This is a genomic window from Streptomyces sp. NPDC007929, assembly GCF_042959065.1.
GTDB lineage: Bacteria > Actinomycetota > Actinomycetes > Streptomycetales > Streptomycetaceae > Streptomyces.
Window position 1 is genome coordinate 1 of record NZ_JBIBKD010000005.1, and the last position, 56,804, is coordinate 56,804.

Sequence of the window (56,804 nt, forward strand, 5' to 3'; positions counted from 1 at the left end):
TCAGAATGTTTCCGATGGACGGGGTATCAACATATCTGGCGTTGACTTTTGGCACGCTGTTGAGTTCTCAAGGAACGGTCGCTTCCTTTGTACTCACCCTCTCGGGCTTTCCTCCGGGCTTCCCTTCGGTCTTGCGTTTCCGACTCTATCAGATCTTTCCGATCCGATTTCCTCGGTGCTTTCCAGGTTCCCGCTTTCGCGTTTCCCTTTCCGGCGGTTCCGACTCTATCAGATCCTTTCGGGCCTGATCCCCGGTCAGCGGGGTTTGTCCTCGCGGCCGTTGGGCCGTTCCGACGTCCCTAACCTTAGCGCGCCCTCTCGGCGATTCCCAAATCGAAGCCGGTGTGGAGTCGATCGGTCGTCGAGTCCCAATTCGAATTGAATTCGGGCATGCCGAAATCAACCCTGTCGGGAGGTCGAGCTGGTGGTTTGGGTGCCGCTGCTGCGGCGGAAGTGTTGTCGAAGAACCGTTACGGCTCGGCGGCAACCCGAAGAACTCTACGGATCGTCCAGGGCGCTGTCAACCAGCCCCTGTCAAGATCTTTTCAGCCCCGAGGTCGGTCCAGGTCGGTGAGACGTCCGCCGGCGTCCGGCTGGGCGTCCTCGACCCGTCGTAGGAGACGCGTGAGCACTTCGCCCAGCGCCGTGCGCTCGTCGGGGGTCAGGTCCTGGAGCAGGTCCTCCTCGAAGACCGACGCCAGGCGCATCGCCTCCAGCCACTTCTCTCGCCCCTCGGATGTCAGCTCCACGATGACGCGTACGCGGTTGGTCTCGTCTCGCTCACGGGTCACCAGGGATTCGGCGACCATGCGGTCGATCCGGTGGGTCATCGCGGCCGGGGTGAGGCCGAGGCGCTTAGCGAGGTCGCTCGGGCCCAGTCGGTAGGGAGCGCCGGAGAGGACGAGGGCCTTGAGGACCTCCCACTCCGTGTTGCTGATGCCGAGGGTCGAGGTCTGGCGGCTGTAGGCGACGTTCATACGGCGGTTCAGGCGGGACAGGGCCGAGACGATCTGCTCGACCTGGGGATCGAGGTCCTGGAACTCGCGCTGGTACGCGGCGATCTGCTCTTCGAGGGTCGGCTCGCTGGGGCCGGGGGTGTCGCCCATGTGCGCAGTATCGCACGCTCGTTCTTTGCCTTGAAGTCCTTGGATATGTACTCTTTAGCTTCGAACTTTAGCTTCGAAGTCTTCACTCCTAACTTGTGAGAGAGGTGAACGTGACCAGGGCGATGGGCGCAGCGATGCGCCGCATTCACGTGGGCAACGCACTCAGCGCGTTCGGGCTCGGCTTCACGGTCCCGTACCTGTACGTCTATGTGGCGCAGGTGCGAGGGCTGGGGGCCATGACGGCGGGTCTCGTACTCGCCGTCTTCGCTGTGGCGGCGCTGGTCGTGCTGCCGTTCGCCGGGCGGGCGATCGTCCGGCGGGGGCCGCTGCCTGTGTTGCTCACCGCCCTGGTCACCGCCGCCGTCGGCGCGCTCAGCCTGGGGGTCGCGAGCAGCGCGGCGGCGGTGCTGGTGTCGGCGTCCCTGCTGGGGGCCGGGCAGGCCGTGATGCAGCCGGCGCTCGCGACGATGATCGTGGACTGCTCGTCGGCGGACACGCGCTCGCGTGCCTTCGCCATGCAGTTCTTCCTGCAGAACCTGGGGCTCGGTGTCGGTGGTCTGATCGGCGGGCATCTGGTCGACACCAGCAGCGCCGCCTCCTTCACTCTGCTCTTCGCGATCGAGGCGGCGATGTTCCTGCTGCTGGTCGTGGTGATGGTGACCGTGCGGCAGCCGCACGCGCCGCGGATCGAGGGCGCTCCCCAGGCTTCGGGCCGGGGCAGCTGGAAGCAGCTGATGGGCAATCGGGCCATGGTGCAGCTGTGCGTGCTGGGTTTCGTGCTGTTCTTCGCCTGCTACGGGCAGTTCGAGTCGGGGCTCAGTGCGTACGGGGTCGAGGCCGCCGGGATCTCGACGTCGGCGCTGGGGACCGCGCTCGCCGCGAACACGCTGATGATCGTCGTCGCGCAGTTCGCCGTGCTGCGGTTCGTGGAGCGGCGCCGACGGTCACGGGTGATCGCCGCTGTCGGGCTGATCTGGGCCGTGGCGTGGGCCGTCGCCGGGTACGCGGGGCTCGGGCACGGGAGCCAGGAGATGGCGACGGCCGCGTTCGTGTCGACGTACGCGCTGTTCGGGCTCGGGGAGGCGATGCTGTCGCCGACCGTGGCGCCGCTGGTCGCGGATCTCGCGCCGGAGGGGATGGCGGGGCAGTACAACTCCGCGTTCGCCCTGGTCAAGCAGCTCGCGCTGGCCGTCGGGCCGGCGGTGGGCGGGCCGCTGGGGGCTTCGCTGCACGCGCCGTACATCGTGGCGTTCCTGGTGTTCTCGCTGGGGATCAGCGTCCTGGCCGTGCGGTTGGGGCGGCAGCTGACCGAGGCGCAGGACCAGCCGTGGGTCGGCAAGAGCCGGGTCGTGGCGCGGGGTGGGACGCCCGTCTCCGCGGAGGTCTGATCCCCGGCCCCTTCCCTTCTAGGCGGTCTGGGTGCGGGGCAGGGCGAACTCGCACCAGACCGCCTTGCCGCCGCCGGGGGTGCGGCGGCAGCCCCAGTTCGAGGCGATCGTGGCGACGATGGCGATGCCGCGGCCCGATTCGTCGCCCGGTTCCGCGCGGCGGCGTCTGGGGAGGTGGTCGTCGCCGTCGGTGACCTCGATGATCAGCCGTCTGTCCGTGCGGCGCAGGCGCAGTCTCATCGGCGGGGTGCCGTGCTGGAGGGAGTTGGCGACCAGTTCGCTGGTGGCCAGGACGCCCAGGTCGTGCAGGTCGGCGGGGAAGCGCCAGCTGGTCAGGACGCCGGAGGCGAAGGCACGCGCGCGTGGGGCCGCTTCCACACCGCCCAGGAGTTCCAGGGCGGCGTTGCGGAAGAGCTCGCCGTCGGCTCCGGTGCGGGCGGGGTGCTGGAGGACCAGGACGGCCACGTCGTCGTCGTGGTCGGGGGTCACTCCGGCGGAGCGGACCAGGCGGTCGCAGACGACCTGAGGGGTTCCGGTGGCTCCGGCCAGGGCGCGTTCCAGAGCGGCGATGCCCTCGTCCAGGTCAGCGTCGCGGCGCTCCACCAGGCCGTCCGTGTAGAGGACGGCCGTGGAGCCGGGGGTGAGGGGGATCGAGCCCGAGGTGTGCATCCAGCCGCCGGTGCCGAGCGGGGGGCCGGTGGGTTCCTCGGCGCGCAGGACCGTGCCGTTCTCGTCGCGGACGAGGATCGGCAGGTGGCCCGCCGAGGAGTAGATCAGCTTGCCCTCGTTCGGGTCGTGGATGGCGTACGCGCACGTGGCGATCTGGTTGGCGTCGATCTCGGCGGCGAGGCCGTCCAGGAGCTGGAGGACCTCGTGCGGGGGGAGGTCGAGGCGGGCGTAGGCGCGGACCGCCGTGCGGAGCTGGCCCATGACCGCGGCGGCGCGCACGCCCCGGCCCATGACGTCGCCGATGACCAGGGCCGTGCGGCCGCCGCCCAGGGTGATGACGTCGTACCAGTCGCCGCCGACCGCGGCTTCGGTGCCGCCGGGGTGGTAGGTCGCGGCGATGCGCAGGTCGTCCGGCTGTTCGAGCTCCTGGGGGAGCAGGGAGCGCTGGAGGGTGACGGCCGTTTCGCGCTGGCGGCGCTCGCTGGCGCGCAGGCGTTCGGCGGCTTCGGCGTGGTCGGTGACGTCGGTGGCGAAGACCAGGACGCCGCGGCCCTCGCTGCCGCCGTTGCCGTCGTCCTGGGTGACCGGGGTGCAGGTGAATGTGTAGGAGCGGCCGTCGGGGGCCTTGCGGGACTTGACCGTGCGCGGCTTGCCGCTGCGCTGGACCTGGTCCAGGAGGGGGAACAGGCCGAGGGCGTCCAGCTCGGGGAGCGCCTCGCGGGCGCGTTCGCCCAGGGGGCGTACGCCGAAGGCGCTCGTGTAGGCGTCGTTGACGTAGGCGATGCGGTGGTCGGGGCCGTGGACCAGGGCGACGAGGGAGGGGACGCGGTCGAGGACCTCACGCACGCGCAGTTCGTCGACGCCGGGTACGGAGGGTGACTCGTCGGTCGGGTGTTCGGCACGGGCGGCGGGCACGGAGCCTTCCCCCCGCCGGTCCGGGGAGGCCGTATGCTCGGTCCGCGCTGCGGCGCGGCGCTGCGTTCCGGGGAGCCGGGCGCTCCAGCGCGTGAAGTTCACGAATCCTTGCCTCGTGTAGTGGTCGGCGGCCGGCACCGGAACCGGCCGGGGCCCCTGAGGGCCCGCACCGGGGCGAGTGGTGGCACGCCCGCGATGGTGGACCAGTCTGGCAGTGCGCGGACCGGACCGACATCCGTCAGACGCCGGGCCGGCCGATGGAGTTCCTGGGTCCGGTCAGGACGACCCCTTCGGGTTGTTCGGGGGATCCAGAGAAGGCTTTCCACCGGCCGCGAGTTCGAACTCCGCCCGGGGGTGTTCGAGTGAACCCAGGGACACGATCTCCCGCTTGAACAGGCCGGCCAGCGCCCATTCGGCGAGCACGCGCGCCTTGCGGTTGAAGGTGGGCACGCGGCTGAGGTGGTACGCGCGGTGCATGAACCAGGCGGGGTAGCCCTTGAGCTTGCGCCCGTAGACATGGGCGACGCCCTTGTGCAGGCCCAGGGAGGCGACCGAGCCGACGTAGGCGTGTTCGTACGTCTCCAGGGGCTCGCCGCGCAGGGAGTGGACGATGTTGTCGGCGAGGACCTTGGCCTGGCGGACGGCGTGCTGCGCGTTGGGGGCGCACTCGCGGCCCTTGTCGTCGGCGGTGACGTCGGGGACGGCGGCGGCGTCTCCCGCTGCCCACGCGTGCGTGGTGCCGTCGACGGACAGCTGCGGTGTGCAGCTGAGGCGTCCGCGGCCGTTGCGGGGCAGGTCGGTGGCGGCGAGCACCGGGTGGGGTTTCACACCGGCCGTCCAGACGACCGTACGGGTGGGGAAGCGGGCGCCGTCGCTGAGGACGGCGACCCGGTCGGCGCAGGATTCGAGGCGGGTCTCCAGGCGTACGTCGATGTTGCGGCGGCGCAGCTCGGTGACGGTGTAGCGGCCCATTTCCTCGCCGACCTCGGGCAGGATCCGGTCCGAGGCCTCGACGAGGATCCACTTCATGTCCTCGGGCCGGACGTTGTGGTAGTACCGCGCGGCGTAGCGGGCCATGTCCTCGAGTTCGCCGAGGGCCTCCACGCCCGCGAAGCCGCCGCCGACGAAGACGAAGGTCAGGGCCGCGTCGCGGATCGCGGGGTCGCGGGTGGAGGAGGCGATGTCCATCTGCTCGATGACGTGGTTGCGCAGGCCGATGGCCTCCTCGACGGTCTTGAAGCCGATGCCGTGGTCGGCGAGGCCGGGGACCGGCAGGGTGCGCGATACGGAGCCGGGGGCGAGGACGAGCTGGTCGTAGGAGAGGCGCTGTCCGCCCGTGCCCTCCTCCTCGGTGGCGAGGGTGGTGACGGTGGCGGTGCGCTTGGCGTGGTCGACGGCGGTGACCTCGCCGATCAGGATCCGGCACCGGTCGAGGACGCGGCGCAGCGGCACGACGACATGGCGCGGGGAGATCGCGCCGGCGGCGGCCTCGGGGAGGAACGGCTGATAGGTCATGTACGGGTCGGGGGTGACGACGGTGATCTCGACCTCGCCCCGGTCCAGTTCCCGTTTCAGTCTGCGCTGCAGGCGCAGGGCGGTGTACATCCCGACGTAGCCGCCACCGACAACGAGAATGCGCGCACGTTCCTTCACCATCCCATGACGCACCCGTCGCTTGCGTTTGTCCACAGCCTCGACGAATTGTGTGACCGGAGCGGGAGAGCGCGCGGAGTTGGCCGGAATAGCGACGTTCTGTGCATCGATGCAGGTCAGAAGGGGTGGTGCGGGGGGCGCGCGGGGGCACATTCTGGACGTATGCGGCCCGTACTCCGATCGGTGGGCGCTCCGTGCGGAACCTGCCCCTTCTGAATTGACCCCCTCTCAACTATGTTCGTGTGTCGACGGGGTGTAGGGGGATGTGCTCACCGGGGTCCGCGACGGGCGGGCCGCGGGGACCGGGCCGTTCCCTCGCTCCGGTATCGAATGGCGGGGAGTGTCTCCGGGGGGAGACGTCATTACCGGGGGAATGCTTATGCGTGTTCAGGACTCTCATTGGTCGCCCGCGTCCGCGCTCGCGGCGGGCGGTATGACGATGAGCGCGGCGACGGGCAACGGACGCGACACGTCGCGGACGACGCCGCTGCGTGTGGACGCACAGCGCAATCTGGAGCACGTGCTGCGTGCGGCGCGTGAGGTCTTCGGCGAGCTGGGCTACGGCGCGCCGATGGAGGACGTGGCGCGGCGTGCGCGCGTCGGTGTGGGCACGGTGTACCGGCGGTTCCCGAGCAAGGACGTCCTGGTGCGGCGGATAGCCGAGGAGGAGACCTCCCGGCTGACCGAGCAGGCGCGCGCGGCGCTCGGGCAGGAGGACGAGCCGTGGTCGGCGCTGTCGCGCTTCCTGCGGACGTCGGTGGCCTCCGGCGCCGGGCGGCTGCTGCCGCCACAGGTGCTGCGGGTCTCGGTCGAGGACGGCGGCGCCGGCCCGCGGGTGCCGCAGCAGCGGACCCAGCCGGGCACGACGGAGCTGCGCCTGGTGCCGGACCAGCCGCCCGTGGCGGTCGCCGCGGTCCCGGCGGTCGCGGCCGAGGACGACGCCGGGACGGCGGCGCTGCTGGAGGTCGTGGGCCAGCTCGTGGACCGGGCGCGTGCGGCCGGTGAGCTGCGGGCGGACGTGTCGGTGTCGGACGTACTGCTGGTGATCGCCACGGCCGCGCCCTCGCTGCCGGACGCCGCCCAGCAGGCGGCCGCGTCGGCCCGGCTGCTGGACATCCTGCTGGAGGGGCTGCGCTCGCGACCGGCGTGAGCCGTGGCGTCGGTCGGTCATCGGGGCTTCGGGGCCCGCGGTTCGGGTCGGACAGGCCCGGGCCGGTCGGGCCCCGGGGCGTCCGGGTCCGGGGCTCGGGCGGGACGTGCGGGGCCCGGGCGAAAGAGGGAAGCCTTCCCCGCACGAGTGACGCCTAGTACTGCCGTGCGGTAAATCCCCACGGATGAGTGATGGTCCGAACGATGGGGTTCTGACCAAATGCCAATATGGCACGCTGACCCGGTGGTCTGGACGGGTTGGGCGGCTGGCGGGGGCTTTCCGCGATGAGCGGTGACGGGCGGGACGAGTCGAGCGACGGCGGGAGCGGCGACGCCACGGCCGCCGGACCGGTACCGCCGCAGGTACCGAGCCAGGGCGGACGCGCGAGCGTGCCGCCCGGCGGGCAGCCCGCCGACGGCACGGTCCCGGCCCAGCGCGACGGGCACGAGGACAGCGTGCTGCCGCCACCGCGCGAGATGCCGCCGTCCGACGCCGACCTCATCGACAGCATGCGCGCGGGCGACGACACGGCGTACGAGGAGCTGTACCGGCGCCACGCGCAAGCGGTGCGCCGCTACGCCCGCACCTGCTGCCAGGACGCCCACACCGCGGAGGACCTGACCGCCGAGGTCTTCGCCCGCATGCTCCAGGCGGTACGCGGCGGCGCGGGGCCCGCGCACGCGGTGCGGGCGTATCTGCTCACCTCCGTGCGACGCGCCGCCGCCTCCTGGACACGGTCGGCGCGGCGCGAGCAACTCGTCGACGACTTCGCCGTGTTCGCCACCCAGTCCGCACGCGGATCCGACGTGTCCGACGACGACACGCTCGAACTCGGCGCGGACGTACGGGCGATGCACCAGGCCGAGCAGTCCATGGCCATGCGGGCCTTCCGGTCGCTGCCGGAGCGCTGGCAGGCCGTGCTGTGGCACACCGAGGTCGAGGACGAGTCGCCCAGCGAGGTCGCCATGCTCTTCGGGCTGGACGCCAACGGCACCCGCGTGCTCGCCAGCCGCGCCCGCGAGGGCCTCAAACAGGCCTACCTCCAGGCCCACGTCAGCGCCGCGCTCACCGGCGACGAGGAGTGCGCCCGCTACGCCGACCAGCTCGGCACCTACGCCCGCGGTCGGCTGCGCACCCGGGCCGAGCGGGGGCTGCGCAAGCACCTGTCCGAGTGCGCGAAGTGTCGGCTGGCCGCGGTGCAGATCGAGGAAGTGGCCGGTGGGATCCCGGCGGTCGTGCCGGTCGCGGTCATCGGCTGGTTCGGCGCCGCCGGATATGCGAAGGCGGCCGGGCTCATCGCCGGGGGCGCGGGAGCGGCCGGTGCGGCGGGGGCGGCGGCAGCGGGAGGCACGACCGGTGGGGCGGGTGCGGCGGGCGGCGGTTCGGCCGGTGGGGGCGGTGCGGCGGCCTCCGAAGGGCTCGGCGCGCCGTTGAAGGCCGGTATCGCGGCCGGTGTGGTCGCCGTCGGGGTGGTGGCCGCGGTGGTGCTGGCCCTGGCCGGCAACGAGAAGCCGAAGGACGAGGCCAGAACCGCTCCTTCGCCGCCCGGACCGTCGTCGGTGGTACGCCCGGGCGAACCCACGCCCTCCCCTTCACGCCAAGCCCCGGATCCGCGCCCGCCGGGCATCGTCCCCGCACGCCACGAGACCCCCGCGCCGACACCGAGCACCAAGACCACCCCGGCCCCGGACCCGACCCCCACTCCCCCCGGCAAGCCCGCTCCCCCACCCGAGCCCACCGACCCGACACCACCCCCCGCCCCCACACCGACTCCCACTCCCCCGCCGCCCCCGCCGCCCGCCCCGGCCGTCTACCAGTGGAGCCAACTGTCGTACGACATCGACGGCGACGGTACGAAGCCCGAGATGCGGATCCATTCGAGCAGCTGGGTCTGGAAGCGGTCCGGCCTGTCGGTCGGCGACCAGCGGTACGCCCACGGCGTCACCGTGCACGGCCGCTCGTCCGTCACCATCGACCTCAACCGCTCCTGCTCGTCGTACGACGCCCTCGTGGGGGTGGACGACATGACGCTGAGGCTCGGCAAGGTGTACTTCTCCGTCTACGCCGACGGCGCCCGGCTCTGGCGGTCCCCGCTGGTCGAGGGCGGCGACCCGGCCGTGCCCGTCCATGTGAACCTCGCCGGGCGCAGCACGGTCCGGCTGGTGGTGGAACCCCGCAGCGCTCTGGACAACCTGATGCCGGTGGACTGGGCGGAGTCCAGGTTCACCTGCGGCTAGGCCCCCCGGCGCGCCCCCGACCCACCGCCCACCGCCCGGCGTCACCCGAAGGCCCGCTACACCCGGCGCACCACACCCGCCCCCGCGCCCAACGCCCCCCGCTGCGGGGCGATTCCCGCTGGTACGGCTCGTTGTCTGGCAGGGGTGCCCGTCCAGCAGGTGCCGCGGCGGGACAGCAGGCGGCGGAGCCACAGTTCGAGGGAGACCAAGTCCGCGAGGCCGTCCAGGGGCAGGGGTTCGCCCGCCGCAGCGCCCCGCAGTGCCTTGCGGACCACACGGGCCTCGACCAGACCCGCCTCCGCCAGCAGCGGTGTGTCGAACAGGGAGACCAGGGAATCCGACGCCACCCGCAGCCCCGTACGCTCCGCGGCCGCCGCGGTCGCCTGTGTCGGCGCACCCCAGCCGGGCGGCAACTCCCGGACGCCCGCCCCTTCCAGCACCGTGCGCAGGATCGCCGCCCGCGCCCCCGGCCGCACCCGCAGCGCCTCGGGCAACGCCCGCGCCGCCCGGACGACCTGGTTGTCGAGGAACGGCGCGTGCAGCCGCTGGAAGCGGACCTCCGCGGCCTGCTCCAGCACCCGCAGGTCCGCCGCATGCCGCGCCAGCGCCGCCCGGGCGCGGAAGTCACCCGGCCGCTGCCCCGGCCCCACCAGCTCGGACCGAGGGGTCGCCGCCTGAAGGCGAACCGATACTTCAGCGAGTGCCTCACCCGTCAGCCAGCGCGCGGCCGGCCCGGGTCTGCCCCAGGTCAGCGCGGCGAGCGAGGCGTCCAGCGCACCACCGGGCGCGTCGAGGCCATCGTCGGAGCGAGGACCGAGGAGACGCTCGGCGAGGGACTCCAGCCCGGACCGGTACGGCGTACGGGAGAGCCGGCGCGCCGCCGCGTACACCCGCGCGGGCACCAGCACCGACCCGTCCGCCTTGGTCAGCGCGGCGACCGGCCGTACGAGATGACGCCGACGGCGGTCCATCAGCAGGTCGGCGAGGCGCGCGGGATGGGCGTCCAGGACCTGCCGCGCCCCGTACCCCGTGAAGTGGTCCGCACTGCCCGCCGCCAGCCGGGCCCGGTGCCGCGCCGCCGACACCAGGCACGGCCCGGGTTCGTCGGTCAGCGGCCCGTCCAGGTCGGCGTACGGGAGGGTCTCCTCGCCGCCCGTCACGACGACGTGGTGGAGCCGCGGGTTCGCCGCCAGCGCGCCCGCCCGCTCCAGTTCGGCCTCCCGCCCCGCGACGGCGAGGTCGTTGAACGTGACGGCCAGCAGCCGCTCGCCCGCGCCGGTGCCGTGCCCCAGCACCGTGCCCGGCATACCGGGGAGCCCGGCGGCCAGCAGCGCCAGTGACCCGGAGGCCGGCCCGCCGGACAGGTCCGCGCCGATCCCCGGCACCGGCATCCCGCGCGCGGCCCGTCGCTCGGCGGGGCCCATGCCGGGCACGGGGCCCGGGTCCATGTCCATGCCCGGGACGTGCCGCGGAGCGGACAGCCGCGTCCGTACGGCTTCCACGAGCGCGTCGCGCACCGCGTCGACCGCGCTGTCGGGATCGGCCGGGGGCGCTGCGACGGCAAGTGAGGCGACCGGCTCATACCCGGCGATCTCGCGCGCCCCGGCGCGCAGGATCAGCGCATGCCCGGGCGGAATGCGCTTCACGCCGTCGTACGGCGTGGAGTCGTGCAGCGCGGCGGGCACGTCCGGAGCGGCCAGCAGCGCGGCGAGATGCCCGAAGTCGAGGTTGGCCTCGATGAGGTCGGCCAGCGGCAGCGCGGCGGTCGCGTACGCCGTACCGCCGGCCCACGGCGTGTGGAACACCGGCCGTGCGCCCGCGAGGTCGCCGCACACCGTGATCCGCCTGCCGACCTGGACGATCGCGGTGTAGCTGCCCGGCCAGGCGGTCAGATGCCGAAGTGCCCCACCGCGCGCGGCGAACAGCGCGACGCGCAGCTGCTCGTCGGTGGCGCCGCAGATGCCCAGGACGGCGATCCTGGTCCGGTCGTCGGCTTTCACGACGCGTACCTCGTCGGGGCGCCAGTCGCCGACCGCCCAGAGCGGATCGGGATCACCCCACAGGAGTTGGGACCCCACCGGGTGCAGCGTCTCACCCTCGCTGCCGGTCGCCCCCGCCGAACCGGCAGCGACGGCTCCCGCGGCGGTGCTGCTCCATCCCACCAACCACCGCATCGCCGCCTCCACAGGCTGTGGACAACCAGTGCACCGTACGAACCGGTTCACCATGCTGCCATGAAGGAAGCGTTCCAGAGGATGCCGACGCCGCTTGCGCTCCGCCGAATGCGCCCCGGCGGAGCCACCCACACCACCCCGAACCTCCCGAACACCCGCACACCGCCCACGAACTCGGACGGAGGAGACAAGAACGAGGAACAAAAAAACGACGACCAGCCACCGAACCAACCACCGACCGAAGCACCCGGCGAAGCACCCTCCGAGGAACCCACCGAAGCACCCACCGAGGCACCGAACGAAGCACCGAACAAGCCGCCCCCGACCACCCCCGCCACCACGAAGCAGCACAGCGCACCGAAGAACTCGCCAAGAATCAAGGCAGGCCCGCGACATGTCCGCGGTACGACTGCGACGCGAATGCGCCCCCGAAACGCGCCCTGTTCACGCCCGACGCGCCCTCAAGTGCCGTGGTAGGAGCCTTGATACCCGGCGATCGGCGGGGTCGATTTTCAGCCAAATCGGCGCGACGGGAGCAGCTTCGAACACGCTCCGTACAGGCCCGGCGTGACGCCACCCGGTCGCGCAGTCCGGGAGACGGAGCACGCCTCCCGGACCGTTCCGCCGCCCGCGGGGATGTAGGCGGCGGTGTCCCCCAGCCCACTGGATCCAGTACAGCGGGCCGACCCACGCAACGACCATGGAACCGCTCCCGCCGTGGCCGGAGAAGAGCGCACGGACAGGCGCACGGCCACACAGTGGGAGCACATCGCAACAGCCCGTATCTGAACCGTACTTCAGTACGGACCACAATCCCGCCAACCGGAACAATGCCCCTTAACGCTTGGGATCCGGCGAACTACGCTGGGTTTACGAATGCCGCGCGGTTATGCCAGTGCGGCAGCCGTCTGTGTCGAGGGGTGGCGCATGTCCAGGGAGCAACGCGGGCCGAACGAAAAACTCGGCGCCGTTCTCGCCCTCGCGGGAATCTCCAACGCGGGTCTGGCGCGGCGCGTCAACGATCTTGGCGCCCAGCGCGGCCTGACGCTGCGCTATGACAAGACGTCTGTGGCGCGCTGGGTGTCGAAGGGCATGGTGCCCCAGGGTGCCGCCCCGCACCTCATCGCCGCCGCCATCGGCCAGAAACTCGGCCGGCCGGTGCCACTGCACGAGATCGGCCTGGCCGACGCGGACCCCGCACCCGAAGTCGGCCTCGCCTTCCCGCGGGACGTCGGCCAGGCGGTCAGGTCCGCGACCGAGCTGTACCGCCTCGACCTCGCCGGCCGCCGGGCCGGTTCCGGAGGCATCTGGCAGTCGCTCGCCGGATCGTTCGCGGTGAGCGCATACGCAACGCCCGCCTCACGATGGCTGATAACCCCGGCCGACAGCTCGGTCGCGCGTGACGTGGGCCCCGGCGAGGGCTCCGGCGCACCGCTCAAAGTCGGCCACAGCGATGTGCAGAAACTGCGGGAGGCCGCCGAAGACGCGCGGCGCTGGGACTCCAAGTACGGCGGCGGCGACTGGCGTTCGTCCATGGTGCCCGAATGCTTACGGGTGGAGGCCGCCCCGCTGCTGCTCGGCTCCTACTCCGACGAGGTCGGCCGGGCCCTGTTCGGCGCCTCCGCCGAACTCACGCGGCTGGCGGGCTGGATGGCCTTCGACACGGGCCAGCAGGAAGCGGCCCAGCGCTACTACATCCAGGCCCTGCGCCTGGCCCGCGCGGCGGCGGACGTCCCCCTCGGGGGCTACGTGCTGGCCTCCATGTCACTCCAGGCCACCTACCGCGGCTTCGGCGACGAGGGCGTGGACCTCGCCCAGGCCGCCCTGGAGCGCAACCGCGGACTGGCGACGGCCCGCACCATGAGCTTCTTCCGCCTCGTCGAGGCACGCGCGCACGCCCGCGCGAATGACGCCCCGGCGGCCGGCGGCGCCCTGAAGGCGGCCGAGAGCTGGCTGGAGCGCGCCCGCCCCGGCGACAACGACCCGAGCTGGCTCGGCTTCTACTCCTACGACCGTTTCGCCGCCGACGCGGCCGAGTGCTACCGCGACCTGAAGGCGCCCCGCCAGGTCCGCCGCTTCACCGAGCAGGCCCTGTCGAAGCCGACCGAGGAGTTCGTCCGCTCGCACGGGCTGCGCCTGGTCGTCTCGGCGGTCGCGGAGCTGGAGTCGGGGAACCTGGACGCGGCGTGCGAGCAGGGGGTGCGGGCGGTGGAGGTCGCCGGGCGGATCTCCTCGGCCCGTACCACCGAGTACGTGAAGGACCTCCTGCACCGCCTGGAGCCGTACGGGGACGAGCCCCGGGTGGTGGAGCTCCGTGAACGTGCACGACCCCTGCTGATGGCTCCGGCGTAAACCCGGAACAGGCATACGGCCCGCCCCGCGTTTGAAGGCATTGTCAGTGGCGCAGTGCACTATCGAAGCGGGAGGTGGGGCGAGTGCGGACCACATACGACTGTGACGTGCTGGTGATCGGGGGCGGCATCGTCGGCCTGTCGACGGCGTACGCGATCACACGCGCCGCACCGGGCACACGTGTCACCGTCCTGGAGAAGGAACCGGGCCCGGCCCGCCACCAGACGGGCCGCAACAGCGGCGTCATCCACAGCGGCATCTACTACCGCCCCGGCTCCCTCAAGGCGCGCTACGCGGTGAAGGGCGCCGCGGAGATGGTCAAGTTCTGCGCCGAGTACGGCATCCCGCACGCGGTCACCGGCAAGCTGATCGTCGCCACGGACCGCGCGGAGCTGCCCCGCCTGCACGCGCTCGTGCAGCGAGGCCGGGAGAACGGCATTCCGGTGCGGGAGCTGGGCGGCCCCCAGATCGCGGAGTACGAGCCCGAGGTGCGCGGGCTCGCCGCGATACACGTGGGCACGACCGGGATCTGCGACTTCGTCGCGGTCGCCCGCCAGCTGGCGCACGGCTCGGGCGCGGAGATCCGCTACGGCACCCGGGTCGTGCGGGTCGACCGGCGCCCCGAGCGGGGAGTCGCCGTGCTCACGGCCGCGGGCGATGTCGTACGCGGGCGGGTCCTGGTGAACTGCGCGGGGTTGCAGTGCGACGAGATCGCCCGGCTCACCGGGGACGACCCGGGCATGCGGATCGTGCCGTTCCGGGGCGAGTACTACGAGCTGGCCCGGCCTGAGCTGGTGCGGGGCCTGGTCTATCCCGTACCCGACCCGGCGTTCCCCTTCCTCGGGGTCCACCTCACGCGCGGCATCGACGGGGGCGTGCATGTCGGGCCCAACGCGGTGCCGGCCCTGGCCCGCGAGGGGTACGGGTGGGGCACGGTCCGGCTGCGCGAGCTGGGCTCGACGCTGGCCTGGCCCGGTTCCTGGCGGATAGCCCGCCGGCACTGGCGGTACGGGGCGGGTGAGCTGCGGCGGTCCCTGTCCAAGACGGCGTTCACGGACGCGGTGGGGCGGCTGTTGCCCGGGGTGTCCGAGGGGGACCTGGTTCCGACGGCCGCGGGGGTGCGCGCGCAGGCGGTTCTCCGTGACGGGACCCTGGTCGACGACTTCCTGATCCGTGAGGGCGCGAGGACGGTTCATGTCCTCAACGCACCGTCTCCTGCGGCGACGGCGTCCCTGCCGATCGGGCGAGAGGTGGCCCGCCGAGCGCTGCACGCGCTGTGAGCTCCGGGGACGCGGCGTTGCTGCTGACGCCGGGTGGGTCCGCAGCCCGGCATCGCCACGTGCTGCTGCGTCGGTGCTGGGGCCGGGTGGGTCCGCAGCCCGGCGTAGCGGGGTGCCTCCCCCAAGCTCTCGGCTCCGCTCGAGCAGGGGGGACCCCCACCGCCCACCCGTGCCGCCCTTAGCGGCACGCATGCCCGCAGCTAGGGCGCGCGTGCCCGCAGCCGCCGTCGTACGTAAGGGGTCGTGTCGGGGGGTGTCCGCCCGCAGCGGTTGGCGCGTCAACGGGGAGTGAGTCGGTATGAAGCCCCATCGCGCCGTTCCGAGGACGGATACCCCCCGGCGCGGCCCCGACCCACCACCGGCGTCACGCGAGAACGCGCCGCCGTAAAATCAGGGCACTGTGTCTGACTCCGCGAACACCCCCGAAACCCCGAACCCGCAGCCGCACCCACACCCGAACCCGCACCCCCACACCCCGGGTGTCTCCGTCCGGCGTACCCGGGCCAAGGGCGAGCCGCGTTTCCCCGACGGCCCGAAGGCCGACCCCGCCGGGTCGCACTTCGAGCGGCGGATCCGGAGTTTCCAGCCCCGCCGCAGCCGCGTCACCGCAGGCCAAGCGGACGCGCTCCAGCGCCTGTGGCCCAAGTGGGGCCTCGACATCGACGGCAGCCGGACCCTCGACCTGCCCGACCTGTTCGGCAACGACAACCCCGTCGTCCTGGAGATCGGCTTCGGCATGGGCGAGGCCACCGCCCAGATGGCCGCCGCCGACCCCGCGACGAACATCCTCGCCGTCGACGTCCACACCCCCGGTCAGGGCAACCTGCTCAACCTCGCCGACCGCAACGGCCTGTCCAACATTCGCGTCGGCAACGGCGACGCGATCATCCTCCTGCGCGAGATGCTCGCCCCGGACTCCCTCGACGGCCTGCGCGTCTACTTCCCGGACCCCTGGCCCAAGAAGCGCCACCACAAGCGCCGGATCATCCAGCCCGACTTCCTGACCCTCGCCGCCACCCGCATCCGGCCCGGCGGCATCGTCCACTGCGCCACCGACTGGGAGCCCTACGCGGAGCAGATGCTCGAGGTTCTCACGGCACACCCCGACTTCGAGAACACACAGGCGGACGGCGGTTTCGCGCCGCGTCCGGACTTCCGTCCGCTGACCCGTTTCGAGGGCCAGGGACTGGACAAGGGACATGTCGTGAACGACCTCCTCTTCCGCCGCGTACAGCACGTGGACCAGCCCCCCGCCGGCGCCTGACCACCCCTGGCACCTCTCCCGCCTGCGGACAGCGCCCATCCGTCGTTAGGGTCAATGCCGTGGCCACCAGCCCCCCACCTCCGACCGGCCCGGGCCCGACCGGCCCGGCCACCACGGGCCCGGACACCACCGGCCCCTCCCGCCACGCCCACTGGTGGCATCACCCCTGGGTGCGCTACGGCGCGCTGTGCACACTGCTCGCGATATCCGGCCTGGTCATTCTCGCCCTGGTCCGCGAGGAGACCGGCACGGAAGGGTTCCTGGTCGGGCTGGGGCTGGCCGTCCTCCCCGTGCCCCTGCTGATAGCCGCGTTCCGCTGGCTGGACCGGGTGGAGCCCGGCCCCTGGCGGAACCTGCTGTTCTGCTTCGCCTGGGGCGCCTGTGCGGCGGCGCTGATAGCGATCGTCGCCAACAGCTTCGCGACGAGATGGATAGCGACGGCGACGGCGGACCCGTCCAGCGCGGACACCCTCGGCGCGACGGTGATAGCGCCGGTGGTCGAGGAGTCGGCCAAGGCCGCGGCCGTCCTCCTGGTCTTCCTCTTCCGGCGCCGCGACTTCACCGGCATCGTCGACGGGGTGGTCATCGCCGGGGTGACCGCCACCGGCTTCGCGTTCACCGAGAACATCCTCTACCTCGGCACGGCCTTCGGCACCGACCAGCTCACGGGCGGCAGCGGCATCGCCTCCGTCACGGCGGCGACCTTCTTCGTGCGCATCGTGATGTCGCCGTTCGCACACCCGCTGTTCACGGTCCTCACCGGCATCGGCTTCGGCATCGCCGCCCTCGCGGCGCACCGCGGGCCGCTGCGCCGCGTCGCGTTCCCGCTCGGCGGGCTGCTGCTGGCGATGGGGATGCACGCGATGTGGAACGGCTCGTCGGCCTTCGGCGAGTACGGCTTCTTCGCGGTCTACGCCGCGTTCATGGTGCCCATTTTCGGGCTGCTGACGTGGCTGGTGATCTGGACGCGGCAGCGGGAGCTGAGGACCGTACGGGCGGAGCTGCCGGCCTACGCCGCGGCCGGCTGGCTGACCCCGGCGGAGCCGTACGCGCTCGGCTCGATGCGGGCCCGCCGGATCGCCCGGCAGTACGCCCGCCGCCACGCGGGCCGGGCGGCGGCCCGGGAGGTGGCCCGGGAGGTGGCCCGGTACGAGGCGTACGCGACGTCCCTGGCGTTCCTGCGGCACCGGGCCGGGCGGGGCAACCCCGGGGCCGACTTCGCCGTACGGGAGCGGGACCTGCTGGGCGAGCTGTGGCGGCGCCGGGAGGTGGCCCGCCCGGCGCTGGACCACGCGGCCCGGGTCACCGCGCCTCCGGTCCCGGTGACGGTCCCACCCTGGCCGGTGTACGGGGTGTACGGCTACGGCCACCAGCGGGCGCCGTACCCCGCGTACACCCCGTACGCGGCGTACGGCTACACCCCGTACCCCGCGTACAACCCGTACCGCCTCTGACCCCGCAAACCCCTCAAACCCCTCAAACCCCCCACCGCCACCAGGCCACCGCGACCGCCCAGCCCTCCCCGGCCCCAGGCCCCAGGCCCCAGGCCACCCCGCACCCGAGCGCGGTCCCCGCTCAAGCCGAGGCCGCCGTAAGCGCGTCCACCTCCGTCTCCGAGAGCGTCAGCTCCCCGACACCGAGCAGGGCGGGCAGCTGTTCCACCGTCCGCGCGGAAGCGATCGGCGCCGCCACGGTCGGCCGGGCGGCGAGCCAGGCGAGAGCCACGGTGGCGACAGGAACGCCGTGCGCGGCGGCGACCTTGTCGAGGGCGTCGAGGACCCGCCGCCCCCGTTCGGTCTCCAGATGCTTGGCGGCACCGCCCGCCCGCGCGCTCTCGACCTCCGTACCGGGCCGGTACTTCCCCGTGAGGAAACCAGCCGCGAGCGCGTAGTACGGAACGGCCGCGAGTCCGGCCCGCTCGGCGAGGTCCTGGAGCTCGCCCTCGTACGTGTCACGGGAGACGAGGTTGTAGTGCGGCTGGAGGGCGACGTACCGGGCGAGGCCCTCGCGGTCGGAGAACGCCAGGGACGCCCGCAGCCGTTCGGCGGAGATGTTGGAGGCGGCGATGTGCCGCACCTTGCCGGCCTTCACGAGTTCGTCGAGCGCGCCGATGATCTCCTCGACGGGCACGTCGGGCTGGTCGAAGTGCGTGTAGTACAGGTCGATGTAGTCGGTGCGCAGCCGCCGCAGTGAGGCGTCGGCGGCGGCCTTGATGGTGGCGGCGGACAGGCCCCGGAAGTCGGGGTGCTGGCTGACCTTCGTGGCGACGACGACGTCGGAGCGGTTGCCGCGCGCGTCGAGCCAGGCGCCCAGGATGGTCTCGGACTCACCGCCCCGATTGCCGTCGACCCAGGCCGAGTAGACATCGGCGGTGTCGACGAAGTTGCCACCGGCGGCGGTGTAGGCGTCGAGGACGGCGAACGACTGCTCCTGGTCGGCGGTCCAGCCGAAGACGTTGCCGCCGAGGGCGAGGGGGAAGACCTCGAGGTCGGAAGTGCCGAGCTTGCGAAGAGACGTCATGCTCGGTGTCAACGACCGTACGGGAGCGCCCCATTCCACAACGAACGCAAAACCCCCGTAAACCCAGGGCCCCCACGCCCCACGGCCCCACGCCCCACGCCCCCCACCACAAAGCCGACGGCCCTGACGTCGAGGAGACGTAGTCAGGGCCGCCGATGCTTCAACACAGTGGTTCCGCTTACGGGTTCAGCCCCTTGCCCCGCAGCCACGCCATCGGGTCGATGCCACTGGCGGACCCACCGGAGTGGACCTCGAGGTGCAGGTGCGCCCCGGTGACGTTGCCCGTTGCACCCACGCGTCCGATGACGTCGCCGGTGCTGACCTTCTGGCCGACGCTGACGCCGATGGAGGACTGGTGCGCGTACCAGATCTCGGTGCCGTCATCGAGGGTGAGGACGGTCTTGTAGCCGTAGGAGCCGTTCCAGCCCGCCTCGGTGATGGTGCCGCTGTGCACGGCCTTGATCGGCGTGCCCGTGGGGGCGGCGAAGTCCAGGCCCGTGTGGTAGCCGGAGGACCAGTAGGCGCCGGCCTGGCCGAAGCTGGAGGTGATGGTGTACGAGGAGGTCGGCAGCGTGAACTGCTTGGCCAGGGCGGCGAGACGCTCGGCCTCGGCCTTCTTCCTGGCCTCCTCCTCCGCCTTCTCTTTGGCCTCGGCGGCCTTGGCCTTGGCTTCCTTCTCCGCCTTGGCGACGGCTTCCTCGGCCGCCTTCTCGGCGGCGGCAGCGGCGTCCTCGGCTGCCTTGGTCTCGATCTGCTCCTGCTGGTGCTCGACCTGCGCCATGATCCGGGCGCGCAGCGCGTCACCGGCGCCGGCGCGGGCGCGGGCGCCGGACGTGCCCTCCGCGGTGTCCGCGGTGGTGGTGCCGAGGCTGCTGAGCGGGGTGGCGGAACCTTCGGGGGTGTCGTCGTCCGAGATGAGGGAACCCACCGAGGGCAGGTCCGGCACGGAGATGGACACCGGGGGCTTGCCGGTCTGGGCACTGGCCATGCCGCCGGCGCCCACGGCGGCTATGACGCCGACGCCCAGGACGGTGGAGCTGCGGGCGAGACCTCCGCCGCGCTGCTTGGTGACGCGGTGCCGGCCACGGACGGGACGGATGGACTCCTCGGTGGGGTTCCACTCCTGGAACGGGCCCTCGTCGGTGCGCTGACCGCCGAAGCCGAAGGTGTCGGTCTCGCGCTTCGGCGCATACGGGGCCGCGGGGGCAGGCCGGTTGGACGCCACGTGGGCGTACTCCTTTCCTTCCTTCTCGCCTACCGGGTTAGCTGACGGGTTCGGAGCAGGAAGGTCTCCTACGCGCGTATACCTGCCGTGCTTCCACGGTGGTATCCGCCCGATTCACCCCAAGTGGTGGTTCCCCGGTTCCCTTTCGGGATTCGGCGCGTGCGCACGGAGCCGCCTTCTGTGACGGCTGGGACGACCGCGCTGCGTTATCGAACGTTAATGGAGGCGCGAGGGGTATTCCAGCGGTTCCGCTTGATCATTAACCTTTTTCGCGCGGACTTACCTGCCATGACTGGCCCAAATCGGGCGAGTTGACCGCACCGCAAGTGACTGACGGGTTTTGACGGTGTGTCAGTTGTTATGCGGAACGGCACGGTTCGCTCACCGACCGTAGCGCTCCACGGGCAAGCATCAGGAAGGCCCCCGAGATGAAGGCCGATGAAAAGCACCGAGGGCCGGAACCCTTTCGGATTCCGGCCCTCGGCCTTCAGTAGCGGGGACAGGATTTGAACCTGCGACCTCTGGGTTATGAGCCCAGCGAGCTACCGAGCTGCTCCACCCCGCGTCGTTGTGTCACTAGTGTACGCCATCCGCGGGACCACTCGCGCACACCACCGCCCGGCCCCCGATCGCCCCGGTCACACACCCACCCCCCGCCAGCACTCAGCCCACCAGATGACGGTTCGGGGCCTTGGCCCGCTCCTCGTGTTCCAGGAGGACGACGACCTCCACCCCCCGGGCCGCGAGGAGGCCGCTGCCGTCGGCGTCCGTCACGAAGGTGTCCGGCTCGCGCCAGGCCGTGACGACCCGCCGTACGCCCGCGTCGACGATCAGCCGGGCGCAGGGGGCGGGGCGCGAGGCGCGGCGGGCGCACGGCTCCAGGCTGCTGTACACCGTCGCGCCGGGCAGGCGCGGGTCGGCCGGGTCGAGCTTGGCCAGGGCCGCCTCCTCGGCGTGCACGACCGGGTCGCCCGCCTCGCGGGAGTGGCCGCGGGCCAGTTCCGTACCGTCGTCGGCGACCACGACCGCGCCGACGCTGAACGCCGTGTCCGACGGCGGGCACTGCGAGGCCAGTTCGCAGGCGAGGGCCAGCCAGTGGTGGTCGGCGGCGACGGGGAGGGGGCCGGTGCCCGGGGCGGTCGGCTCGTAGCGCATCAGCACGACGTCCTCGATCCGCCGTGACTCCAGCAGCCGGAGCCGGCCGCCCTGGTAGCCGCCGGGGCCGAAGAGGCGGGGAGCCCGGGGGTCGCCCACGAAGAGCGGGGCGAGGACCAGCTGGAGTTCGTCGGCGAGGCCCTGGGTGAGGAGCTGGGTGTGGATCAGGCCGCCGCCCTCGACCATGAGCCGCTCCACGCCCCGGACGTCGTGCAGGTGCGTGAGCAGCCGCCGCCAGTCGAGGTCGGCGCCGAGCGGGACGACGTCGGTGGCCAGGCCGAGGGTGCGGGCACGCTCGGCGCCCCGGTCGGTGGTGTAGAGGACCTTCTCGCCGCCGGTGTGCCAGAAGCGGGCGTCCGGTTCGAGGTCTCCGGAGCCGCTGACGGTGACCTTGAGGGGGTACTCGGGCTTGCCCGCGGCCATGCGGGCGGCCCGCCGCCGCTCCGAGTTCACCAGCAGCCGGGGATTGTCGGCGCGGATGGTGCCGGCGCCGATCAGGATGGCGTCGACGCCGGCCCGGACCTCGTCGACCCGGTCGAAGTCGGCCGGGCTGGACAGCAGCAGCCGGTCGGGGCCGGTGTCGTCCAGGTAGCCGTCCAGGGAGACGGCGGCGGACAGCAGGACGTACGGGTGGGGCATCGGTGCTCCGCGGCTGGTCGGGACGGCGGGAAGGAGTGTCGAGAAGGAGAGGAGCGGCGGGACGGAGTGGCGGCGGCGGGACGGGCTTGGTTCAAGTTTGAAACAAACCTACACTGGCGACATGACGACTCGCTGGCTCAGCCCCGATGAGCAGCGCGCCTGGCGCGCCTACATCGCCGCCTCGCTCCTCCTGGAGGACGCGATCGACCGGCAACTCCAGCAGGACGCCGGCATGCCGCACCTGTACTACTCCATCCTGTCCGTCCTGTCGGAGTCCCCGGAACAGCGGCTGCGCATGACCGATCTCGCCGAGCGGCTGAAGATCACGCGCAGCCGGCTGACGTACGCGGTCACGCGACTGGAGAAGGACGGGATGCTGCGGCGCGAGGCCTGCCCCCAGGACAAGCGGGGCAGTGTCGCGGCGCTGACGGAGGAGGGATTCGCCGTGCTGGAGCGGGCGGCACCCGGGCACGTCGAGACCGTGCGGGGCTTCCTGTTCGACCGGCTCAGCGAGGAGCAGGTGGGGCAGCTGGAGGAGATCTCCACGGCGATCGCGCAGGGACTCCAGGAGGACGGCGCGCGGCCTGCGGCGGACGACGTGCCGTGGCGGCGGAGGTCGTCTTCGGCCTGTTCGTGACGCGCATCACACAGAGCCACATTCCCACCACCTCCCATTGCTTCAAATTTAAAGCACGAGTAGGGTTCCGATCATGGACCTGCTTCAAATCTGAAGCAAGAACGACTGTGCAGCCGAACAGGAACGGAACCCGGAGGCCCCGCATGCCCGACACCCCCGCCGTCATCGCCACCCCGCGCTCCCGCGTCCGGGTCCCGCTGCGCTTCCACGACGGCTACGAGGCCGACGCCGAGCTCGTGACCTTCCACGGGCTGGTCGACGGCCAGGAGCACGTGGCCGTGGTCCTCGGCGAGCCCGGCCCGGTCCCGCTGGTGCGGCTGCACTCCGAGTGCCTGACGGGGGACGTGTTCGGCTCGGCCCGCTGCGACTGCGGTCCGCAGCTGCGCGAGGCGGTCGAGAGCATCGCCGAGCGCGGCGGCGTACTCCTCTACCTGCGCCAGGAGGGCCGGGGCATCGGCCTCTACAACAAGCTCGACGCGTACGCCCTCCAGGACGAGGGGCTCGACACGTACGAGGCGAACGCGGCGCTCGGGCTGCCCGAGGACGCCCGCGACTACACGGCAGCGGCCCAGATGCTCAGGGCCCTGGGCATCGGCGAACTGGACCTGCTCTCCAACAACCCGGACAAGGCGGACCAGTTGCGGACCCTGGGCGTGGACGTCCGCGACCGGATCCCGACGGGTGTCTTCACCACCGCCCACAACGTCCGCTACCTGCGCGCGAAGGTCCTCCAGACGCAGCACACGCTGCCGCTCGCCGCGCTGACGGAACTCAGCGCCGGCTGAGCCGACCCCCGGTCCGGTCGGGCTCCGAAGCGGGCTGCTTGCTCCTCTGTTCCTCGGGTACAGCCTTTGAAAGAGGGCGACCTCATCAGTACCCGGAGCTTTATGGAAGTGACCGTTTCGTGACCGATCTCGGCGGCCCCGGCAACCACCGGGCGAGAGGCCCGGGCGATGGCCCGGAGGCCGTCGCGTCGCAGATCGCCGATGCCGTGGAGCGCCTGGCGGCGCTGTGGTCGATCGCGGCGCAGGAGGCGTCGCTGCGCCTGTCGCCCCACCAGCTGCGCGCGTTGCGCACGGTGCAGTCGGCGCCGGGCCTGAACCTGACGGCTCTGGCGGACGGCCTGGACATCGGCCTCCCCACGGCCAGCCGCCTCTGCGACCGCCTGGCGGCGGCAGGCCTGCTGGAACGGGCCCCGCACCCGGACACCCGCCGCGAGGTCCAACTGTGGCTCACGACACACGGACAACACGTCCTGGCCGACGTCGCCACCCGCCGCGCCCAGGCCCTGGCCACGGCCCTGGCGGCGATGACCCCACCCGAACGAGCGGCCCTGAGCAGGGGCTTGCGGGGTTTCCTGGCGACCCAGCACACCACCCGCGGCCCCGACGACGGCACACGAAGCTGACACCCGAACTACCCGCTGCCCCCAACACCCAGCCACCCCCGCACACCCCGGCCGCCCTCCCACGCCCGGCCACCCCCGCACACCCCAGCCGCCCTCCCAACGCCCGGCCCGCACCGCACCCCTCCGGGGCCCTTCGACCGCCGCCCCCTCACACCCCCGACCCGTTCCCCCCTCACACCCCCGCCCCCTGCCGGAGCACACCCCCGACCGTGCCGGCTCACACCCCCGACCCGTGTCGGCTCACTCCCCCCGCCGTCAGGACCGCCACGCAGGTGTCGTCCCTCACCGGCCGGGCCGCGCTGCCCGCGTCCCGGAGGACGACCGCGGCCGCCACCGCCGGGTCGCAGCCCGGCAGCACGCCGTCATCGGGCGGTGTCCAGCGGCTGGGGAGGCCGTCGCTGTGCAGGACCAGCAGGCTGTCCGGGTGCCACGGAACGCGCTGTACGGGCACGGACGCCGGGGCCTGTGCGCCCACGATGCCGGGGTGCGAAAGGAGCGCCTTCCATGTGCCGTCGGTCCGCAGCCTGGCGCCGACGTTGCCGATCCCGGCGAAGCTCAACTGACCGGTGTGGGTGTCCAGTTGGGCCACGGCGACGGCCGCGCCCCGGGTGGGCCGCAGAGCCCGGCCCAGGCTCCGCAGGATCTCGGCGGGCGGCAGCTCGGCCAGCCCGCGCAGCTCCCGCACCGCAAGGCCGGAGGCCTCCGCTGCCTTCACGCCGTGGCCCAGCCCGTCGGCGAGCAGCAGGGTCAGCCGGTCCCCGCCGTGCACCCGGCCCCAGGCGTCGCCGGAGTACTCGTCCCGGCCGAGGGGGACGTTGACGCCCCCGGCGCGCGGACCGGGCGGGGGCGGCCCCTGGTCGCGCACGGCGGGCTCGTGGCCGATCCGGGCCATCACGACGGTGCCCCGGCCGGGCGCGCTGTGCAGATCGAAGTCGTTCGCTATGCGCCGGCACGTGCCGAGCCCGGCGCCGAGCGAGGCGGCGACGGTCGTGGTGTAGCCGTCGCGCATCGCCGCCGCGACGTCCCCGATGCCGGGGCCGTGGTCGATCGAGACGAGCTGCACGGCCGTGCGGCGACCGTCGTCGTGCCCCCGCTCGACAAGGTTGATCAGGACACGCCCGCCGTCCGCGTGCCGCAGCAGGTTGGTGGCCAGCTCCGTCGCCACGAGCGCGGCGGTCGCGGTGCGGCCGGCGGGCAGGCCCGCGCAGGCGCTGGCCTGCTCGGCCGCCACCCGCACGTCCCGCACCCGGGTCGAGTCGTCCACCGGCACGTCCCAGACCCTGCTCATCACGGCACCGTCCGGGACGGCGGTACGACGGTGGCCCAGGCGGTGACGGTGACGGTGGTCCCCTCACCGGGCCTGCTGTCCACCTCGAACTCCTGCACCAGCCGCTTGGCGCCACTCAGGCCGAGCCCGAGCCCGCCGCCGCTGGTGTAGCCGTCGGTCAGCGCCTGGTCCAGGTCCCGGATGCCGGGCCCGGTGTCGACGAAGTCCAGCCGCAGCCCGTGCGACGACCCGGCGTCCAGCGGGGTGATGCGCACATGGCCGCCCCCGCCGTGCACGAGGGTGTTGCGGGCCAGCTCACTCGCCGCGGTGACGAGCTTGGTCTGCTGCACCAGCCCGAACCCGAGCTCGGCGGCTGCCTGCCGGACCTGCTGCCGCACCCACGCCAGATCGGCGTCCGAGCCGATCGGCAAGCTGGCCGGACCGGCCTGGCGGGACGTCTGCATCACGGGCTCCCCTCGCTCCGGCGCGTGGTCACGCCCAGCAGCTCCATCGCCCGTTCGACGTCCAGGGCCGTCCGCAGCCCGGGCAGCGTGAGCCCCAGCTCGACCAGGGTGATCGCCACCGCCGGGCGCATCCCGGCCAGGACCGTACGGGCCGCCAGCAGTCCGGCCCCGGCGGCGATCTCGGCGAGGACCCGGCCCAGGAACGAGTCGACGATCTCCACGCCGGAGATGTCGATCACGACCCCGCTCACCCTGCTGTCCGAGATCCGGGCCGTGATGTCCTGCTGGAGCTGCTCCGCCATCCCGTCGTGCAACTCTCCCTGGAGGGTGACCAGCAGGACGTCGCCCAGCTGGAGGACCGGCACGGTGAAGGCGTGCCCGCCCGCGGGCCCGTGTCCCGCGAAGGCGGTCATCGCGTGCCCACGTCCGCCGCCGCGCCGGCCGCCCGCAGCGGTGCGATCTCGACCCCCTGCTCGCTCAGCGCGTAGGCGAGCGCGTCCGCCAGGCTGGAGCGGGTGAGCACCGTACCGAGGTCGATGCCCAGGTGGACGATGGTCTGCGCGATCGCGGGCCGGATCCCGGACACGATGCACTCGGCGCCCATCAGCCGCGCCGCCGCCACCGTCTTCATCAGGTGCTGGGCGACCAGCGAGTCGACCGTGGGCACGCCGGTGATGTCGAGGATGGCGTACCGGGCGCGCTCGGCGACGATCGCGTCCAGCAGGCTCTCCATGACCACCTGGCTGCGCGCGCTGTCCAGGGTCCCGATCAGCGGTACGGCGACGGTGCTGTCCCACAGCTTGATCACCGGGGTGGCCACCTCGTGCAGCTGCTCGCGCTGCCGGGCGATCAGCTCCTCGCCCGCGCTGACGGTGGTCTCCAGCACGACCAGGCGCAGCGTGCCCATGAGGACGGTCAGCGCCACCACGGCCTCCTGGGCCTCGGGGGCGTAGGGCTCGGGGAACTCGGCGCGCAGCAGCTCGGTCACCGGCTCGCGCAGCGCGGCCACCTCGGTGGCGACACCGTCCGGGTCGATGCCCGTACGCGCGCGGGAGGCCACCATCCGGCCCAACTGGTCGCGCACGGCCTCGAATCCGGACGCCCGGACGTCGTCGAGCCGCCCGGCGGCCGCCACCGCCGCCAGCGCCGCCGTCACGGCCCTGCCCGCCTCCACCGCCTCGTCCCGGGAGACGGTGAAGACCGTGCGGAACAGCGCGGCGTCCGCCCACCGTTGGGCGATCTGCTCCCGTCGCCGCTCCAGAAAGGCGCTCACCTGGTAGGCGGCCGGCTCCTGTTCCTCGTTCGCTTCCGACACCGACACTTGCATCGCTCCCTTGCACGGGCCGGACCGAGGTCACGTCACGGCACCTCAGCCATTACTTGCCGTATGACAAACATTAGTGCCGGGGTCCGGCACCACCAAACAACTGCTCACGGGCGCCCCGGTTCCTGCGCTTTCCCCGTCCCTCAGCGGCCACGCCAGTCCAGGCACACCACGAGGGCGTCGTCGTCCGGGGCGGACCGGCCGCGGTGACCCGTCAGTTCGCGCAGGACGGCCCGGGGCACCTCGGCGGCGGGCAGCAGCCGGGTCGACTGGATCGCCCGGGACAGAGCGGCGTCACCGTAGGCCTCGCCACCCGGGGAGGCGACGTCGTAGACCCCGTCGCTGACGAAGACCAGCCGGTCGCCCGGCTCCACGTCGAACTCCTGGACCACGTAGTCGGTCTCCTCGAACATGCCGAGCGGCAGCTGGGCGTCGAAGGGCACCCGCTCCACGCCGCCCCGGCGCAGCCGCAGCATCTGCGGCGACCCGGCGTCCACCGCGCGGACCCGCCCGGTGGCCAGGTCGAAGTCGAGCATCAGCACCGAGAGGTAGCAGCGACCCCGGTAGTGGGTGTACACCGCCTGGTCGGCCAGGGCAGCCTGGTCGTCGATGGACAGCCCGGCCCGGCGCGCGTTGCGCAGGGCGTTGATCGCCAGGCTCGTCAGCAGGGAGGCCTCTATGCCCTCGCCCATGCCGTTGGTGACGTAGAGGCTGAGCCGGTCGGCCGAGGCGGACCAGTCGAAGTTGTCACCGAAGATCGCGTACGCCGGTTCCAGCTGCGCGCCCAGCTCGTACTCGGGACGGACGCAGGAGCGGCCCGGCAGCAGCTGCCACTGCATCTCGGCGGCGAGCGTGAGCCGGTCCCGGCGGCGCGCCTGGAGGTACAGGTCGGTGTCCCGCTCGGCCACCACCACCTCGTGTCCGAGCACCTCGGCGATCTCGGCCAGCTCGGTCAGACAGCCCTCGGCGTGCTCGCCGCCGGGCAGGGTCACGCTCAGCACGCCGAGCCGGTCGCCGCGCACCGCGACGGGCAGGTGCGCCCGTACGAGGCCGCCCTGGAGGTCCTCCACGTACGGTTCCTGCGCGCCGAAGGCCCGGCCCGCCGGGCTGTTGTGCACGGACACCGGCTGGAGGGTGCGCGGCAGCACGGACACCGGCTGAAGCACGGTCAGTCCGTAGTCGGCGAGGAAAAGCTCGACGGAGTCCGCCGCGTACTGATCGGTCAGTACACGACGGACCGCGTCCAGCAGTTGATGGGGCGCCGCCGTGCGCAGGGCGCGCTCGGCGGCCACGAATCTGTGCGTGATCGTGGTCACGGTGGTTGGTTCACCATCCTCGGTGGGACGCCGGCGCGTCCTCGAAACGGGTTCTGGTCCACGGGCCGGGGGAGCGGGTCCCGGGCGGTTCAGCGCACGCCTAGTACGCTGACGGCCACCCCGGCGCCTGCGAGAGTGTGACTGTGACTTCCCTCCGACCCCGCCCCGAGCCAGCAGAGGTCGCCCGTGTGACCTCGACGGCCGCGGAGTTGCTGGAGGTCCTGTGGGGCCGCGCCTCGACCGCGCCGGCCTCCGCGTCCCAGCTGCGGGTGCTGCTCATCCTCGAACACCACGAGGACATCAACCTGCGCACGCTCGCCGACTCGCTGGCCTCCACACCGCCCTCGACCAGTCGGCTGTGCGACCGGCTGCAGGCGGCCGGGTTCGTCGAGCGCGAGGTGAGCGCGGCCGACCGGCGCGAGGTCCGGCTGCACCTCAGCGGCCGGGGCCGGGCCTTCCTGGCCGACCTGCGGACGCGCCGGGAGCAGGCGCTCGGCTCGGTGCTCGACCAGATGCCCGCGGCGAAGCGGGTCGCGCTGCTGCAAGGCCTGGAGGCGTTCTGCGACGCGGCGGCGGCCCAGATACACGACGACTCCGAAGACTCCCGCTCGTCCGGTGCCCGGACTGCCTGACTGACGCGCCGTCCGGCACGGAGTCGTTCCTTCCGGTCTCTTCCCCGCGCACGTTCGGCACGCCTAGGCTGTTGCCCTCCACCTATAGTTGTCAAACGACAACTGTCCGTTCCGTGAGCCCTCAGGTCTCTTCCGCACTCCACCGCCCGCCCTCCCTGCCCGTACCTCGCAATACCGGTCCGGGTACCCCGACACCGCCCCGACCTGCGCCGACTGTGGTCTACATCTCGCCGGGGCATATGCGGGGCATACGCGGGGCGAGCGCGGGTAACGGCGCTGGAGGTGGCCTGTCGGGGGATCGGAGCGGGCCGGAACGAGAGGGAGGGCCCGTGACGGCGACCATGCGCATCGGCACGACGACGGATTCCGCCACCTGCACCGGTGAGGAACTGCCGCAGATCGCCGAACCCCAGAAGCTCGCCCCGCAGGACGCACGCGGGCTGACCGGACAGTTCCTGGACCGGCTCGCCGTGCTTGAGGAGGGCACGCCCGAATACCAGTACGCCCGCAACACGCTCATCGAGATGAACATGTCGCTGGTGCGTTTCGCGGCCCGCCGGTTCCGAACCAGCGGCCAGTCGATGGAGGACATCGTCCAGGTCGGCGTCATCGGGCTGATCAAGGCCATCGACCGGTTCGAGGTCTCCCGCGAGGTGCAGTTCACCAGCTTCGCGGTGCCGTACATCGTCGGCGAGATCAAGCGGTTCTTCCGTGACACGTCCTGGGCGGTGCACGTGCCGCGCCGCCTCCAGGAGGCCCGTACGGAACTCGCCAAGGCCACCGAGGAGCTGGCCTCCCGCCTCGGCCGCGCCCCGAAGGTGGCCGAGCTGGCGGCGCTGATGAACCTGTCGGAGGAGGAGGTCGTCGAGGCGCAGATCGCCGCCAACGGCTATCTGTCGTCCTCCCTCGACGCGACGGTCACCGGCGACCCGGACGAGAGCGAGACCAAGCTGTCGGAGTTCATCGGCGAGGAGGACCCGGCCCTCGAACTCGTCGAGGACTTCCACGCCCTGGCCCCGCTCGTCGCCGAACTCGACGAACGCCAGCGGCTCATCCTGCACCTGCGCTTCGTGGAGGAGCTGACCCAGGCGGAGATCGGCGCCCGGCTCGGCATCTCCCAGATGCACGTCTCCCGGCTCATCTCCCGCACGGTCGCCCGCCTGCGCTCCGGCATGCTGGCCACCGGCTGACCCACCCCGGCGACGACAGGAGCCCCGGTCCGGACACCACCCGGACCGGGGCTCCTGTCGTCGCCGTCCTTCCTCGAACTCGGCCCACTGGGAATAGCTGCAAGGCGGAGGAGGGAGTCGATGCGGAGCATCGGCGAGTGACGACAACGCGGCAGATGCGCGTGCCAGGCCCCGCGTCTGCGGGCTGATCCAAACGACAGGCCCTAGTCCTCGTCCGAGTCACGCATGAGGGCAGTGACGGCGGCTGAGGTGACGGCGGGAGTCAGACCGGGGTGATCGAGCGGGGGCAGGGTCTGGCCCGGCTGCGTCTGTTCGACGAGGGCACGGACGGCCGCGATGCGGGCGTGGGCGGTGATGGGCCTGCCGGTGGCGACCGCGGCGGCCAGCAGGCCGGGAAGGGCGTGCAGGGGCCGGGGGCCGGTGGTGGCCGCGGCGAAGGACGGGGGTGTCTCGGGGCGCGCGTGGAGGACGGGTATGCCGGCCGGAGGGGCGAGCAGGCCGAACAGGTCGACGATCAGGTCCGTGTGCTCGGCGAGTTGGTGGAGGGGCTGGATTCCCTGGGCGAGGGGATCGTAGAGCGTGAGGTCGGTGATGCCCCCGGCGATGAGGAGCCCGCCCAGATCACCGCCGCGGTTGGGGGACACGCAGACCACCCGGGCCTGCCGCACATCGATGTCGTGCCGGCGCAGCGTGGTGTACGCCGCGGCCGCCGTGGCGATGGCCAGCCCGTCGTTGATGGAGTCCAGCAGCAGAACGGGGCTGTCGGTGAGGGCGGCCCGAGCGACATGGACGTGATCGATGCGGGTGTGGATGAGGACGGCTGCGACGACCGCGGGGGCGAGCAGGCGTACGGCGGCGGCCAGATCCCCGGCACTGTCGGCGGCGACGGGCAGAGGCAGGATGTCCAGGCCCGTGGTGCGGCGCAGGTGGACGGCCTGGGACTCCACCGCCGGTAGGGCGGCGGAGGCGGGCAGGTACTCGAAGTCCAGGACCGCGCTCGCGTCGGACACCAGAGCCACCCGGTGGGCCCTGCCGGTGTACCGGTTGACGTGTTCGGGGTGGTCGACCAGGTGCCGGATCACCCGGCGGTCGGCGTCCGCGTCCAGCAGTGCGACGTCGTGGTCGCTGGCGGTCGAGGCGCGGATGCTCTGACTGAGCTTGCCGGTGGAGGCGGTGGCGAACACCAGGTCCTCGCAGAGGAGCAGGTCCGCGCCCAGGCGGTCCCGCAGAGCGCCGGTGAGCCACGCCAGAGTCGAACCGCTGTCGGCGTCCAGCAGCACCCGGTGCGCGCCCGTGGCATCCGGCGGACAGCTCTGGCTGCTGACGGCACCCGGCGCGTCCGCGGCGATCGCCTCCACAGCGGCACGGGCTTGTGCGGGGACGTGGACGCGAATGCTGAAGGCCGGATTGGCGCCGGCAGGCGGTGTGGCGGGCAAGAGGGTCGGCTTTCCGTACGTGAAGCGGCTCGTGACCTCAAGAGTTGCTAATGTTAGCAATTCCTGAGGTCAGCACTGCTGGATCCGGCGGCCTGGTTCCTCGTACTCGGGTTCGATGCCCGCGGTCCAGCGGGCGAGGATGGGCCGCATGTTTGTGACGAGTGGATGGACGCGATGCGCCGGGGGGCGGCCGGTGGGGCCGCGCTGTTGTGCCGGGGAGACGACGGCACGATGAGTACGCCGCTGTACCAACTGAAGGCCGAGTTCTTCAAGACGCTCGGTCATCCGGCACGCATCCGGGTCCTGGAGCTGCTCAGCGAGCGTGAGCACGCGGTCGCGGAGATGCTGCCCGAGGTGGGTATCGAGCCCGCGCACCTGTCCCAGCAGCTCGCCGTACTGCGCAGGGCGAATTTGGTCGTGACCCGCAAGGAGGCCTCGACCGTCTACTACTCGCTGACCAGCCCCCACGTGGCCGAACTGCTGCGCGTGGCGCGCACGATCCTGTCCGGCGTGCTGGCCGGGCAGGCGGAGCTGCTCGCCGACCTGAAGGCCGCACAGGGGGAGGCGAAGCCGCCGTCGTAACGACGGCCCGCGATCCCCGAACGGCCCTTCCCCGAGGCCCGCTACTTGTCGGCGTGCGATCCCAGATAGAACAGCAGCATCACGAACCCCGCGAACAGGTGTGTGCCGGCGATGTAGAAGAAGGCACGCAGCGCGACACCACGCGCCTTCTGGCTCTCCGCGTCCCGGGCCCTACCGCCCTTGGCCTTGCTCACCGCTTCAACTCCCGTCGTCCATGGGGATCCCGAACTGCCCTGCTGCCACGGCACCGTGAATACGGGCGCCGCCCGTCACCGTGCCGCCTCCGCTCCGCGCAATTCGGCGAGCAGATCCTGACGCCCCGCCAGCAGCACGGACAGGATCCGCCGGGCGGCGGCCAGCAGCTCCGCCACATCGCCGCCGGCCAGCTCGTACGTCACCGTCGACCCGGTCCGCGTCGCGGTCACGATCCCGGACCGGCGCAACACGGCCAGCTGCTGCGACAGGTTGGACGGCTCGACCTCGATGGCCGCCAGCAGATCGCGCACCGGCATCGGCCCGTCCTGCAGCAACTCCAGCACTCGGATACGGACCGGGTGCCCGAGCATCCGGAAGAACTCGGCCTTCGCTTCATACAGCGGAACCGGCATGGCGCCCTCTCCCCGACGGCCGCACCCCACGGCAACTAGTGAATTGAAGAACTCTTCAAGAGTACGGGACAGCGCATCCGCTCACGCAGTGGCCCGGAAACGAAGCAGCGCCCGACCCGACCGAAGCCGACTCAGGCGCTGCGTAGCAGGTCAGAGGGCATTTGCCTCCCCCGCCACCGGTAGGCCCTGTGGGACTCGAACCCACAACCAATGGATTAAAAGTCCACTGCTCTGCCAATTGAGCTAAGGGCCCGGGTGATGTTGCCCCCACGAGCATAGCCGGACGATGCCGAGTCTCCGATCGGGTATCGGGGTCCCGGCCCCGCCAAAGGGACGAACTGGGCCGATAAGGGTCGCGGAGTTGCCGGTTCGGGCGTGTCCGCGTGGGTTCCTCGGAGCCCGCCGCGACGACAGAGCGCCGTGGCCCGCCCGTTGGGACGGGGTCACGGCGCTCGTCATGCGCTGATGTCAGCCGTTGCGCTTCCAGCGCGGCTTGTCGTCACGGCGCTGGAACGAACCGCCGCCGCGGTGGTCGTCACGACGGCCGGAGGGGCGGTCGTGACCGGAGGAACGGAAGCCGGGACGGTCGCCCTGGCGGTCACGGTTGAAGGGGCGGTCGCTGCCCCGGTGCCCACCGCGCTCGTCACGACGCTCGAAGGAGCGGCCCGGACGGTCGTCGCGGCGGAAGCCACCACCGCGGTTGTCGTCGCGACGCTCGAAGCCACGGCCACCACGGTCGTCACGACGCTCGAAGGAACGCCCACCACGGTCGTCACGACGGTCGTCGCGGCGGAAACCGCCACCACGGTTGTCGTCCCGACGCTCGAAGCCACGGCCACCACGGTCGTCACGACGCTCGAACGAACGCCCACCACGGTCGTCACGACGGTCATCGCGGCGGAAACCACCACCACGGTTGTCGTCCCGACGCTCGAAACCACGGCCACCACGGTCGTCACGACGCTCGAACGAACGCCCGCCACGGTCGTCACGACGGTCGTCGCGGCGGAAACCACCACCGCGGTTGTCGTCCCGACGCTCGTACGAACGGCCGCCACGGTCGTCCCGGTCCGCCCGGTCGACATCCTGCGCCGCCGGCTGCTCGGGCACGGACACCTCGGCCGCCGCTGCCGCCACCGCGGCCTGGGCCTCGGCCACCGCCGCCTCGGGGTCCTCACCCTGCTCACGGGCGATCCGGGCGATCAGACGGTCGGCCTCATCGCGCAGCTCGTTGGCACGGCGCTGCGCCCGCTCCAGCTCCTTGGTGAGCTGGGCGACCTCACGCTCGGCCTGCTGCGCGGCGTTGCCCACGGACTCGGCCTGGACCTCGGTCATCGACCGGGCGCCGGTGATCTCGGCGACCTCCGGGTCGAAGGCGCCGGCGCCCTGGATGATGTGGCGCGAGGCGTCGACGCCCGCGTCCTCCATCAGCCGGAAGATCTGACGGCGCTGGTGCGGCAGGGACAGCGAGACGACGGTGCCGGAGCGGCCCGCACGCGCGGTACGGCCGGACCGGTGCAGGTAGTCCTTGTGGTCCCCGGCCGGGTCCACGTTCAGCACCAGGTCGATGCCGTCGACGTGGATGCCGCGGGCGGCGACGTCGGTCGCGACGAGCGCGTTGACGTAGCCCTTCTTGAAGTCCTCCAGCACGCGGGTGCGCGCACCCTGCGTCATGCCGCCGTGCAGCGCGTCGGCCTTCACACCGGCGTCGCACAGCTGCTCGGCGATGCGGTCGGCGCCCAGCTGGGTGCGGACGAAGATGATCGTGCGGCCCTTACGGGAGGCGATCGCGGCGGTGACCGGCGCCTTGTCCTTGGGCTTCACGATGAGGATGTGGTGCGACATGGTCGTGACGTTGCCCTGGGCGCTGTCGACCTCGTGCGTGACCGGGTTGCTCAGGTAGCGCTTGACCAGGGTGGAGATCTCGTTCTCCATCGTGGCCGAGAACAGCATGCGCTGGCCGCCGGCCGGGACCTGGTCGAGCAGCTCGGTGACCTCGGGCAGGAAGCCCAGGTCGGACATCTGGTCGGCCTCGTCGAGGACGGCGACCTCGACGTTCTCCAGGGAGCAGGCGCCGCGGTTGATGATGTCGCGCAGCCGGCCCGGGGTGGCGACGAGGATGTCGACGCCACGCTCCAGGGCGTAGATCTGGTTGCCCATCGACGTACCGCCGCAGACGACCTTCATCTTGAGGCCGACGACGTCGCCGTAGGGCTGGAGCGCGTCCGCGACCTGCATCGCGAGCTCGCGGGTCGGGGTGAGAATGACCGCGCGCGGCTTGTGCTTCTCGGTGCGGCCGCCGGCGAGACGCGCCAGGGTCGGCAGACCGAACGACAGGGTCTTGCCGGAGCCGGTGCGGCCACGGCCGAGGATGTCCTTGCCGGCCAGGGCGTCCGGGATGGTCGCGGCCTGGATCGGGAAGGGGGTGGTCACGCCGTTCTGCGCGAGCTTGCGCACGACGCCTTCGGGGAGACCGAGGTCCGCGAAGGTGACCTCGGGGGCGTCCTCGGCTGCCTCGTTCTCGGGCACGACGACGTGATCAGTACTGGCGATGGACATGCGAATGCGAAACCTTCCGGAGTCTCAGTCGGCACGCGCCCGTCAACTCCGTGATTCGCGATTCGCAATACGACCGCCTCAATGCGGTCCACCACGGCAAGGGAGAGTACGCGCCACACGGCGCGCTCTGTAGTGGCGCCGGGCAAGATGGGATCAAACGATCTGCCACCATACGCACTCCGGGCCCCTCAAGGCAAACCGGACCGTCCAGGCGACAGCGGCCACCCCCCGACAACCGGACGGCGACCCACCCCCCTCAACCACCCCCCACCGGAAGTTGTTCCCGCCCCCGAAAAAAACTTCGAGCCCCGCCGCCCGTCACGCACACCCCCACCAGCCCTACGCCGGTGCCCCCGCCTCCGGGGCCGGTTCGCGTTGGGCGAGCTGCGTTCCGGGGGGCTCGTGGGCCGATGACGACGGTTCCGGGGTCGGCTCCGGGGACGTCGTCGGTTCCGGCGGCGTCGGGGTGGGCTCCGGTTCCGCCGTACGGGTGGGTGTCGGCGGGGCCGGCGGCTTCGGTGTGGGGCGCGACGGCTTCCCCGGCTTGTCACGCCCCGGCACGGTCGGACTCGCGTCGGCGCTCGGCGACGCCTCGGGGGAGGCCGACTCCCCCGCCCGGCCGCCCTTGTCCTTCTTCTCCTTGCCGCCCTTGCCGCGCTCCCGCTCACCACCGGCCCCGGCCGCGCCGAACCCCGTACCGCCGCCCGACACCGCGGGCCCGCCGTCGGGCGCCTCGCCACCCCGCTGCCCGGCGGAGTGCGACGGCTTGGCGCTCCCGCCCGTGTCGTCGCCGACACTCATGCAGCCGGCGGCAGCGGCGACCGCCACAACCGTGGCGGCCAGTCGGACGGGTACGTACAAGGGGCGCACGGGGCCACCTCCGGAACGGGTGAAGGAGTCAACACCTCCAACTCCCGCCGCCCACAAGAGGACACGCGCCCCGTATTCACAACCCGGTCAGCCGTAACCCAGGGCGTGAAGGCGCTCGTCGTCGATGCCGAAGTGGTGGGCGATCTCGTGCACGACGGTGATCTCCGTCTCCGCGACGACGTCCTCCCGCGACTCGCACATCCGCAACGTCGGATTCCGGTAGACGGTGATCCGGTCGGGCAGCACCCCGGCGTACCACTCACCCCGATCGGTCAGCGGAGTCCCCTCGTACAGCCCGAGCAGCTCGGGATCGTCCGAGGGCGGCTCGTCCTCCACGAACACCGCGACGTTGTCCATCAGTCGCGTCAACTCCGGCGGAATCCGGTCGAGCGCCTCGGCGACCAGCTCCTCGAACTCCTCACGCGTCATCTCCAGCACAGGCCCATTGTCGGCCACGCCCCCGCCGATCGAGAGCCGTACGGCGCCGCATATCCGGTCCCGGACTTGGGCATACGGGATCAATGGCCCGCGTCCCCGCCGGAGTCCTGAAGGTGATGAACCCGATCCGCACCGCCCCACGCGCCCTGGCCCGTCGCTATCGCTCCCGCCAGGCACCCGCCACGATCGAGCTCGTGGCACAGCCGCACCCGTGGACCCGCGCCGTGGGACTCGTCGCGGTGGTCGTCCTCGGCGCCTGGCTGGGACTGCTGGTCGTGGGCGACGTCCGGGTCCCGGTCGGCCCCATGAACACCACCATGACCCTGCGCCCCTCCTTCACCGGCGGCACGAAGATCAACATCTCGCCGCTGGGCGCCCTCCAGCTGGACAGCCACATCGCCCCCGTACGCCTGGACGTCAACGTCGACCAGCTCGACCCCGAGCGCTCCCAGGCCCTCGTCGACCACCCCGAACGCCTCTCCGGCCTCCAGGACGAGGTCACCGAGGACGTCGGCCGCGGCACCCTCGACCTGGCCGTCCGCTCCGGCGTCGCCGTCGTCTCCGGGGCCACCGCCCTCGGCCTCGCCGTCTACCGCCGCCCGCGCCGCGCCCTGGCCGCCGGCGGCCTCGCCCTCGCCCTCCTCGCGGCCTCGGGCGGCACCGCGTACGCCACCTGGCGCCCCGACTCCGTCCTGGAGCCGAAGTTCTCCGGCCTGCTCACCTCGGCCCCCTCCCTGGTGGGCAACGCGCGCAGCATCGTCACGGAATTCGACGTCTACCAGAAGGAGTTGGCCCGCCTGGTCACCAATGTCACCAAGCTCTACGACGCCACCTCGACGCTCCCCGCCTACGCGCCCGACCCCTCCACGATCCGGGTCCTGCACGTCTCCGACATCCATCTCAACCCGGCGAGCTGGAAGATCATCGCCTCGCTCGTGGAGCAGTACAAGGTCGACGTGATCGTGGACTCCGGCGACACCATGGACCACGGCACGGCCGCCGAGAACGGCTTCCTGGACCCCGTCGAGGACCTCGGGGCCCCCTACGTCTGGGTCCGCGGCAACCACGACTCGCTGATCACCCAGCGCTACATGGAGGGCCTGAAGAACGTCCACGTCCTGGACGACGGCAAGGCGCAGACGATCAAGGGCCTGCGTTTCGCGGGCATCGGCGACCCCCAGTTCACCCCCGACCGCACGCGGCAGACCGGCGCCGAGCAGTCCCAGGAGCTGGCAGGCGCCCGCCTGGCCACGGCCCTGCGCGACCAGAGCGCCGCGGGCACCCCCGTGGACATCGCCGTCGCCCATGAGCCCTCCGCCGCCCGGGAGGTCGACGGCGAGGTCCCCCTCGTCCTGGCCGGGCACCTCCACCACGACGAGATGGAGGAACTGCCCTACGGCACCCGGCTGCGCATCGAGGGCTCCACCGGCGGCAGCGGCCTGCGCGCCATCGAGGGCAAGCACCCCGACCCCATCGAGGCGTCGATCCTCTACTTCGACCGCGACACCCGCCATCTCCAGGCCTGGGACGAGATCGAACTGGGCGGCCTCGGCCTCACGACGGCGGAGGTCAGCCGACACCTCCCGAAGGAGAACCAGCCCGGCGCGAGCCGGTCCCCCGGCACCCCCTCCGAGAGCACTTCCCCGTCCGCCTCCTAAACCGTTTTGGCGATAGCTCCCGCCATCCCATATGCTTCTCACGTCCCCGACGCGCTGCGAAGCGCACAGGCGGGCCGATAGCCCTCATCGTCTAGCGGCCTAGGACGCCGCCCTTTCAAGGCGGTAGCACGGGTTCGAATCCCGTTGGGGGCACGCACCACCCTGTGCGACACTGTCGTACGAAGCTTGGTCCTGTGGAGCAGTTTGGAGTGCTCGCCACCCTGTCAAGGTGGAGGCCGCGGGTTCAAATCCCGTCAGGACCGCTGAGGTTTCACGTGAAACCTCGTGGCTGGGTAGCTCAGTTGGTACGAGCGATCGCCTGAAAAGCGATAGGTCGCCGGTTCGACCCCGGCCCCAGCCACAACCGCCCTCACTAGGGCCAGAGCCCCTCTCCTCACGGAGAGGGGCTCTTTCGTGCTCGTGCTTCCCCACCCGGCCCCATGCTTCCCCCGCCGCGCCCCACCCCCGGGACAAAAGCGTTAGCCACCAAATTCGCCGGGATGAGATCCTGGATCGCGTATGTCTACGCACCCTGCCCCCGCCCTCGGCGCCCTCGCCCCCCGCCTGACCGAGCTGTCCCTGCGCGACGCGCACCGGCTCGGGCGCAGGCTCGAAGGTGCGCGCAAGATCCGTAAGCCGGAGGCGCGGGCCGCCGTGCTCGCCGAGATCGAGGCGGAGGTCGGCAGGGCCGAGGAGCGGATGGCCGCCCGGCGCTCCCTCGTGCCCGAGGTCACATACCCCGAGCAGCTGCCGGTCAGCCAGAAGAAGGACGAGATCGCCGACGCCATCCGCGACCACCAGGTCGTGATCGTCGCCGGCGAGACCGGCTCCGGCAAGACGACGCAGATCCCCAAGATCTGTCTGGAGCTGGGGCGCGGCGTACGCGGCATGATCGGGCACACCCAGCCCCGCAGGATCGCCGCCCGCACGGTCGCCGAGCGCGTCGCCGAGGAACTGGACACACCGCTCGGCGAGGCCGTCGGCTGGAAGGTCCGCTTCACCGACCAGGTCAACCAGGACAGCACCTTCGTCAAGCTCATGACGGACGGCATCCTGCTCGCCGAGATCCAGACCGACCGTGAGCTGCGCGCCTACGACACGATCATCATCGACGAGGCCCACGAGCGGTCCCTCAACATCGACTTCCTGCTGGGCTACCTCGCCCAGCTGCTGCCGAAGCGTCCGGACCTCAAGGTCGTCATCACCTCGGCCACGATCGACCCCGAGCGCTTCTCGCGGCATTTCGGTGACGCCCCGATCGTCGAGGTCAGCGGCCGTACGTACCCCGTGGAGGTCCGCTATCGGCCGCTGCTGGAGGAGGACGGCGACGACGCCGACCGCGACCAGATCACCGCGATCACCGACGCCGTGGAGGAGCTCCAGAGGGAAGGCAAGGGCGACATCCTCGTCTTCCTCTCCGGAGAGCGGGAGATCAGGGACACCGCGGACGCGCTCACCAAGAAGAACTACCGCTTCACGGAGATCCTGCCGCTCTACGCCCGGCTCTCCCATGCCGAGCAGCACCGGGTCTTCCAGCCGCACACCGGCCGCAGGATCGTGCTGGCCACGAACGTTGCCGAGACCTCGCTGACGGTCCCCGGCATCAAGTACGTCATCGACCCGGGCTTCGCGCGGATCTCCCGCTACAGCCACCGCACCAAGGTCCAGCGGCTGCCCATCGAGCCGGTCTCGCAGGCCAGCGCCAACCAGCGCAAGGGCCGCTGCGGCCGTACGTCGGACGGCGTCTGCATCCGGCTGTACAGCGAGGACGACTTCGAGGCCCGGCCGGAGTTCACGGACGCCGAGATCCTGCGGACGAACCTCGCCTCCGTCATCCTGCAGATGACCGCGGCCGGTCTCGGTGACATCGAGAAGTTCCCCTTCATCGACCCGCCGGACCACCGCAACATCCGCGACGGCGTGCAGCTGCTCCAGGAGCTGAACGCGCTCGACCCGGCGCAGAAGGACCACCGCAAACGGCTCACGGACACCGGCCGCAAGCTGGCCCAGCTGCCCGTCGACCCCCGGCTGGCCCGGATGGTCCTGGAGGCGGACAAGAACGGCTGTGTACGCGAGGTCATGGTCATAGCCGCCGCGCTGTCCATCCAGGATCCGCGCGAACGCCCCGCCGACAAACAGGCCCAGGCCGACCAGCAGCACGCCCGTTTCAAGGACGAGACCAGCGACTTCCTCGCGTATCTCAACCTCTGGCGCTATCTCCGCGAGCAGCAGAAGGAGCGGGGCTCGTCCTCGTTCCGCCGGATGTGCAAGCAGGAGTACCTCAACTTCCTTCGCATCCGTGAATGGCAGGACATTTATACGCAGTTGCGTACGGTCGCGAAGCAGATGGGCATCCACCTCAACGAGGAGGACGCCCCGGACGACCGCATCCATCTCTCCCTCCTGGCCGGCCTGCTGTCGCACATCGGCATGAAGGACGTCAAGGAAGGCGCCAAGAACGAGTACCTGGGGGCGCGCAACGCGAAGTTCGCGATCTTCCCCGGTTCGGCCCTCTTCAAGAAGCCCCCGCGCTTCGTGATGTCGGCCGAGCTCGTCGAGACCTCCCGTCTGTGGGCCCGCGTCAACGCGAAGATCGAGCCCGAGTGGGTCGAGCCCCTCGCCGCGCACCTCCTCAAGCGCACGTACAGCGAGCCGCACTGGGAGAAGGACCAGGCCGCGGTGATGGCGTACGAGAAGGTCACGCTCTACGGCGTGCCGATCGTGGCGCAGCGGAAGGTCAACTACGGGCGGATCGACCCGGAGATCAGCCGCGAACTGTTCATCCGGAACGCGCTGGTCGAGGGCGACTGGCGCACGCACCACAAGTTCTTTTCGGACAACCGCCGCCTCCTCACCGAGGTCGAGGAGCTGGAGCACCGGGCCCGGCGCCGGGACATCCTGGTCGACGACGAGACGCTGTACGACTTCTACGACCAGCGGATCCCCGAACACGTCGTCTCCGGCGCCCACTTCGACTCCTGGTGGAAGCACAAGCGGCATGAGCGGCCCGACTTCCTCGACTTCGAGCGCGAGATGCTCATCAACGAGAAGGCGGGTGAGGTCAGCAAGGCCGACTACCCGGACTCGTGGCGGCAGGGGAATCTCAAGTTCCGGGTGACGTACCAGTTCGAGCCGGGCGCGGACGCCGACGGCGTGACCGTGCACGTCCCGCTCCAGGTCCTCAACCAGGTCACCGACGAGGGCTTCGACTGGCAGATCCCGGGGCTGCGCGAGGAGCTGGTGACGGAGCTGATCCGCTCCCTGCCCAAGCCGATCCGGCGCAACTACGTCCCCGCGCCGAACTTCGCCAGGGCGTTCCTGGACCGGGCCGTCCCCCTCCAGGAACCGCTGACCGCGACCATGACGCGCGAGCTGAGACTGATGGTCGGGGTGCCCTTCGAGGCGGACGACTTCGACCTGTCCAAGGTCCCCGACCACCTGAAGATCACGTTCCGGATCGTCGACGAACGGCGCCGCAAGCTGGCCGAGGACAAGGACCTGGAGGCGCTGAAGCTCAAGCTGCGCCCGAAGGCCCGCAAGGCCCTCTCCCAGGCGGCCGCGGCGACCGCCGAGCGCTCCGGCGGGGAGTCCCTGGAGCGCTCGGGCCTGACCGACTGGACGATCGGCGCGCTCACCCGCGTCTTCGAGACCCGCCGGGCCGGTCAGCCGGTGAAGGCGTACCCGGCCCTGGTCGACGACGGCGACACGGTCTCCGTGCGGCTCTTCGACACGGAGGCGGAGCAGGCGCGGGCCATGTGGAAGGGCACGCGACGGCTGATCCTGCGCAACATCCCGGTAAACCCGGCCAAGTTCGCCTCGCAGAAGCTGACGAACGCCCAGAAGCTGGCGCTGTCCGCGAATCCGCACGGCTCCATCCAGGGGCTGTTCGACGACTGCGCGATGGCCGCCGCGGACAAGCTGATCGGCGACTTCGGCGGACCGGCGTGGGACGAGGAGTCGTACCGCAAGCTGTACGACAAGGTGCGCGCCGAGATCGTCGACACGACCGTCCGCACGGTGGGGCAGGTGCAGCAGGTCCTCGCCGCCTGGCAGGCCTGTGAGCGCCGCCTGAAGGCCGTGCGCAGCGCCGCGCTGCTGCCGAACCTCCAGGACGTGCGGGCGCAGCTGGACGCCCTCGTGAAGCCGGGCTTCGTGACGGAGGCGGGGCTGCGGCGCATGCCGGACCTGATGCGCTACCTGGTGGCGGCCGACCGGCGTCTGCAGCAGATGCCGACGAACGTCCAGCGGGACACGACGCGGATGCAGAAGGTCCACGAGATGCAGGACGAGTACGCCTGGCTCCTGGAGCAGCTGCCGCAGGGCCGGCCGGTGCCGTCGTCGGTCCTGGACATCCGCTGGATGATCGAGGAGCTGCGGGTCAGCTACTTCGCCCACGCGCTGGGCACGGCGTACCCCGTCTCCGACAAGCGGATCGTGAAGGCGATCGACGCGGCAGCGCCGTAACGGCACCCGCACGCAGGGTGAGTTCGACCAGGACCCCACCCTCCTGTACAGTCTCTTTTCGCAGCGCACCGCACGGATCGCACTGCGAAACCTGGTCCTGTGGAGCAGTTTGGAGTGCTCGCCACCCTGTCAAGGTGGAGGCCGCGGGTTCAAATCCCGTCAGGACCGCAGCGAAAGAGCCCGGATCTTCGGATCCGGGCTCTTTGCCGTCCGCCCCGCCCCAAGCCCGCATCTACGGATCCAGGCTTCTTGCCGCCTATGCCCCCCACGAACAACCAGAGGCCGCGCCCGCGGCGAAGCCGCGATCAGGCGCCGGCGCCCAAGTCCGCCTCTAGAGAGCCGGGCTCTTGCGCGCATGCCCTGACCTCCCCGTGAGCCCCCGCGGCCCCCACACGCCGTCTTGACGGGTTCTCAATCCGTCGGTACCCCAGAACCAGGGCCGTTCCCCGTGCGGCCTTCAGGAGGTGGCGTATGGCGGCAGCGACCAGGCACGAGACGCGGGCCCTGCTCCGCGCGCACCTGTCGGCCGCGTCGTCGTACCGGCACCTCACACGTCACTGCCCGATCTGCCATCACCTGCTGAGGCTGGCGATGGAGTCGGGACCGGGTGCGCCTCAGGTCGTGGCGCCGGCGCGGGAGGACGAGAGCCCGGCGTCCGCATGATCCACGAGCGGCCTCAACACCCCTCAGCACAGGGGCCGCTGGAGCCGGAGGCTTCTCTACCGCACCCGTGGCGGAGCTAACAAGCCGCTTGGTATGTGACGGGTGTCACCGCATGAGTTTTGGAAAGTGCGGTACTTACACCCTGCCTACAAAGGGTCAATTTAATATGTGCAATTGCACCCGGCCCGGGGTGCCGCACACAGCTCATCCGACGCCCCTCCCCAGGCTCGGACAAGCCCGCACACAGCCGGCGCCCCAGACCCGTCCAGGCGCACAAAAAAGATCGCGCTGGACCCGGCGGAGTCCAGCGCGATCGACGACGCACCCTGTTGTATGCCTGGAAAGCTCTGACTGGCTTGGGCGTGGGGCCTGTTGGGGCAGGAACCCGCGTCGCTTGGAGCTGTGGTTCCGGACGTCGCGGCCAGTTGGGGGACCAGCCGGTTTGCCCGGTTATTCAGTTGTTCAGGCCTCGCTGCGCTGCTGCGGGATGCCCGCGAGCAGAGCGCGGACCTCGGCCTCGCGGTAGCGCCGATGCCCGCCGAGCGTGCGGATCGACGTGAGCTTGCCGGCCTTCGCCCACCGCGTGACCGTCTTCGGGTCCACACGGAACATGGTGGCGACCTCAGCCGGGGTCAGCAGCGGCTCGGCATCAGGGGTGCGAGCGGTCATGAGCGGCCTCCTCGGGAGAACCGAACCTTCTCGGTTCTTTCCTCTAAATTCTGCACCTTGACCCGCGTTGCCCGAAATGGCGGACGCGAGTCGAGTCGGTTATAGGACGAACGGCTTGTCCTCGGCACTACAACTACACCATCTGTCCAGCCGCGTCGGCCAAACCGATGGAATTGCCCCTCCAGGTGTTCATCAGCGACGGAAGCCGATGGACCATGCCATAGCGGACAGTCACACCGCTGTGACGATCAGTCACAGGGTGATCAGGAAGTCACCAGGCCCCCCAAAGCGTGCAATGCTGAGATTCCGCCCATAGTGCAGCACTACAGGACGGAAGGAGTCCTCCCCGGACTCCTTGTCCTATTTTGGCATGAGGAGGGGCAAGGGACGCAAGAGCCTCGTACGTGTAGTCCGTCACGCTTGGCCTACTTGAGAGGTCTGCCCGTATCGGGCCCTACGTCCCTTGTTGACGAAGTCTCAGGAGACGCACAGCCCGTTTCAGGAACTCGGTGCGAGGACGAAACCCCAAATCGGGCGGTTCGTCAAACGTCAGTTCGTGACCGAATGCGAGCGGTCTGTACGGACATCAAGGTCAGACGTCAGTTGGCCGACCGCAGATTCCGTACGGAACGCCACCGCTCCACGAGCCGGGCGTACGCCTCCCCCGCGACGGCCCCGTCGCCCCTGCGCAGCGCGGCGATGCCCTCGGCCACGTCCGCCGCGGAGTGGTCGTCCTCCAGCGTCCCGGACGGCACCACATGCACCAGGCCCCCGTAGTCCAGCTCCACCAGAGAGCGCGGGTGAAACTCCTCCAGCCAGCGGCCGACGTCCATCAGGCCGTCGATCAGGGGCCCTTCGTTCATGGCCTCCCGCAGGGCGCGCAGGCCCCGGGCCACCCGCCGCCGGGCCTGGACCATGGGGGTGCGGTAGCGCAGCACCGGCGGGCCCTCGCCGGACGCGCCCTTGTCGTACTCGCGCTCCTCGTCGGAGACCAGCACGAACCAGTTGATCGGCACCTGCCAGGTGGCCGTACGGATCCACGGCCGGGCGTCCGGGTTGATCGTCAGCCAGCGCTCGTAGTCCTGGGCCGCCTGTCGCCGCAGCACGGGCGGAAGGACCGCGTCCATGACCGGCGGGGGGAGCTCCTCGGAGAGCTCGTCCAGGGCCAGCCAGCCGCGCAGCCGGGTGCGCCAGGGGCAGACACAGACGACGCCGTCCACGTCCAGGACGAAGGCGTCGTCGCTCTCGTGCACCGGCACCGGGACCGGCGGGGTGGGGGCCAAGTCGGCGAGGGCCCGGCGCAGTTCGTCCTGGTACGAGGGGCGGTCCGTACGGCGTGCGTAGCGGGCCCACTGGCTGCGCTCCGGCTCGGGGAAGGCGGCCAGCGGTTCGTACACGCGCAGATAGGTCGCGTAGGGGACGATCACCGAGGTCACCTTGGGCACGCCTGCTCCCTCCCCCGCGCATCGCCGCGAAAACCTGCGGAGCCCGCTTACGATCGCGCGGGAAACCTATGCAAATCGTCGCACGGGTGTACTCCGGTCGGAGGTGATCCTGTGCACGGTGCGGCCGGCGGGGCCACCAGGCTTTAATCTCATGCTCAACAGCCCCCGCCACCCTCCCCCACAGCCAAAAGCGCGGGGGGAGCCCCACGGGAGCTGGTCTCCACCCGCCGCAACTTACTCAGGAGTCACCACAGTGACCGACGTAACCGGCGCACCTGCTGATGTACTGCACACCCTGTTCCACTCGGACCAGGGCGGACATGAGCAAGTCGTGCTCTGCCAGGACCGTGCGAGCGGCCTCAAGGCCGTCATCGCCCTGCACTCCACCGCTCTGGGCCCCGCGCTCGGCGGTACGCGCTTCTACCCGTACGCGACCGAGGCCGAGGCCGTCGCCGACGCGCTGAACCTCGCCCGCGGGATGTCGTACAAGAACGCCATGGCCGGTCTCGACCACGGCGGCGGCAAGGCCGTGATCATCGGCGACCCGGACACGATCAAGAGCGAGGAGCTGCTCCTCGCCTACGGTCGCTTCGTCGCCTCCCTCGGCGGCCGCTACGTCACCGCCTGCGACGTCGGCACGTATGTCGCCGACATGGACGTCGTGGCCCGCGAGTGCCGCTGGACGACCGGACGCTCGCCGGAGAACGGCGGCGCCGGGGACTCCTCCGTCCTCACCGCCTACGGCGTCTACCAGGGCATGCGCGCCTGCGCGCAGCACCTGTGGGGCGACCCCTCGCTGCGCGGCCGCAAGGTCGGCATCGCCGGTGTCGGCAAGGTCGGCCACCACCTGGTGGAGCACCTGCGGGCCGAGGGCGCCGAGGTCGTGATCACCGATGTGCGCGAGGAGGCCGTGGGGCGGATCCTCGCGGCCCACCCGACGGGTGTGACGGCCGTCGCCGACACCGCGACCCTGATCCGCGCCGAGGGCCTCGACATCTACGCCCCGTGCGCGCTCGGCGGTGCGCTGAACGACGACACCGTGCCCGCGCTCACCGCCAAGGTGGTCTGCGGCGCCGCCAACAACCAGCTCGCCCACCCCGGTGTGGAGAAGGACCTCGCGGACCGCGGGATCCTCTACGCGCCGGACTACGTGGTGAACGCCGGCGGTGTCATCCAGGTCGCGGACGAGCTGCACGGCTTCGACTTCGACCGGTGCAAGGCGAAGGCGTCGAAGATCTTCGACACCACGCTGGCCATATTCGCACGTGCGAAGGAGGACGGCATTCCGCCGGCCGCCGCGGCCGACCGGATCGCCGAGCAGCGGATGCACGACGCGGCCCTGGCCCGCCGGGGCACTGACCCCGGGGCGGTGCGGGACTGATCCACAAAAGTCTCGTACGTTTGACCGGTACCCGCCGGTGGGCAGTTAGAGAGAACTCTCACTTCTACCGGCGGGTCGACCGTCGATAAGTGGTTAAAATCGCGGTTGACCAGCGAGGACGGGGCGCCTCGAAGGTCCTGGGCGCGGGCACGTCATGCGGGCGACGTACCGTATGGGCGCGGGCTCAGGTACCGTGGAAGCCCTACGGACCGGTCTCTCCGCGGAGAGTCCGTGCCGGACCATGAACGCGTGTCAAGACTCTGGGGCCGTCGAGCCCCGTCGTTGAGGGGGTCGAGCCATGGGGCGCGGCCGGGCCAAGGCCAAGCAGACGAAGGTCGCCCGCCAGCTGAAGTACAACAGCGGTGGGACTGACCTCTCACGCCTGGCCGAGGAGCTGGGTGCATCGCCTTCGAATCCGCAGCCGCCTAACGGCGAGCCGTTCGAAGACGATGATCAGGACGAGGACCTGTACGCACGGTACGCCGACCTCTACGAGGACGACGACGACGAGGACGACCAGTCCTCGCAGCATCGTCGCGGCGCTTGACCCTGCACTGAGCACTTGCCCGGTCGGTGACTACGGTCACCGACCGGGTTCTGTGCTGCCCGCAGGGTCATGACCCCCGTGCCTCAGCTCGCGTAGTCACCGATCAGGGCGGCACCCGTGGGGTGCTCGCCCCGGTCCGTGATCTCTCCGGCCACCCAGGCGTCCACGCCGCGGTCGGCCAGGGTCGCCAGGGCCACGTCCACGGACTCCTGCGGCACGATCGCGATCATGCCGACGCCCATGTTCAGGGTCTTCTCGAGCTCCAGGCGCTCGACACTGCCCGTGCGGCCGACCAGGTCGAAGATCGGGGCCGGGGTCCAGGTGGAGCGGTCCACGACGGCGTGCAGGCCGTCCGGGATCACCCGGGCCAGGTTGGCCGCGAGGCCGCCGCCGGTGATGTGGCTGAAGGCGTGCACCTCGGTGGTGCGCATCAGGGCCAGGCAGTCCAGCGAGTAGATCTTCGTCGGCTCCAGCAGCTCCTCGCCGAGGGTGCGGCCGAGCTCCTCGATGTGCGCGTCCAGCGCCAGGCCCGCCTGGTTGAGCAGGACGTGGCGGACGAGGGAGTACCCGTTCGAGTGAAGACCGGAGGACGCCATGGCGATCACCGCGTCACCCGTCCGGATGCGATCGGCGCCGAGCAGCCGGTCGGCCTCCACGACGCCCGTACCGGCGCCGGCGACGTCGAAGTCGTCCTCGCCCAGCAGACCCGGGTGTTCGGCCGTCTCACCGCCGACCAGGGCGCAGCCGGCCAGCACACAGCCCTCGGCGATGCCCTTGACGATGGCGGCGACCCGCTCGGGGTGGACCTTGCCGACGCAGATGTAGTCGGTCATGAACAGCGGCTCGGCGCCGCAGACCACGATGTCGTCCATGACCATGGCGACCAGGTCGTGGCCGATGCTGTCGTAGACGCCCAGCTGGCGGGCGATGTCGACCTTGGTGCCGACGCCGTCCGTGGCGGAGGCGAGCAGGGGCCGCTCGTAGTTCTTCAGGGCGGAGGCGTCGAAGAGGCCGGCGAAGCCGCCGAGGCCGCCGAGGACCTCGGGGCGCTGGGCCTTCTTCACCCACTCCTTCATCAGTTCGACGGCGCGGTCGCCGGCTTCGATGTCGACGCCCGCGGCTGCGTAGCTGGCACCGGTTGTGTCAGGCATGGCGATGAGAACCTTCGTGTTGTACGGCAGGCGTTTCGAAAAGGCGGAGCACGGGCCTTCTACGGGCGGCGGATCGCGTCGGCGGCGGCCGTGGCGGCCGGGCCGGCGGCCAGCTCCGTCTCCAGCAGCTGCTTGCCGAGCAGCTCGGGGTCCGGGAGCTCCATCGGGTACTCGCCGTCGAAGCAGGCGCGGCACAGGTTCGGCTTGGCGATGGTGGTCGCCTCGATCATGCCGTCGATGGAGATGTAGGCCAGGGAGTCGGCGCCCAGGGAGGTGCCGATCTCGTCGATCGTCATGCCGTTGGCGATGAGCTCCGCGCGGGTGGCGAAGTCGATACCGAAGAAGCAGGGCCACTTCACGGGCGGCGAGGAGATCCGGATGTGGACCTCGGCCGCGCCCGCCTCGCGGAGCATGCGGACCAGGGCGCGCTGGGTGTTGCCGCGCACGATCGAGTCGTCGACGACGACCAGCCGCTTGCCCTTGATGACTTCCTTCAGCGGGTTCAGCTTCAGGCGGATGCCCAGCTGGCGGATGGTCTGCGAGGGCTGGATGAACGTCCGGCCGACGTAGGCGTTCTTGACGAGGCCGGCGCCGAACGGGATGCCGGAGGCCTCCGCGTAACCGATCGCCGCGGGCGTGCCGGATTCCGGGGTCGCTATCACCAGGTCGGCCTCGACGGGCGCCTCCTTGGCGAGCTTGCGGCCCATCTCCACCCGGGAGAGGTAGACGTTCCGGCCGGCGATGTCGGTGTCCGGGCGGGCCAGGTACACGTACTCGAAGACACAGCCCTTGGGCTTCGCTTCCGCGAATCGGGAGGTGCGAAGGCCGTTCTCGTCGATGGCGACGAACTCGCCCGGCTCGATCTCCCGGACGTAAGCGGCGCCGCAGATGTCGAGGGCGGCGGACTCGGAGGCGACCACCCAGCCGCGCTCCAGCCGGCCGAGGACCAGGGGGCGGATGCCCTGTGGGTCTCGGGCCGCGTAGAGGGTGTGCTCGTCCATGAAGACGAGGGAGAAGGCGCCCTGGACCTTCGGGAGGACCGTGTGAGCGGCCTCCTCGATGGTCAGCGGCTTGCCGTCCTCGTCGACCTGGGCCGCGAGGAGCGCGGTGAGCAGGTCGGTGTCGTTGGTCGCCGCGACGCGCGGGGCGCGGCCGCCTTCCTGCTTGGGCAGGTCGGCGACCATCTCGGCGAGCTGGGCGGTGTTGACGAGGTTGCCGTTGTGGCCGAGCGCGATGGATCCGTGTCCGGTCGCGCGGAAGGTCGGCTGGGCGTTCTCCCAGACGGAGGCTCCGGTGGTCGAGTAGCGGGCGTGACCGACCGCGATATGACCCTGGAGCGAACCGAGGGAGGTTTCGTCGAAGACTTGGGAGACCAGGCCCATGTCCTTGAAGACGAGGATCTGTGAGCCGTTGCTGACCGCGATTCCCGCGGATTCCTGGCCTCGATGCTGGAGGGCGTAGAGCCCGAAGTACGTGAGCTTGGCGACCTCTTCGCCCGGAGCCCAGACACCGAAGACGCCGCAAGCGTCCTGGGGGCCCTTCTCACCGGGGAGCAGGTCGTGGTTGAGTCGTCCGTCACCACGTGGCACGCCACCGAGTGTAGGCGAGGTCGACCACTGGTCCGAATTGGGGATACCGGACTTTCCGGAGGATCACCGCTCGGCGACGGCTCGCACACTCGTACCGTTTTCGCTGGTCAGCGTGAGGGTTTGGTGATCGACTCCGTACTTCAGCTCTCCGTCGAAAATGCGCAGGAGCTTCTTCTCGACGTCCATGAGTGAGTCTTCGCACATCATTCGGGTCGTGGCAGGGCGGCCGACGGTGATATGGCCGTCGCGGACTGTGGCCTTCGCGTTCACCTTGTTGCAGCCGAGGCTGCCGGAGACGGTGCCCTTCTTCTCGTCGAAGGTGAGGTGGGCCCGGCCGTTGGCGTCCGGGGTCGTGACGGTCCACTTGGTGCCGGCCAGCGGGGCGTCCTTCGCCCTGGTCAGGTGGACGGTGTCGCCCCCGTCGGTGGTGAGGGTGAGGCGGTCGTCGTCCACCTCGGCTTTCAGTTCCTGGTCGGAGACGGTCCGCGCGAGGGTCGTCTCGAACTCCATGGGCTTGTTCTCGCAGGCCATCTCGGTGGACCTGGTCTTGCCCAGCCGGACGCGGTCGCCGTCGACGGTGGCCTCGGCGCTGAAGTTGTTGCAGCCGAGGCTGCCTTCGGCCCGGCCCTTGTCGATGGTCATGTGGGCGCCGGTGGGGGCCTTCTGCGTTCTGCCGTCCGCGGTGACGCTGTCCACGCTCCACCGCACGCCGGTGACCGGCTTGCCGCCACCGACGGAACCGCTGCCGCTGTCCGCCTTCTCGCTGCCGCAGGCCGCCATGAGCGGGACGAGCATGGCGGCGGCCGTCAGGGTCATGCGCTGCTTCTGCCTGTCCATGCCACTTCGACGGGGGACCCGGGGGGATCGGTTCCCCTTGTGGCGGGGAATCCTCCGGATGCCACGGGGGTCGGGCGAAAGGACCGCTGAGGCTCAGGTCATCAGCGGCAGGAGGGCCGACAGGTCCGCGCGCTCGCCGCTCGCGCTGACCTTGGCGTCGTGGAGGGCCTCGGCCCAGGCCAGCCGCCCGGTCGCCAGCCGGATCCAGGTCAGCGGGTCCGTCTCGACGACGTTGGGCGGGGTGCCCCGGGTGTGCCTCGGCCCCGCCACGCACTGCACCACCGCGTACGGCGGCACCCGCACCTCCGTCGAACCGCCGGGTGCCTTCGCGGCGAGCGTGTCGGCCAGCAGCCGGGTGCAGGCGGCCAGGGCCTGCCGGTCGTAGGGGATGTCCAGGCCGGGGACGGCGGTGTTGAGGTCGTCGGTGTGGACGACGAGCTCGACGGTGCGGGTGACGAGGTAGTCGGCGAGCGGCAGGGCGCCCGCGCTGGTGGCGAGGAGCCGGGTGCCGGGGTGGGCGGCGAGGCCGGCGGTGAAGCGCTCCTCGACGGTCGCGAGGTGGGCGGCCGGGTCGGGGTGGCTCTCGGCGAGCTCGCGGGCGTGGGCGGCGATGTCCGGGGCGTCGGCCGCTATCGCGGCGGGCCAGTCGAGCAGCCTGCCGTCCTGCTCGGTCGGCTCCGGCAGGCCGGTCAGCCGGGTGACGGCCGCGAGGCTCATCCCGACGTGGGCCACCAGCTCCCGGACGGTCCAGTCACCCAGCCGGGTGGGCAGGCCGAGCTGCTCGGAGGTGAGTCCGGCGGCAGCGGCCCGGACGTTCCCGAACTGGGCGAGCACCGCCGTGCGGATCTTGACGGGGTCGTAGCTTCGGGTGCGCTTCTTGGCCGGTGGCATGGGGGTCAGCCTAGGTGGGGGCGGTGACAGTGGGGGGTGCCTCGAAGGTCTGGCCGTTGCGGGGTACGCCGATGCCCTGCCAGGTGAAGGGGACGCCCCGGGCGGTGTCCGGGTCCGGGCCGTCCATCAGCTGGAAGTGCAGGTGCGGCTCGGAGGAGTTGCCGGAGTTGCCGCAGCGGGCGATCACCTGTCCGGCCCGGACCCGGTCGCCCGCGCGGACGGTGAGGGAGCCGCGCCGGAGGTGGGCGTAGGCGGCGTGGGTGCCGTCGCCGAGGTCGAGGACGAGGTGGTTGCCGAGGATGCGGCGGACTCCGGCGATGTCCCGCACCGTTCCTTCGAGGAGCATCAGGTACAGCAGCCCCGGCAGGGAGGTGCGGCTGAGGTGGTCGCGCTGCCGGTCGTCGGCGCGGACGACGGTGGCGTCCGCGACGGCCAGGACGGGGGCGTCGTAGGCCGGGTAGGCCTGGGGGCGGCGGGCGAGCGGCCACAGCCATCCGAAGGCCGGGCGGGCTCCCGGCTCGGGCTCGGCCAGGACGTCGATGGCGAAGGTCTGGCCGTAGCTGTGCACGCCGTGGCTGGGGGTGCGGTCGGCCGGGCTGTTCAGCGCGGACCAGCGGCCGGTGACGGGCGGGGCGACCTCGACGGGCTCTCGGGCGGCCCGCGGCCGGTCGGGGGTACCGCCCCACCGGTTGACCAGGATGACGATCGCGTACGCCAGGACCACCGGTACGAAACACGACCACCAGGGGACGACCGCCAGGCCGAAGCAGAGGTCGGCGGCCACCAGGCCGAAGAAGACCAGCCACAGGGCGCGGTAGGTCACCATGGCGAGCTTGCGTGCGGACATCTCCTGTCCCCCATTTCTCCCGCGTGTCTCTGAGCTCTTCTGCCCTCTCTTACGGCCGGGTCGTCGCCAGCGCCGTCAGCAGCGGTACGACCCGCCCCGGCGGCACCTCGTGGCGGCCCCGGCCGGTCGTGTGCAGCCAGCCCGTGGCGGCGAGCTGGCGCAGGTGGTGGTAGATCTGGCCGGTGGTGCCGACCTCGTCCAGCTCGGCGAGTTCGGCGGCGGTGCGCCGGCCGCCGAGGATCTCGCGCAGCAGGCGGATGCGGACCGGGTGGCCGAGCGCGGCGAACGACTCGGCGGCCGTCGTCCACTCGTCCTCCAGCAGGTCCTGGGTGAGCGCGGTCAGCTGCCAGGCGTATTCCTCGCCCGTCGGCAGGCGCACCGCGCCGGTGTAGAGGACTCCGCCGTCGGCCGCCCCCGCCTCCGACAGCTGCTCCTTCAGCCCGTTCAGCGCCCAGAAGTCGCTCCCGTCGATCCGGGGGCCGGTGCGCTGGGCACCTTCCAGGGCCGCCAGACGGCGTTCGAGTTCGGCTACGCGCTGCTCAAGATCCATGTTTCGATATTACGTAACTACGTAATATCGCGCAAGGGTCTACGTAAGAGCCTGGTGGACGGGCACGGCGAAGCCCCCGTCCGGAGGACCGGGCGGGGGCTTCGGGGGGCTTCCGGGAGACCCGCTACTTCAGCAGCGCCGGGATCGTGCCCTCGTGCGTCTCGCGCAGCTCGGCCAGGGTGAGCGCGAACTCGCCCTGGACGTCCACGACATCACCGTCGACGACACCGATACGGGTGACCGGGAGGCCGCGCGCACCGCACATGTCGTTGAAACGGACCTCCTCGGAGCGCGGCACGGCCACGACCGCGCGGCCCGCCGACTCGGAGAAGAGGAAGGTGAACGCGTCCAGACCGTCCGGGACGATCAGACGGGCGCCCTTCTCCCCCAGCAGCGCCGACTCGACGACCGCCTGGATCAGACCGCCGTCGGACAGGTCGTGCGCGGAGTCGATCATGCCGTCGCGGGAGGCGGAGATCAGGATCTCGGCGAGCAGCCGCTCGCGCTCCAGGTCGACCTTGGGCGGCAGACCACCGAGGTGGTCGTGCACGACCTGCGACCAGGCCGAGCCGCCGAACTCCTCACGCGTGTCGCCGAGGAGGTAGAGCAGCTGGCCCTCCTCCTGGAAGGCGACGGGCGTGCGGCGGGCCACGTCGTCGATGACGCCGAGGACCGCGACGACCGGGGTCGGGTGGATGGCGACCTCGCCCGTCTGGTTGTAGAGGGAGACGTTGCCTCCGGTCACCGGGGTGCCGAGCTGCTGGCAGGCGTCGGCGAGGCCGCGGATGGCCTCCGCGAACTGCCACATCACCGCCGGGTCCTCGGGCGAGCCGAAGTTCAGGCAGTCGGACACCGCGAGCGGCTTGGCACCGGTGGTGGCGACGTTGCGGTACGCCTCCGCCAGGGCCAGCTGGGCGCCGTGGTACGGGTCGAGCTTGGCGTACCGGCCGTTGCCGTCCGTGGCGATGGCCACGCCGAGGCCGGTCTCCTCGTCGATCCGGATCATGCCGGAGTCCTCGGGCTGGGCGAGGACGGTGTTGCCCTGCACGAAGTGGTCGTACTGGCTGGTGATCCAGGACTTGGAGGCCTGGTTCGGGGAGCCGACCAGCTTCAGGACCTGGTCCTTCAGCTCCTCGGAGGTCACCGGGCGGGGCAGCTTGTTCGCGTCGTCGGCCTGGAGCTCGTCCTGCCAGGACGGGCGGGCGTAGGGGCGCTCGTAGACCGGGCCCTCGTGCGCGACCGTGCGCGGGTCGACGTCGACGATCTTGCCGCCGTGCCAGTAGATCTCCAGGCGGTCGCCGTCGGTCACCTCACCGATGACGGTGGCGATGACGTCCCACTTCTCGCAGATCTCCAGGAAGCGGTCGACCTTCTCCGGCTCGACGACCGCGCACATCCGTTCCTGCGACTCGCTCATGAGGATTTCCTCGGGCGAGAGCGTGGAGTCGCGCAGCGGGACGTCGTCCAGGGTGACGCGCATGCCGCCGGAGCCGTTGGACGCCAGCTCGGAGGTGGCGCAGGACAGGCCCGCGGCGCCGAGGTCCTGGATGCCGACGACCAGCTTCTCGGCGAAGGCCTCCAGGGTGCACTCGATGAGGAGCTTCTCCTGGAAGGGGTCGCCGACCTGCACGGCCGGACGCTTCGACGGCTTGGCGTCGTCGAAGGTCTCCGAGGCCAGGATCGAGGCGCCGCCGATGCCGTCGCCGCCGGTCCGGGCCCCGTACAGGATGACCTTGTTACCCGCGCCGGACGCCTTCGCGAGGTGGATGTCCTCGTGCCGCATGACGCCGATGGCACCGGCGTTGACCAGCGGGTTGCCCTGGTAGCACGCGTCGAAGACGACCTCGCCGCCGATGTTCGGCAGGCCCAGGCAGTTGCCGTAGCCGCCGATGCCGGCGACGACGCCCGGCAGGACGCGCTTGGTGTCGGGGTGGTCAGCCGCGCCGAACCGCAGCGGGTCGACGACGGCGACCGGGCGGGCGCCCATCGCGATGATGTCGCGCACGATGCCGCCGACGCCCGTGGCCGCGCCCTGGTAGGGCTCGACGTAGGACGGGTGGTTGTGCGACTCGACCTTGAAGGTGACCGCGTAGCCCTGGCCGACGTCCACGACACCGGCGTTCTCGCCGATGCCGACGAGCATCGCGTCGGACTCGGGGGCCTTCTCGCCGAACTGGCGCAGGTGGACCTTGCTGCTCTTGTACGAGCAGTGCTCGGACCACATGACGGAGTACATGGCGAGTTCGGCGCCCGTGGGACGGCGGCCGAGGATCTCGACCACGCGCTCGTACTCGTCCTTCTTCAGGCCCAGTTCGGCCCAGGGCAGCTCGACGTCGGGGGTCGCGGCCGCGTGCTCGACCGTGTCCAGAGGCGTCCGGCTCATGCGTTGACCAGCTTCTTGAGGATCGAGGTGAAGAACGGGAGGCCGTCGGTGCGGCCGGTGCCGATCAGCGGCTCGACGGCGTGCTCGGGGTGCGGCATGAGGCCGACCACGTTCCCGGCCTCGTTGGTGACGCCGGCGATGTCGCGCTGCGAGCCGTTGGGGTTGAAGTCCAGGTAGCGGAACGCGACCCGGCCCTCGGCCTCCAGCTTGTCCAGCGTGTACGCGTCGGCGACGTACTGCCCGTCGTTGTTCTTCAGCGGGATGTGGATCTCCTGGCCGGCCGAGTAGTCGGTGGTCCAGGCGGTCCCGGCGTTCTCCACGCGCAGCTTCTGGTCGCGGCAGATGAAGTGCAGGTGGTCGTTGCGCAGCATCGTGCCCGGCAGCAGATGGGCCTCGGTGAGGATCTGGAAGCCGTTGCAGATGCCGAGCACCGGCAGACCGGCCTTCGCCTGCTCCAGCAGGGGCTCCATCACCGGCGAGAAGCGGGCGATGGCCCCGGCGCGCAGATAGTCGCCGTAGGAGAATCCACCGCACAGCACCACGGCGTCGACCTGCTTGAGGTCCTTGTCCTTGTGCCACAGGGCGACCGGCTCGGCGCCCGCGACGCGGATCGCGCGCTGTGTGTCACGGTCGTCCAGGCTGCCGGGAAAAGTGACGACGCCAATACGAGCGGTCACTTCGCGGCCTCCGCGACTTCCTCGACCCGGATCGAGAAGTCCTCGATCACGGTGTTCGCGAGGAAGGACTCCGCAAGATCATGAATGCGGGCGAGGGCGGCCTCGTCGACCGGCCCGTCAACTTCCAGTTCGAAACGCTTTCCCTGGCGGACGTCCGAGATCCCCTCGAAACCCAGCCGCGGCAGTGCGCGCTGCACCGCCTGGCCCTGGGGGTCGAGGATCTCCGGCTTGAGCATGACGTCGACTACGACGCGTGCCACTGGCACTCCCGGTGTGTGGTGCTGAGCAGGTTCCTTCAGACTACCCGCACAAAATTTCTACGCGCGTCGACTTGTAGGAAACTACGTGACCGTCATCACGATCCAGCATCGACCGACCCACACACGAAATTTTCGGGAAAGATTCCGGATCGACACCCGAAACCTATTGTGTCCGGACACGCAGAAGGATTTAGTCGGGCTTCACAATGCATTGCCGGGCACTGTACAAATGAATTGGCATAGTGCCGCATGAAGGGACCGATATTCGTGGCGCAGAAGGTCGTGGTCACTCTCTTTGACGACATCGACGGCTCGGAAGCGACGGAAACGATCG

Annotated in this window: 48 protein-coding genes, 6 tRNA genes and 1 riboswitch (1 of these 55 running past the window's edge); of the genes, 23 read left to right on the top strand and 31 right to left on the bottom strand. The window is 71.1% G+C overall.

The annotated features are described in order from the left end of the window. Positions 1-545: 545 nt before the first annotated feature. Entirely contained in the window at positions 546-1,106 is a 561-nt protein-coding gene (locus ACFZDE_RS17385; RefSeq protein WP_390998020.1) for a MarR family transcriptional regulator, read from the bottom strand. A 122-nt stretch (positions 1,107-1,228) separates the two neighbouring features. Between ACFZDE_RS17385 and ACFZDE_RS17390 the strand changes: the two genes are divergently transcribed. Next, a complete protein-coding gene (locus tag ACFZDE_RS17390) occupies positions 1,229-2,494 on the top strand; it encodes an MFS transporter (protein WP_391201328.1) in 1,266 nt (421 codons plus the stop codon). An 18-nt stretch (positions 2,495-2,512) separates the two neighbouring features. Here ACFZDE_RS17390 and ACFZDE_RS17395 read toward each other — a convergent pair whose 3' ends face one another. Beyond that, positions 2,513-4,180, bottom strand: a complete 1,668-nt coding sequence (locus tag ACFZDE_RS17395) for a SpoIIE family protein phosphatase (RefSeq protein ID WP_391200528.1) — start codon at positions 4,178-4,180, stop codon at positions 2,513-2,515. Positions 4,181-4,354: 174 nt separating this feature from the next. Then, entirely contained in the window at positions 4,355-5,734 is a 1,380-nt protein-coding gene (locus ACFZDE_RS17400; protein ID WP_390998025.1) for an FAD-dependent oxidoreductase, read from the bottom strand. 376 nt (positions 5,735-6,110) lie between these two features. Between ACFZDE_RS17400 and ACFZDE_RS17405 the strand changes: the two genes are divergently transcribed. Both ACFZDE_RS17405 and ACFZDE_RS17410 read left to right on the top strand, forming a co-directional pair. Beyond that, positions 6,111-6,881, top strand: a complete 771-nt coding sequence (locus tag ACFZDE_RS17405; RefSeq protein WP_391200529.1) for a TetR family transcriptional regulator — start codon at positions 6,111-6,113, stop codon at positions 6,879-6,881. 284 nt (positions 6,882-7,165) lie between these two features. Next, positions 7,166-9,118, top strand: a complete 1,953-nt coding sequence (locus ACFZDE_RS17410) for a sigma-70 family RNA polymerase sigma factor (RefSeq protein WP_391200530.1) — start codon at positions 7,166-7,168, stop codon at positions 9,116-9,118. A 56-nt stretch (positions 9,119-9,174) separates the two neighbouring features. On the opposite strand, the gene ACFZDE_RS17415 is transcribed toward ACFZDE_RS17410, so the two are convergent. Then, positions 9,175-11,292: an asparagine synthase-related protein gene (locus ACFZDE_RS17415; RefSeq protein WP_391200532.1), complete on the bottom strand. Its 2,118-nt coding sequence runs from the start codon at positions 11,290-11,292 to the stop codon at positions 9,175-9,177. Positions 11,293-12,219: 927 nt separating this feature from the next. Between ACFZDE_RS17415 and ACFZDE_RS17420 the strand changes: the two genes are divergently transcribed. The 4 genes from ACFZDE_RS17420 to ACFZDE_RS17435 all read left to right on the top strand — a co-directional run bounded on the left by ACFZDE_RS17420 (position 12,220) and on the right by ACFZDE_RS17435 (position 17,642). After that, positions 12,220-13,644, top strand: coding sequence for an MFS transporter (locus ACFZDE_RS17420; RefSeq protein WP_390998036.1), 1,425 nt, complete (start codon positions 12,220-12,222; stop codon positions 13,642-13,644). 74 nt (positions 13,645-13,718) lie between these two features. Beyond that, positions 13,719-14,924, top strand: coding sequence for an L-2-hydroxyglutarate oxidase (gene lhgO, locus ACFZDE_RS17425; RefSeq protein ID WP_390998039.1), 1,206 nt, complete (start codon positions 13,719-13,721; stop codon positions 14,922-14,924). A 400-nt stretch (positions 14,925-15,324) separates the two neighbouring features. Then, a complete protein-coding gene (gene trmB, locus ACFZDE_RS17430; protein ID WP_391200533.1) occupies positions 15,325-16,188 on the top strand; it encodes a tRNA (guanosine(46)-N7)-methyltransferase TrmB in 864 nt (287 codons plus the stop codon). A 59-nt stretch (positions 16,189-16,247) separates the two neighbouring features. After that, complete coding sequence (locus ACFZDE_RS17435) at positions 16,248-17,642, top strand: PrsW family glutamic-type intramembrane protease (RefSeq protein WP_391200534.1); 1,395 nt, start codon at positions 16,248-16,250, stop codon at positions 17,640-17,642. A 121-nt stretch (positions 17,643-17,763) separates the two neighbouring features. On the opposite strand, the gene ACFZDE_RS17440 is transcribed toward ACFZDE_RS17435, so the two are convergent. From ACFZDE_RS17440 to ACFZDE_RS17455, 4 genes are all read right to left on the bottom strand, one after another. After that, positions 17,764-18,708: an aldo/keto reductase gene (locus tag ACFZDE_RS17440; protein ID WP_391200535.1), complete on the bottom strand. Its 945-nt coding sequence runs from the start codon at positions 18,706-18,708 to the stop codon at positions 17,764-17,766. A gap of 178 nt (positions 18,709-18,886) precedes the next feature. Next, positions 18,887-19,933, bottom strand: a complete 1,047-nt coding sequence (locus tag ACFZDE_RS17445) for a peptidoglycan DD-metalloendopeptidase family protein (RefSeq protein ID WP_391200536.1) — start codon at positions 19,931-19,933, stop codon at positions 18,887-18,889. An 11-nt stretch (positions 19,934-19,944) separates the two neighbouring features. Then, a riboswitch (cyclic di-AMP (ydaO/yuaA leader) is annotated at positions 19,945-20,101 on the bottom strand. 323 nt (positions 20,102-20,424) lie between these two features. Next, positions 20,425-20,498 (bottom strand) — tRNA-Met (locus ACFZDE_RS17450). Between the two features lie 98 nt (positions 20,499-20,596). Next, positions 20,597-21,727 (bottom strand): dihydrofolate reductase family protein, encoded by a 1,131-nt coding sequence (locus ACFZDE_RS17455; RefSeq protein ID WP_391200538.1) that lies wholly within the window; start codon positions 21,725-21,727, stop codon positions 20,597-20,599. Between the two features lie 121 nt (positions 21,728-21,848). On the opposite strand from ACFZDE_RS17455, the gene ACFZDE_RS17460 reads away from it, so the two are divergent. The 3 genes from ACFZDE_RS17460 to ACFZDE_RS17470 all read left to right on the top strand — a co-directional run bounded on the left by ACFZDE_RS17460 (position 21,849) and on the right by ACFZDE_RS17470 (position 23,772). Continuing rightward, positions 21,849-22,364, top strand: a complete 516-nt coding sequence (locus ACFZDE_RS17460; protein ID WP_390998054.1) for a MarR family transcriptional regulator — start codon at positions 21,849-21,851, stop codon at positions 22,362-22,364. 143 nt (positions 22,365-22,507) lie between these two features. Next, entirely contained in the window at positions 22,508-23,149 is a 642-nt protein-coding gene (ribA, locus tag ACFZDE_RS17465) for a GTP cyclohydrolase II RibA (protein WP_390998057.1), read from the top strand. 119 nt (positions 23,150-23,268) lie between these two features. Continuing rightward, positions 23,269-23,772 (top strand): MarR family transcriptional regulator, encoded by a 504-nt coding sequence (locus ACFZDE_RS17470; RefSeq protein ID WP_391200539.1) that lies wholly within the window; start codon positions 23,269-23,271, stop codon positions 23,770-23,772. A 217-nt stretch (positions 23,773-23,989) separates the two neighbouring features. Here the strand turns inward: ACFZDE_RS17470 and ACFZDE_RS17475 are convergent, their stop codons facing one another. The 5 genes from ACFZDE_RS17475 to ACFZDE_RS17495 all read right to left on the bottom strand — a co-directional run bounded on the left by ACFZDE_RS17475 (position 23,990) and on the right by ACFZDE_RS17495 (position 28,119). Next, the gene (locus ACFZDE_RS17475; RefSeq protein WP_391200541.1) at positions 23,990-25,060 is read right to left on the bottom strand and encodes a SpoIIE family protein phosphatase; all 1,071 of its coding nucleotides are present in this window, start codon (positions 25,058-25,060) and stop codon (positions 23,990-23,992) included. Further along, complete coding sequence (locus tag ACFZDE_RS17480) at positions 25,060-25,503, bottom strand: ATP-binding protein (protein ID WP_390998065.1); 444 nt, start codon at positions 25,501-25,503, stop codon at positions 25,060-25,062. Before ACFZDE_RS17480 ends, ACFZDE_RS17475 begins: the two co-directional genes overlap by 1 nt. Further along, complete coding sequence (locus ACFZDE_RS17485; RefSeq protein ID WP_391200542.1) at positions 25,503-25,916, bottom strand: STAS domain-containing protein; 414 nt, start codon at positions 25,914-25,916, stop codon at positions 25,503-25,505. Before ACFZDE_RS17485 ends, ACFZDE_RS17480 begins: the two co-directional genes overlap by 1 nt. After that, positions 25,913-26,830 carry an RsbRD N-terminal domain-containing protein gene (locus ACFZDE_RS17490; RefSeq protein ID WP_391200543.1) on the bottom strand — a complete coding sequence of 306 codons (918 nt, stop codon included), beginning with the start codon at positions 26,828-26,830 and terminating at the stop codon, positions 25,913-25,915. Before ACFZDE_RS17490 ends, ACFZDE_RS17485 begins: the two co-directional genes overlap by 4 nt. 140 nt (positions 26,831-26,970) lie before the next feature. After that, complete coding sequence (locus tag ACFZDE_RS17495; RefSeq protein ID WP_391201331.1) at positions 26,971-28,119, bottom strand: SpoIIE family protein phosphatase; 1,149 nt, start codon at positions 28,117-28,119, stop codon at positions 26,971-26,973. Between the two features lie 161 nt (positions 28,120-28,280). On the opposite strand from ACFZDE_RS17495, the gene ACFZDE_RS17500 reads away from it, so the two are divergent. Both ACFZDE_RS17500 and ACFZDE_RS17505 read left to right on the top strand, forming a co-directional pair. Further along, positions 28,281-28,775 carry a MarR family transcriptional regulator gene (locus ACFZDE_RS17500; RefSeq protein WP_390998074.1) on the top strand — a complete coding sequence of 165 codons (495 nt, stop codon included), beginning with the start codon at positions 28,281-28,283 and terminating at the stop codon, positions 28,773-28,775. 341 nt (positions 28,776-29,116) lie between these two features. Next, on the top strand, positions 29,117-29,965 hold the full coding sequence (locus ACFZDE_RS17505; protein WP_391201333.1) for a SigB/SigF/SigG family RNA polymerase sigma factor: 849 nt from the start codon (positions 29,117-29,119) through the stop codon (positions 29,963-29,965). A 203-nt stretch (positions 29,966-30,168) separates the two neighbouring features. On the opposite strand, the gene ACFZDE_RS17510 is transcribed toward ACFZDE_RS17505, so the two are convergent. Continuing rightward, positions 30,169-31,401, bottom strand: a complete 1,233-nt coding sequence (locus tag ACFZDE_RS17510; RefSeq protein ID WP_391200544.1) for a malic enzyme-like protein — start codon at positions 31,399-31,401, stop codon at positions 30,169-30,171. Between the two features lie 231 nt (positions 31,402-31,632). Between ACFZDE_RS17510 and ACFZDE_RS17515 the strand changes: the two genes are divergently transcribed. After that, complete coding sequence (locus tag ACFZDE_RS17515; protein ID WP_390998079.1) at positions 31,633-31,983, top strand: metalloregulator ArsR/SmtB family transcription factor; 351 nt, start codon at positions 31,633-31,635, stop codon at positions 31,981-31,983. A 41-nt stretch (positions 31,984-32,024) separates the two neighbouring features. Here ACFZDE_RS17515 and ACFZDE_RS17520 read toward each other — a convergent pair whose 3' ends face one another. From ACFZDE_RS17520 to ACFZDE_RS17545, 6 genes are all read right to left on the bottom strand, one after another. Continuing rightward, positions 32,025-32,177, bottom strand: a complete 153-nt coding sequence (locus ACFZDE_RS17520) for a DUF6126 family protein (RefSeq protein WP_391200547.1) — start codon at positions 32,175-32,177, stop codon at positions 32,025-32,027. Positions 32,178-32,252: 75 nt separating this feature from the next. Next, positions 32,253-32,591: a metalloregulator ArsR/SmtB family transcription factor gene (locus tag ACFZDE_RS17525; RefSeq protein ID WP_390998085.1), complete on the bottom strand. Its 339-nt coding sequence runs from the start codon at positions 32,589-32,591 to the stop codon at positions 32,253-32,255. Positions 32,592-32,771: 180 nt separating this feature from the next. After that, positions 32,772-32,844, bottom strand: a tRNA-Lys gene (locus tag ACFZDE_RS17530). A 215-nt stretch (positions 32,845-33,059) separates the two neighbouring features. After that, positions 33,060-35,150, bottom strand: coding sequence for a DEAD/DEAH box helicase (locus ACFZDE_RS17535; protein WP_391200549.1), 2,091 nt, complete (start codon positions 35,148-35,150; stop codon positions 33,060-33,062). A 339-nt stretch (positions 35,151-35,489) separates the two neighbouring features. Then, positions 35,490-36,020: a hypothetical protein gene (locus ACFZDE_RS17540; protein ID WP_391200550.1), complete on the bottom strand. Its 531-nt coding sequence runs from the start codon at positions 36,018-36,020 to the stop codon at positions 35,490-35,492. 87 nt (positions 36,021-36,107) lie between these two features. Further along, positions 36,108-36,458 carry a metallopeptidase family protein gene (locus tag ACFZDE_RS17545; RefSeq protein ID WP_390998094.1) on the bottom strand — a complete coding sequence of 117 codons (351 nt, stop codon included), beginning with the start codon at positions 36,456-36,458 and terminating at the stop codon, positions 36,108-36,110. 83 nt (positions 36,459-36,541) lie between these two features. On the opposite strand from ACFZDE_RS17545, the gene ACFZDE_RS17550 reads away from it, so the two are divergent. The 7 genes from ACFZDE_RS17550 (at position 36,542) to ACFZDE_RS17580 (ending at position 43,243) form a co-directional block, all read left to right on the top strand. After that, positions 36,542-38,116 (top strand): metallophosphoesterase, encoded by a 1,575-nt coding sequence (locus tag ACFZDE_RS17550; protein ID WP_391200552.1) that lies wholly within the window; start codon positions 36,542-36,544, stop codon positions 38,114-38,116. Positions 38,117-38,196: 80 nt separating this feature from the next. After that, positions 38,197-38,269: transfer RNA gene (locus ACFZDE_RS17555), tRNA-Glu, on the top strand. 35 nt (positions 38,270-38,304) lie between these two features. Beyond that, a tRNA-Asp gene (locus ACFZDE_RS17560) sits at positions 38,305-38,379 on the top strand. A gap of 24 nt (positions 38,380-38,403) precedes the next feature. Continuing rightward, a tRNA-Phe gene (locus ACFZDE_RS17565) sits at positions 38,404-38,477 on the top strand. A gap of 158 nt (positions 38,478-38,635) precedes the next feature. After that, entirely contained in the window at positions 38,636-42,580 is a 3,945-nt protein-coding gene (hrpA, locus tag ACFZDE_RS17570) for an ATP-dependent RNA helicase HrpA (protein WP_391200554.1), read from the top strand. 93 nt (positions 42,581-42,673) lie between these two features. Beyond that, positions 42,674-42,748: transfer RNA gene (locus ACFZDE_RS17575), tRNA-Asp, on the top strand. Between the two features lie 303 nt (positions 42,749-43,051). Continuing rightward, positions 43,052-43,243 carry a DUF6274 family protein gene (locus ACFZDE_RS17580; protein WP_390998102.1) on the top strand — a complete coding sequence of 64 codons (192 nt, stop codon included), beginning with the start codon at positions 43,052-43,054 and terminating at the stop codon, positions 43,241-43,243. A 462-nt stretch (positions 43,244-43,705) separates the two neighbouring features. Here ACFZDE_RS17580 and bldC read toward each other — a convergent pair whose 3' ends face one another. Continuing rightward, positions 43,706-43,912, bottom strand: a complete 207-nt coding sequence (gene bldC, locus ACFZDE_RS17585) for a developmental transcriptional regulator BldC (RefSeq protein WP_003949541.1) — start codon at positions 43,910-43,912, stop codon at positions 43,706-43,708. 599 nt (positions 43,913-44,511) lie between these two features. Beyond that, positions 44,512-45,357 carry a hypothetical protein gene (locus tag ACFZDE_RS17590; RefSeq protein ID WP_391200556.1) on the bottom strand — a complete coding sequence of 282 codons (846 nt, stop codon included), beginning with the start codon at positions 45,355-45,357 and terminating at the stop codon, positions 44,512-44,514. A gap of 253 nt (positions 45,358-45,610) precedes the next feature. Between ACFZDE_RS17590 and ACFZDE_RS17595 the strand changes: the two genes are divergently transcribed. Beyond that, positions 45,611-46,738 carry a Glu/Leu/Phe/Val dehydrogenase dimerization domain-containing protein gene (locus tag ACFZDE_RS17595; RefSeq protein ID WP_391200558.1) on the top strand — a complete coding sequence of 376 codons (1,128 nt, stop codon included), beginning with the start codon at positions 45,611-45,613 and terminating at the stop codon, positions 46,736-46,738. A gap of 298 nt (positions 46,739-47,036) precedes the next feature. Beyond that, positions 47,037-47,285: a DUF3073 family protein gene (locus tag ACFZDE_RS17600; protein ID WP_390998110.1), complete on the top strand. Its 249-nt coding sequence runs from the start codon at positions 47,037-47,039 to the stop codon at positions 47,283-47,285. Between the two features lie 83 nt (positions 47,286-47,368). On the opposite strand, the gene purM is transcribed toward ACFZDE_RS17600, so the two are convergent. From purM to purS, 9 genes are all read right to left on the bottom strand, one after another. Beyond that, positions 47,369-48,436 carry a phosphoribosylformylglycinamidine cyclo-ligase gene (gene purM, locus ACFZDE_RS17605; protein ID WP_390998113.1) on the bottom strand — a complete coding sequence of 356 codons (1,068 nt, stop codon included), beginning with the start codon at positions 48,434-48,436 and terminating at the stop codon, positions 47,369-47,371. Between the two features lie 59 nt (positions 48,437-48,495). Further along, the gene (gene purF, locus ACFZDE_RS17610; protein WP_390998115.1) at positions 48,496-50,025 is read right to left on the bottom strand and encodes an amidophosphoribosyltransferase; all 1,530 of its coding nucleotides are present in this window, start codon (positions 50,023-50,025) and stop codon (positions 48,496-48,498) included. Between the two features lie 63 nt (positions 50,026-50,088). Then, positions 50,089-50,862: an META domain-containing protein gene (locus ACFZDE_RS17615; protein ID WP_391200560.1), complete on the bottom strand. Its 774-nt coding sequence runs from the start codon at positions 50,860-50,862 to the stop codon at positions 50,089-50,091. A gap of 93 nt (positions 50,863-50,955) precedes the next feature. Then, positions 50,956-51,753, bottom strand: coding sequence for a sterol carrier family protein (locus tag ACFZDE_RS17620; RefSeq protein WP_391200562.1), 798 nt, complete (start codon positions 51,751-51,753; stop codon positions 50,956-50,958). Between the two features lie 10 nt (positions 51,754-51,763). Then, positions 51,764-52,600, bottom strand: a complete 837-nt coding sequence (locus tag ACFZDE_RS17625) for a peptidoglycan DD-metalloendopeptidase family protein (RefSeq protein ID WP_391200565.1) — start codon at positions 52,598-52,600, stop codon at positions 51,764-51,766. 49 nt (positions 52,601-52,649) lie between these two features. Next, positions 52,650-53,150 carry an ArsR/SmtB family transcription factor gene (locus ACFZDE_RS17630; protein WP_390998125.1) on the bottom strand — a complete coding sequence of 167 codons (501 nt, stop codon included), beginning with the start codon at positions 53,148-53,150 and terminating at the stop codon, positions 52,650-52,652. Between the two features lie 124 nt (positions 53,151-53,274). Beyond that, the gene (gene purL / locus ACFZDE_RS17635) at positions 53,275-55,533 is read right to left on the bottom strand and encodes a phosphoribosylformylglycinamidine synthase subunit PurL (protein ID WP_390998128.1); all 2,259 of its coding nucleotides are present in this window, start codon (positions 55,531-55,533) and stop codon (positions 53,275-53,277) included. Continuing rightward, positions 55,530-56,210 carry a phosphoribosylformylglycinamidine synthase subunit PurQ gene (purQ, locus tag ACFZDE_RS17640; RefSeq protein WP_390998131.1) on the bottom strand — a complete coding sequence of 227 codons (681 nt, stop codon included), beginning with the start codon at positions 56,208-56,210 and terminating at the stop codon, positions 55,530-55,532. Before purQ ends, purL begins: the two co-directional genes overlap by 4 nt. Beyond that, positions 56,207-56,470, bottom strand: coding sequence for a phosphoribosylformylglycinamidine synthase subunit PurS (purS, locus tag ACFZDE_RS17645; protein WP_031109675.1), 264 nt, complete (start codon positions 56,468-56,470; stop codon positions 56,207-56,209). The genes purQ and purS overlap by 4 nt, the downstream gene beginning before the upstream one ends. A gap of 267 nt (positions 56,471-56,737) precedes the next feature. Between purS and ACFZDE_RS17650 the strand changes: the two genes are divergently transcribed. Beyond that, on the top strand, positions 56,738-56,804 hold the beginning of the coding sequence (locus ACFZDE_RS17650; RefSeq protein WP_031109676.1) for an Lsr2 family protein. It continues 251 nt past the right edge of the window; only the first 67 of its 318 coding nucleotides appear in the window; it begins with the start codon at positions 56,738-56,740; the stop codon falls past the right edge of the window.

Bases quoted from the DNA above. Each gene is read 5' to 3' on its own strand.
- ACFZDE_RS17385 (WP_390998020.1), bottom strand. From the start codon at position 1,106: ATGGGCGACACCCCCGGCCCCAGCGAGCCGACCCTCGAAGAGCAGATC.
- ACFZDE_RS17390 (WP_391201328.1), top strand. From the start codon at position 1,229: ATGGGCGCAGCGATGCGCCGCATTCACGTGGGCAACGCACTCAGCGCG.
- ACFZDE_RS17400 (WP_390998025.1), bottom strand. From the start codon at position 5,734: ATGGTGAAGGAACGTGCGCGCATTCTCGTTGTCGGTGGCGGCTACGTC.
- ACFZDE_RS17405 (WP_391200529.1), top strand. From the start codon at position 6,111: ATGCGTGTTCAGGACTCTCATTGGTCGCCCGCGTCCGCGCTCGCGGCG.
- ACFZDE_RS17410 (WP_391200530.1), top strand. From the start codon at position 7,166: ATGAGCGGTGACGGGCGGGACGAGTCGAGCGACGGCGGGAGCGGCGAC.
- ACFZDE_RS17415 (WP_391200532.1), bottom strand. From the start codon at position 11,292: ATGCGGTGGTTGGTGGGATGGAGCAGCACCGCCGCGGGAGCCGTCGCT.
- ACFZDE_RS17420 (WP_390998036.1), top strand. From the start codon at position 12,220: ATGTCCAGGGAGCAACGCGGGCCGAACGAAAAACTCGGCGCCGTTCTC.
- ACFZDE_RS17440 (WP_391200535.1), bottom strand. From the start codon at position 18,708: ATGACGTCTCTTCGCAAGCTCGGCACTTCCGACCTCGAGGTCTTCCCC.
- ACFZDE_RS17455 (WP_391200538.1), bottom strand. From the start codon at position 21,727: ATGCCCCACCCGTACGTCCTGCTGTCCGCCGCCGTCTCCCTGGACGGC.
- ACFZDE_RS17460 (WP_390998054.1), top strand. From the start codon at position 21,849: ATGACGACTCGCTGGCTCAGCCCCGATGAGCAGCGCGCCTGGCGCGCC.
- ribA (WP_390998057.1), top strand. From the start codon at position 22,508: ATGCCCGACACCCCCGCCGTCATCGCCACCCCGCGCTCCCGCGTCCGG.
- ACFZDE_RS17475 (WP_391200541.1), bottom strand. From the start codon at position 25,060: ATGAGCAGGGTCTGGGACGTGCCGGTGGACGACTCGACCCGGGTGCGG.
- ACFZDE_RS17480 (WP_390998065.1), bottom strand. From the start codon at position 25,503: ATGCAGACGTCCCGCCAGGCCGGTCCGGCCAGCTTGCCGATCGGCTCG.
- ACFZDE_RS17485 (WP_391200542.1), bottom strand. From the start codon at position 25,916: ATGACCGCCTTCGCGGGACACGGGCCCGCGGGCGGGCACGCCTTCACC.
- ACFZDE_RS17490 (WP_391200543.1), bottom strand. From the start codon at position 26,830: ATGCAAGTGTCGGTGTCGGAAGCGAACGAGGAACAGGAGCCGGCCGCC.
- ACFZDE_RS17505 (WP_391201333.1), top strand. From the start codon at position 29,117: ATGCGCATCGGCACGACGACGGATTCCGCCACCTGCACCGGTGAGGAA.
- ACFZDE_RS17515 (WP_390998079.1), top strand. From the start codon at position 31,633: ATGAGTACGCCGCTGTACCAACTGAAGGCCGAGTTCTTCAAGACGCTC.
- ACFZDE_RS17525 (WP_390998085.1), bottom strand. From the start codon at position 32,591: ATGCCGGTTCCGCTGTATGAAGCGAAGGCCGAGTTCTTCCGGATGCTC.
- ACFZDE_RS17535 (WP_391200549.1), bottom strand. From the start codon at position 35,150: ATGTCCATCGCCAGTACTGATCACGTCGTCGTGCCCGAGAACGAGGCA.
- ACFZDE_RS17550 (WP_391200552.1), top strand. From the start codon at position 36,542: ATGGCCCGCGTCCCCGCCGGAGTCCTGAAGGTGATGAACCCGATCCGC.
- hrpA (WP_391200554.1), top strand. From the start codon at position 38,636: ATGTCTACGCACCCTGCCCCCGCCCTCGGCGCCCTCGCCCCCCGCCTG.
- ACFZDE_RS17580 (WP_390998102.1), top strand. From the start codon at position 43,052: ATGGCGGCAGCGACCAGGCACGAGACGCGGGCCCTGCTCCGCGCGCAC.
- bldC (WP_003949541.1), bottom strand. From the start codon at position 43,912: ATGACCGCTCGCACCCCTGATGCCGAGCCGCTGCTGACCCCGGCTGAG.
- ACFZDE_RS17600 (WP_390998110.1), top strand. From the start codon at position 47,037: ATGGGGCGCGGCCGGGCCAAGGCCAAGCAGACGAAGGTCGCCCGCCAG.
- purM (WP_390998113.1), bottom strand. From the start codon at position 48,436: ATGCCTGACACAACCGGTGCCAGCTACGCAGCCGCGGGCGTCGACATC.
- ACFZDE_RS17615 (WP_391200560.1), bottom strand. From the start codon at position 50,862: ATGGACAGGCAGAAGCAGCGCATGACCCTGACGGCCGCCGCCATGCTC.
- ACFZDE_RS17620 (WP_391200562.1), bottom strand. From the start codon at position 51,753: ATGCCACCGGCCAAGAAGCGCACCCGAAGCTACGACCCCGTCAAGATC.
- ACFZDE_RS17625 (WP_391200565.1), bottom strand. From the start codon at position 52,600: ATGTCCGCACGCAAGCTCGCCATGGTGACCTACCGCGCCCTGTGGCTG.
- ACFZDE_RS17630 (WP_390998125.1), bottom strand. From the start codon at position 53,150: ATGGATCTTGAGCAGCGCGTAGCCGAACTCGAACGCCGTCTGGCGGCC.
- purL (WP_390998128.1), bottom strand. From the start codon at position 55,533: ATGAGCCGGACGCCTCTGGACACGGTCGAGCACGCGGCCGCGACCCCC.